54 protein-coding genes and 1 pseudogene (2 of these 55 cut by a window edge) are annotated in these 55,532 nt (G+C 72.3%); 32 read left to right on the forward strand and 23 right to left on the reverse strand.

Going from position 1 to position 55,532, the window contains the following annotated elements:
* The 7 genes from ABH925_RS23500 to pqqE form a co-directional block, all read left to right on the forward strand.
* A protein-coding gene (locus tag ABH925_RS23500; RefSeq protein WP_370150800.1) for a CaiB/BaiF CoA transferase family protein crosses the window boundary here: on the forward strand, positions 1-650 show its 3' portion. It extends 580 nt beyond the left edge of the window; the window shows 650 of its 1,230 coding nt (coding positions 581-1,230); its start codon lies beyond the left edge, outside the window; the stop codon is at positions 648-650.
* Between the two features lie 82 nt (positions 651-732).
* Complete coding sequence (locus ABH925_RS23505) at positions 733-1,059, forward strand: hypothetical protein (protein WP_370150802.1); 327 nt, start codon at positions 733-735, stop codon at positions 1,057-1,059.
* A 162-nt stretch (positions 1,060-1,221) separates the two neighbouring features.
* Entirely contained in the window at positions 1,222-1,329 is a 108-nt protein-coding gene (gene pqqA / locus ABH925_RS23510; RefSeq protein ID WP_370150804.1) for a pyrroloquinoline quinone precursor peptide PqqA, read from the forward strand.
* 9 nt (positions 1,330-1,338) lie between these two features.
* A complete protein-coding gene (gene pqqB, locus ABH925_RS23515; RefSeq protein WP_370150805.1) occupies positions 1,339-2,274 on the forward strand; it encodes a pyrroloquinoline quinone biosynthesis protein PqqB in 936 nt (311 codons plus the stop codon).
* A gap of 95 nt (positions 2,275-2,369) precedes the next feature.
* On the forward strand, positions 2,370-3,080 hold the full coding sequence (gene pqqC / locus ABH925_RS23520) for a pyrroloquinoline-quinone synthase PqqC (RefSeq protein WP_370150902.1): 711 nt from the start codon (positions 2,370-2,372) through the stop codon (positions 3,078-3,080).
* Positions 3,077-3,340, forward strand: coding sequence for a pyrroloquinoline quinone biosynthesis peptide chaperone PqqD (gene pqqD / locus ABH925_RS23525; RefSeq protein WP_370150806.1), 264 nt, complete (start codon positions 3,077-3,079; stop codon positions 3,338-3,340). Before pqqC ends, pqqD begins: the two co-directional genes overlap by 4 nt.
* Positions 3,328-4,488, forward strand: coding sequence for a pyrroloquinoline quinone biosynthesis protein PqqE (gene pqqE / locus ABH925_RS23530; protein WP_370150807.1), 1,161 nt, complete (start codon positions 3,328-3,330; stop codon positions 4,486-4,488). Before pqqD ends, pqqE begins: the two co-directional genes overlap by 13 nt.
* Here pqqE and ABH925_RS23535 read toward each other — a convergent pair.
* Positions 4,475-6,148, reverse strand: coding sequence for a molybdopterin-dependent oxidoreductase (locus ABH925_RS23535; RefSeq protein ID WP_370150808.1), 1,674 nt, complete (start codon positions 6,146-6,148; stop codon positions 4,475-4,477). The genes pqqE and ABH925_RS23535 overlap by 14 nt on opposite strands.
* A gap of 158 nt (positions 6,149-6,306) precedes the next feature.
* A complete protein-coding gene (locus ABH925_RS23540) occupies positions 6,307-7,035 on the reverse strand; it encodes a hypothetical protein (protein ID WP_370150810.1) in 729 nt (242 codons plus the stop codon).
* Between the two features lie 335 nt (positions 7,036-7,370).
* Here ABH925_RS23540 and ABH925_RS23545 point away from each other — a divergent pair, with 335 nt between their 5' ends.
* Both ABH925_RS23545 and ABH925_RS23550 read left to right on the forward strand, forming a co-directional pair.
* A complete protein-coding gene (locus tag ABH925_RS23545; protein WP_370150811.1) occupies positions 7,371-8,858 on the forward strand; it encodes a helix-turn-helix domain-containing protein in 1,488 nt (495 codons plus the stop codon).
* Positions 8,859-8,934: 76 nt separating this feature from the next.
* Positions 8,935-9,921 (forward strand): deoxyribonuclease IV, encoded by a 987-nt coding sequence (locus ABH925_RS23550; RefSeq protein ID WP_370150812.1) that lies wholly within the window; start codon positions 8,935-8,937, stop codon positions 9,919-9,921.
* Positions 9,922-9,978: 57 nt separating this feature from the next.
* Here the strand turns inward: ABH925_RS23550 and ABH925_RS23555 are convergent, their stop codons facing one another.
* A complete protein-coding gene (locus ABH925_RS23555; RefSeq protein WP_370150813.1) occupies positions 9,979-11,208 on the reverse strand; it encodes a GDSL-type esterase/lipase family protein in 1,230 nt (409 codons plus the stop codon).
* A gap of 338 nt (positions 11,209-11,546) precedes the next feature.
* Between ABH925_RS23555 and ABH925_RS23560 the strand changes: the two genes are divergently transcribed.
* The 4 genes from ABH925_RS23560 to ABH925_RS23575 all read left to right on the forward strand — a co-directional run bounded on the left by ABH925_RS23560 (position 11,547) and on the right by ABH925_RS23575 (position 14,828).
* Positions 11,547-13,070 (forward strand): phosphatidylinositol-specific phospholipase C domain-containing protein, encoded by a 1,524-nt coding sequence (locus ABH925_RS23560; protein ID WP_370150814.1) that lies wholly within the window; start codon positions 11,547-11,549, stop codon positions 13,068-13,070.
* A gap of 202 nt (positions 13,071-13,272) precedes the next feature.
* Positions 13,273-13,656 carry a sortase-dependent protein gene (locus ABH925_RS23565; RefSeq protein ID WP_370150815.1) on the forward strand — a complete coding sequence of 128 codons (384 nt, stop codon included), beginning with the start codon at positions 13,273-13,275 and terminating at the stop codon, positions 13,654-13,656.
* Between the two features lie 148 nt (positions 13,657-13,804).
* Positions 13,805-14,302 carry an RNA polymerase sigma factor gene (locus tag ABH925_RS23570; RefSeq protein WP_370150816.1) on the forward strand — a complete coding sequence of 166 codons (498 nt, stop codon included), beginning with the start codon at positions 13,805-13,807 and terminating at the stop codon, positions 14,300-14,302.
* The gene (locus ABH925_RS23575) at positions 14,286-14,828 is read left to right on the forward strand and encodes a hypothetical protein (RefSeq protein WP_370150818.1); all 543 of its coding nucleotides are present in this window, start codon (positions 14,286-14,288) and stop codon (positions 14,826-14,828) included. The genes ABH925_RS23570 and ABH925_RS23575 overlap by 17 nt, the downstream gene beginning before the upstream one ends.
* Before the next feature lie 164 nt (positions 14,829-14,992).
* Here the strand turns inward: ABH925_RS23575 and ABH925_RS23580 are convergent, their stop codons facing one another.
* Positions 14,993-15,451: a transglycosylase SLT domain-containing protein gene (locus ABH925_RS23580; RefSeq protein WP_370150819.1), complete on the reverse strand. Its 459-nt coding sequence runs from the start codon at positions 15,449-15,451 to the stop codon at positions 14,993-14,995.
* Positions 15,452-16,065: 614 nt separating this feature from the next.
* Here ABH925_RS23580 and ABH925_RS23585 point away from each other — a divergent pair.
* Positions 16,066-16,392 (forward strand): hypothetical protein, encoded by a 327-nt coding sequence (locus ABH925_RS23585; RefSeq protein ID WP_370150820.1) that lies wholly within the window; start codon positions 16,066-16,068, stop codon positions 16,390-16,392.
* 167 nt (positions 16,393-16,559) lie between these two features.
* Complete coding sequence (locus tag ABH925_RS23590; protein ID WP_370150821.1) at positions 16,560-17,162, forward strand: class F sortase; 603 nt, start codon at positions 16,560-16,562, stop codon at positions 17,160-17,162.
* 52 nt (positions 17,163-17,214) lie between these two features.
* Here ABH925_RS23590 and ABH925_RS23595 read toward each other — a convergent pair whose 3' ends face one another.
* The 5 genes from ABH925_RS23595 to ABH925_RS23615 form a co-directional block, all read right to left on the reverse strand.
* On the reverse strand, positions 17,215-17,562 hold the full coding sequence (locus tag ABH925_RS23595) for a PRC-barrel domain-containing protein (RefSeq protein ID WP_370150822.1): 348 nt from the start codon (positions 17,560-17,562) through the stop codon (positions 17,215-17,217).
* A gap of 76 nt (positions 17,563-17,638) precedes the next feature.
* Positions 17,639-18,247, reverse strand: coding sequence for a sarcosine oxidase subunit gamma (locus ABH925_RS23600; RefSeq protein ID WP_370150823.1), 609 nt, complete (start codon positions 18,245-18,247; stop codon positions 17,639-17,641).
* Complete coding sequence (locus ABH925_RS23605) at positions 18,237-21,194, reverse strand: sarcosine oxidase subunit alpha family protein (protein WP_370150825.1); 2,958 nt, start codon at positions 21,192-21,194, stop codon at positions 18,237-18,239. Before ABH925_RS23605 ends, ABH925_RS23600 begins: the two co-directional genes overlap by 11 nt.
* A complete protein-coding gene (locus tag ABH925_RS23610; protein ID WP_370150826.1) occupies positions 21,191-21,487 on the reverse strand; it encodes a sarcosine oxidase subunit delta in 297 nt (98 codons plus the stop codon). Before ABH925_RS23610 ends, ABH925_RS23605 begins: the two co-directional genes overlap by 4 nt.
* 24 nt (positions 21,488-21,511) lie before the next feature.
* On the reverse strand, positions 21,512-22,729 hold the full coding sequence (locus ABH925_RS23615) for a sarcosine oxidase subunit beta family protein (protein WP_370150827.1): 1,218 nt from the start codon (positions 22,727-22,729) through the stop codon (positions 21,512-21,514).
* Positions 22,730-22,968: 239 nt separating this feature from the next.
* On the opposite strand from ABH925_RS23615, the gene betA reads away from it, so the two are divergent.
* A complete protein-coding gene (gene betA / locus ABH925_RS23620; RefSeq protein WP_370150829.1) occupies positions 22,969-24,669 on the forward strand; it encodes a choline dehydrogenase in 1,701 nt (566 codons plus the stop codon).
* 33 nt (positions 24,670-24,702) lie between these two features.
* Here the strand turns inward: betA and ABH925_RS23625 are convergent, their stop codons facing one another.
* Entirely contained in the window at positions 24,703-25,917 is a 1,215-nt protein-coding gene (locus ABH925_RS23625) for a YncE family protein (RefSeq protein WP_370150830.1), read from the reverse strand.
* 202 nt (positions 25,918-26,119) lie between these two features.
* Between ABH925_RS23625 and ABH925_RS23630 the strand changes: the two genes are divergently transcribed.
* Entirely contained in the window at positions 26,120-27,418 is a 1,299-nt protein-coding gene (locus tag ABH925_RS23630; RefSeq protein WP_370150831.1) for an alpha/beta hydrolase, read from the forward strand.
* A 12-nt stretch (positions 27,419-27,430) separates the two neighbouring features.
* Here ABH925_RS23630 and ABH925_RS23635 read toward each other — a convergent pair whose 3' ends face one another.
* The 3 genes and pseudogenes from ABH925_RS23635 to ABH925_RS23645 all read right to left on the reverse strand — a co-directional run.
* The gene (locus ABH925_RS23635; RefSeq protein ID WP_370150833.1) at positions 27,431-28,654 is read right to left on the reverse strand and encodes an NAD(P)/FAD-dependent oxidoreductase; all 1,224 of its coding nucleotides are present in this window, start codon (positions 28,652-28,654) and stop codon (positions 27,431-27,433) included.
* The gene (locus tag ABH925_RS23640; protein ID WP_370150834.1) at positions 28,651-28,971 is read right to left on the reverse strand and encodes a bifunctional 3-phenylpropionate/cinnamic acid dioxygenase ferredoxin subunit; all 321 of its coding nucleotides are present in this window, start codon (positions 28,969-28,971) and stop codon (positions 28,651-28,653) included. Before ABH925_RS23640 ends, ABH925_RS23635 begins: the two co-directional genes overlap by 4 nt.
* A gap of 238 nt (positions 28,972-29,209) precedes the next feature.
* A pseudogene (locus tag ABH925_RS23645) lies at positions 29,210-29,356 on the reverse strand (alpha/beta hydrolase); the annotation flags it as partial.
* 167 nt (positions 29,357-29,523) lie between these two features.
* On the opposite strand from ABH925_RS23645, the gene ABH925_RS23650 reads away from it, so the two are divergent.
* From ABH925_RS23650 to ABH925_RS23660, 3 genes are all read left to right on the forward strand, one after another.
* Positions 29,524-29,646: a hypothetical protein gene (locus tag ABH925_RS23650; protein WP_370150835.1), complete on the forward strand. Its 123-nt coding sequence runs from the start codon at positions 29,524-29,526 to the stop codon at positions 29,644-29,646.
* Positions 29,646-29,864, forward strand: a complete 219-nt coding sequence (locus tag ABH925_RS23655) for a hypothetical protein (protein WP_370150836.1) — start codon at positions 29,646-29,648, stop codon at positions 29,862-29,864. The genes ABH925_RS23650 and ABH925_RS23655 overlap by 1 nt, the downstream gene beginning before the upstream one ends.
* A gap of 118 nt (positions 29,865-29,982) precedes the next feature.
* Complete coding sequence (locus tag ABH925_RS23660; RefSeq protein WP_370150903.1) at positions 29,983-30,732, forward strand: IclR family transcriptional regulator; 750 nt, start codon at positions 29,983-29,985, stop codon at positions 30,730-30,732.
* Between the two features lie 70 nt (positions 30,733-30,802).
* On the opposite strand, the gene ABH925_RS23665 is transcribed toward ABH925_RS23660, so the two are convergent.
* Positions 30,803-32,374 (reverse strand): amino acid permease, encoded by a 1,572-nt coding sequence (locus ABH925_RS23665; protein WP_370150837.1) that lies wholly within the window; start codon positions 32,372-32,374, stop codon positions 30,803-30,805.
* A 141-nt stretch (positions 32,375-32,515) separates the two neighbouring features.
* Complete coding sequence (locus ABH925_RS23670; RefSeq protein ID WP_370150838.1) at positions 32,516-34,012, reverse strand: aldehyde dehydrogenase family protein; 1,497 nt, start codon at positions 34,010-34,012, stop codon at positions 32,516-32,518.
* 298 nt (positions 34,013-34,310) lie between these two features.
* On the opposite strand from ABH925_RS23670, the gene ABH925_RS23675 reads away from it, so the two are divergent.
* The 4 genes from ABH925_RS23675 (at position 34,311) to ABH925_RS23690 (ending at position 39,770) form a co-directional block, all read left to right on the forward strand.
* The gene (locus ABH925_RS23675) at positions 34,311-36,791 is read left to right on the forward strand and encodes an FAD-dependent oxidoreductase (protein ID WP_370150839.1); all 2,481 of its coding nucleotides are present in this window, start codon (positions 34,311-34,313) and stop codon (positions 36,789-36,791) included.
* Between the two features lie 55 nt (positions 36,792-36,846).
* The gene (locus ABH925_RS23680) at positions 36,847-37,968 is read left to right on the forward strand and encodes an aromatic ring-hydroxylating dioxygenase subunit alpha (protein ID WP_370150840.1); all 1,122 of its coding nucleotides are present in this window, start codon (positions 36,847-36,849) and stop codon (positions 37,966-37,968) included.
* Between the two features lie 87 nt (positions 37,969-38,055).
* Positions 38,056-39,141, forward strand: a complete 1,086-nt coding sequence (locus ABH925_RS23685) for an S-(hydroxymethyl)mycothiol dehydrogenase (protein ID WP_370150842.1) — start codon at positions 38,056-38,058, stop codon at positions 39,139-39,141.
* Positions 39,141-39,770, forward strand: coding sequence for an MBL fold metallo-hydrolase (locus tag ABH925_RS23690; RefSeq protein ID WP_370150843.1), 630 nt, complete (start codon positions 39,141-39,143; stop codon positions 39,768-39,770). The genes ABH925_RS23685 and ABH925_RS23690 overlap by 1 nt, the downstream gene beginning before the upstream one ends.
* Positions 39,771-39,870: 100 nt before the next feature.
* Here ABH925_RS23690 and ABH925_RS23695 read toward each other — a convergent pair whose 3' ends face one another.
* A complete protein-coding gene (locus tag ABH925_RS23695; protein WP_370150844.1) occupies positions 39,871-41,256 on the reverse strand; it encodes a hypothetical protein in 1,386 nt (461 codons plus the stop codon).
* Between the two features lie 292 nt (positions 41,257-41,548).
* Here ABH925_RS23695 and ABH925_RS23700 point away from each other — a divergent pair, with 292 nt between their 5' ends.
* Together ABH925_RS23700 and ABH925_RS23705 are read left to right on the forward strand one after the other, a co-directional pair.
* The gene (locus tag ABH925_RS23700; RefSeq protein WP_370150845.1) at positions 41,549-42,514 is read left to right on the forward strand and encodes a hypothetical protein; all 966 of its coding nucleotides are present in this window, start codon (positions 41,549-41,551) and stop codon (positions 42,512-42,514) included.
* A gap of 194 nt (positions 42,515-42,708) precedes the next feature.
* Positions 42,709-44,241: an amino acid permease gene (locus ABH925_RS23705; protein WP_370150846.1), complete on the forward strand. Its 1,533-nt coding sequence runs from the start codon at positions 42,709-42,711 to the stop codon at positions 44,239-44,241.
* Here ABH925_RS23705 and ABH925_RS23710 read toward each other — a convergent pair.
* Positions 44,238-44,375, reverse strand: a complete 138-nt coding sequence (locus ABH925_RS23710) for a hypothetical protein (protein ID WP_370150847.1) — start codon at positions 44,373-44,375, stop codon at positions 44,238-44,240. The genes ABH925_RS23705 and ABH925_RS23710 overlap by 4 nt on opposite strands.
* A gap of 64 nt (positions 44,376-44,439) precedes the next feature.
* Positions 44,440-45,543: a tetratricopeptide repeat protein gene (locus ABH925_RS23715; RefSeq protein WP_370150849.1), complete on the reverse strand. Its 1,104-nt coding sequence runs from the start codon at positions 45,541-45,543 to the stop codon at positions 44,440-44,442.
* A gap of 8 nt (positions 45,544-45,551) precedes the next feature.
* On the opposite strand from ABH925_RS23715, the gene ABH925_RS23720 reads away from it, so the two are divergent.
* On the forward strand, positions 45,552-45,986 hold the full coding sequence (locus ABH925_RS23720; RefSeq protein WP_370150850.1) for a hypothetical protein: 435 nt from the start codon (positions 45,552-45,554) through the stop codon (positions 45,984-45,986).
* A 3-nt stretch (positions 45,987-45,989) separates the two neighbouring features.
* On the opposite strand, the gene ABH925_RS23725 is transcribed toward ABH925_RS23720, so the two are convergent.
* Positions 45,990-46,208: a hypothetical protein gene (locus ABH925_RS23725; protein WP_370150851.1), complete on the reverse strand. Its 219-nt coding sequence runs from the start codon at positions 46,206-46,208 to the stop codon at positions 45,990-45,992.
* A 249-nt stretch (positions 46,209-46,457) separates the two neighbouring features.
* Between ABH925_RS23725 and ABH925_RS23730 the strand changes: the two genes are divergently transcribed.
* From ABH925_RS23730 to ABH925_RS23745, 4 genes are all read left to right on the forward strand, one after another.
* Positions 46,458-46,670 carry a hypothetical protein gene (locus tag ABH925_RS23730; protein ID WP_370150852.1) on the forward strand — a complete coding sequence of 71 codons (213 nt, stop codon included), beginning with the start codon at positions 46,458-46,460 and terminating at the stop codon, positions 46,668-46,670.
* A 214-nt stretch (positions 46,671-46,884) separates the two neighbouring features.
* On the forward strand, positions 46,885-47,160 hold the full coding sequence (locus tag ABH925_RS23735) for a LuxR C-terminal-related transcriptional regulator (protein WP_370150854.1): 276 nt from the start codon (positions 46,885-46,887) through the stop codon (positions 47,158-47,160).
* Between the two features lie 144 nt (positions 47,161-47,304).
* Positions 47,305-47,952, forward strand: a complete 648-nt coding sequence (locus ABH925_RS23740) for a hypothetical protein (protein WP_370150855.1) — start codon at positions 47,305-47,307, stop codon at positions 47,950-47,952.
* Positions 47,953-47,963: 11 nt separating this feature from the next.
* The gene (locus ABH925_RS23745) at positions 47,964-48,260 is read left to right on the forward strand and encodes a hypothetical protein (RefSeq protein ID WP_370150856.1); all 297 of its coding nucleotides are present in this window, start codon (positions 47,964-47,966) and stop codon (positions 48,258-48,260) included.
* 523 nt (positions 48,261-48,783) lie between these two features.
* On the opposite strand, the gene ABH925_RS23750 is transcribed toward ABH925_RS23745, so the two are convergent.
* Complete coding sequence (locus ABH925_RS23750; RefSeq protein ID WP_370150857.1) at positions 48,784-50,412, reverse strand: MFS transporter; 1,629 nt, start codon at positions 50,410-50,412, stop codon at positions 48,784-48,786.
* Between the two features lie 183 nt (positions 50,413-50,595).
* Positions 50,596-51,813, reverse strand: coding sequence for an MFS transporter (locus ABH925_RS23755; protein WP_370150858.1), 1,218 nt, complete (start codon positions 51,811-51,813; stop codon positions 50,596-50,598).
* 60 nt (positions 51,814-51,873) lie between these two features.
* On the opposite strand from ABH925_RS23755, the gene ABH925_RS23760 reads away from it, so the two are divergent.
* Entirely contained in the window at positions 51,874-52,866 is a 993-nt protein-coding gene (locus tag ABH925_RS23760) for an ArsR/SmtB family transcription factor (protein ID WP_370150860.1), read from the forward strand.
* A gap of 56 nt (positions 52,867-52,922) precedes the next feature.
* On the opposite strand, the gene ABH925_RS23765 is transcribed toward ABH925_RS23760, so the two are convergent.
* Positions 52,923-54,197 (reverse strand): globin domain-containing protein, encoded by a 1,275-nt coding sequence (locus ABH925_RS23765; protein WP_370150861.1) that lies wholly within the window; start codon positions 54,195-54,197, stop codon positions 52,923-52,925.
* Between the two features lie 184 nt (positions 54,198-54,381).
* Positions 54,382-55,532 carry the 3' portion of a flavin-containing monooxygenase gene (locus ABH925_RS23770; protein ID WP_370150862.1) on the reverse strand. 346 nt of this gene lie beyond the right edge of the window, so the window shows 1,151 of its 1,497 coding nt (coding positions 347-1,497); its start codon lies off the right edge, out of view — the gene reads right to left on this strand; the stop codon is at positions 54,382-54,384.

Here is a 55,532-nt window from a genome sequence, read left to right on the forward strand (position 1 = left end):
AACGCGCCAGGACCGGCGCCGGCCAGTACCTCACCACCTCCCTGTACGAGTCGCAGCTGGCCCTGCACGTCAACTGGGCCACCAGCTTCTTCGCCACCGGTGAGACCCCCGCCCGGCTCGGGTCGGGGCATCCGAGCCTGGTCCCCTACCAGGCGTATCCCGCCTCGGACGGCTACTTCGTGATCGCCGTCGGCAGTGATGCGCTGTGGCAGCGGCTGTGCGCGCTGCTCGACCGCCCGGACCTGGCGGCGGACCCGCGGTTCCGCGCGAACCGGGACCGGGTGGTGCACCGTGAGCAGCTCAACGCGGAGCTCGAACGGACCCTGCGCGGTGACACGGTGGAGAACTGGTGCGCGCTGCTCACGGCGGGCGGTGTCCCGGTGACGCCGATCCGGACCCTGGACGAGGTCTACGGCTCCGAGCAGACGGCTGCGCTCGGGATGGTCCAGAAGGTGGAACACCCGGTGGTGGGAATGCTGGAGCAGGTGGCGTTCCCGGTGAGCTTCCGGGGCGAGCGCCCCAGTGTGCGCACGGCGCCGCCGATGCTGGGCCAGCACAACTGCGAGGTGCTGGCCGAACTCGGCTACGACGCCGAGGCCATCGAACGCCTGACCGGGCCCCGGCCCGGCCCGGCCGCCCAGGACGGCTGAGACGTCCGGGTATCCGGCCCCGCCCGCACTCCGGCCCGGGCAGGGCCCTGAGCAGCCGGGGCACGACGCCGGGCCCGGGCCGGTGGACACCGGGCTGCGCTACCGGTACTGCCGCTGGTGCCGGACCCCGACCGACGCCGGGCGGCTGCTCTGCCCGGCGTGCGGTGCGGACGACCTGGCCGAGGCCGGAAGCACCGGCGGCGGGACGATTCGCCGCTTCCTGCCCACCGCCTCCGCCCGGCAGCGTCGGCAGCTGTGCGTGATCAGGCTGGACGAGGGATTCACGCTGCGGGGCGCGCTGCTCGGCGTGCTCCCCGGCGCCGTCTCGCTGGGAGCGGCCGTGCGGCGGACGGCGGCGGCACCGGGACGGGACCCGGCCTTCGTCCTGGTCCCCGAGCAGTCACGATGAGCCCGCCACCGGCCGACGCCGCGCGGGGCCGGGACCGCCCGTACGCGCGCGTGTCATCGGTGGCGACGAGCCCGCAGCTGAGCCACAGTGAGACGGGGGCGACGGCCTCCCGGATCCGGACCGCACCACCCGTTCGTACGTTCCAAACAGAAGGGAAGCACCATGCCCGAGCAGGACGACACCTCGGCTCAGAGCTCATGGCAGTCACCCGACTTCGAGATCGTCGACACCGCCCTCGAAGTCACCGCCTACTCACTCAGCACCCGCTGAACCCCAGTCGTGCGGCTGCATGTGCTGGGCACGGCCGCCGGCGGCGGCCTGCCCCAGTGGAACTGCGCGTGCCCCGGTTGCGCCGGGGCACGCGCCCATCCGGAACGCCGCCGACGGCACGCCTCGCTGGCGGTCCGGGCCGGTCCCGGCCGCTGGTACGTCGTCAACGCCACTCCGGACCTCGGCGAACAGATCGAGGCCTGCACCGAGCTGCACCCCGGGCCCGGCATCAGGCACACCCCCGTCGCCGGTGTGATCCTCACCGACGCGGAGCTGGACCACACCCTGGGCATCGCCCGTCTGCGTGAGGCGGCCGAGCTCGACATCTGGTCCACCGTCACGGTGTCGGCGGCGCTGCGCGGGCAACTGCGCCTGGACGCCGTGCTCACCGCCTACACCTCGGTCCGCTGGCGGCCGCTGACCAGGCGCCCCCAGGATCTCGACGGCGCGGGCCCCGAAGGCGTGCCGGACCTGCGGGTGACGGCGATTCCCGTCAGTGCGAAGCGTCCGCGCTACGCCCGGCAGGACGACGCCACCGCCGCCGGCGCTGCCACCGACGCCGGGCAGGACTGGGTGGTCGCGCTGCGGCTGGACGAGCCCGCCACCGGTGCCGCAGTCCTGTACGCACCGGCCGTCGGCGTCTGGAGCGAGGAACTGCGGTCCGCGGCGGAGACCGCCGACTGCGTCATCCTCGACGGCACCTTCTGGGACGACCAGGAGCCGGTCCGCAGCGGGATCTCCAAGCGCACCGCGACCGAGATGGGTCATCTGCCCGTCACCGGCCCCACCGGGACCGCCGAGCGCCTGGCCCGGCTCGAAGCCCGCTGCTTCTACACGCACCTCAACAACACCAACCCGCTGAACGACCCGCATGCGCAGGAACACCGCGTCCTCGCCGAGATCGGGCTCCGGACGGCCACCGACGGAATGGTGATCGACCTGTGACAACCGGCCTGCTGCCCCGACCCGACGCCGAACCCGAACCCGACGCCGAGCCCGACGCGGAACCCGACGCCGAGCACGGCGCGACATCCGCCACCGTGCCGGACGACGGCACACCCTGGACCGCGGGCGAGTTCGAGCACCGGCTGCGGGACCTGGTGGCCCGTCGCTACCACGACCGGCACCCCTTCAACCTGCGCATGCACCGGGGCGAGCTGAGCCGCGCCGAACTGCGCCGCTGGATCACCAACCGGTTCCACTACCAGCGCCACATCCCGGTCAAGGACGCGCTGATCCTCGCGAAACTCGACCAGCCCGCGCTGCGCCGCGCCTGGCTCCGCCGGATCCAGGACCACGACGGCCGGGACGGCGACGACGGCGGCATCGAGCGCTGGCTGCGCCTGGGCGAAGCCGCCGGCCTGACCAGGGTGGAGCTCTGGTCCGGCAGCCAGGTGCTGCCGGGAGTGCGCTTCGCCGTGGAGGCCTACGTCAACCTCTGCCGCCTGCGGCCGGTCCTGGACGCCGTCGCGTCCTCGCTGACCGAACTGGCCGCGCCCACCATCATGGCCGACCGCATCGACGCGTTCGAGGACCACTACCCCTGGGTCGAACCCGAGGGCCTGGCCTACTTCCGACGGCGGATCGACCAGGGCCACCGTGACAGCACGGAGGCCCTCGACCTGGTCCTGCGCTGGGCCCGGACCCGCTCCGAGCAGCAGCGGGCGCTGGACGCGCTGTCCTGCAAGTGCGACGTGCTGTGGTCCATGCTCGACGCCATCGACGGGGCCGGACGCGAGGGAGACCGGTGAACGGGATCGCCTGGCGGCCCAACCGGGCCCGACAGGTGACGCTGCGTCATGACCGGGTCCGCGACACCGACCTGCTGCTCCTGCCGGAACAGGTGGTCGTGCTGCACGGGCACGCGGGCGCGATCCTGCGCCTGTGCGACGGCAGCCGGGAGGTCCACGAGATCGTCGACGAGCTGGCCGGCCGGTTCCCGGGGGCCCCGGTCGCCGAGGAGGTCCCGGCCTTCCTGCAGCGGGTGCAGGCCAGGGGATGGCTGACGTGAACCACCCTGCGCCGCCCTGGGCCATGCTCGCCGAACTCACCCACGCCTGCCCGCTGCAGTGCGGCTACTGCTCCAATCCGGTCGAACTCATCCGTCGGGGCGACGAGCTGACGACGGATCAGTGGTGCGAGGTGCTGGCCCAGGCCGGCCGGCTCGGCGTGGTACAGGCCCATCTCTCCGGCGGGGAACCGCTGCTGCGGCCCGACCTGGAGCAGATCGTCGCCGCCGCCGAGCAGGCCGGGATCCACACCCAGCTGGTCACCAGCGGCGTCGGCCTCACCGCGCCGCGGCTGGACGCGCTCGCCCGCGCCGGGCTGGGCTCGGTCCAGCTCTCGGTCCAGCACGCCGACCCGGCGTCCTCCGACCGTATCGCCGGGCGCCGTTCCTTCGCCGACAAGGAGCGCGCCGCGGCCGTGATCCGCGCCTGCGGGCTCCCGTTCGGCCTCAACGTCGTCCTGCACCGGGAGAACCTGGACGCGCTGGACGCCATCGTCGAACTCGCCCTGTCCTGGGGCGCGGACCGCATCGAACTGGCCAACGCGCAGTTCTACGGCTGGGCGCTGCTCAACCGGGGCAGCCTGCTGCCGTCGCGGGCCCAGCTGCGACGGGCCGTGGCGACCGTCGAGGCCTGGCGGACCCGGCTCGACGCCCGCTTCGAGGGCCGTCCCGACGCCCGGCCGCAGATCGTCTGGGTGGTCCCGGACTACTTCGAGGGCGTCGCCAAGCCGTGCATGGGCGGCTGGGGCTCGGTCTCCCTCACTGTCACCCCCGACGGGACGGTCCTGCCCTGCGCCACGGCGGCATCGATCCCCGGCCTGGACCCACCGAACGTCAAGGACCGCTCGCTGGCCTGGGCATGGAACGAATCCCACGCCTTCAACGCCTATCGCGGCACCGAGTGGATGACCGGTCCGTGCGGTGGCTGCCCGCGCCGGAGCGCCGACTTCGGCGGCTGCCGCTGCCAGGCGTTCGCGCTCACCGGCGACGCCGCCCGTACCGATCCGGCCTGCGGCCTCTCCCCGGACCACGGACTGATCCGCGACCTGGTACCGGACACGGGCGACGGCACCCCGGTCGCCCGCTCCTACCGCTCCTCCGCCGACCTGCGCCGTTCCCACCCGCAGGCGGCGGATCTCAGGCAACGGTGACGGCTACGGAGTGGAATCCGGTCGCGCCGTTCGGTCGGGCATCGACCTTCTGGTCGGTCTGCGCGTAGCCGGTCCGGTCGGTCGCGCGTACCTCCAGGGTGTGCGCTCCCGGCGTCGCAGGCCACTGCCAGACCCACTGCCGCCAGGTGTCCGTGGTGTCCTGGGCGGCGAGAACGGCCGGGTGCCAGGGGCCGCCGTCCACCCGTACCTCCACCCGTGCGATGCCCTTGCGCTGTGCCCAGGCGACACCGGCGACGGGGATCGTCCCGGCGGTGACCCTGGCGGACGCCCTGGGGGTGTCGATCCGGGACTCGGTCTTGATGGCGGCCTGCGCCGACCAGCCGCGCTTCGCCCAGTAGGCGTCGTAGTCGGCGAAGTTGGTGAGTTCCAGATCCTGCAGCCATTTGCAGGCGGAGACATAGCCGTACAGCCCGGGTACGACCATGCGCACCGGGAAGCCGTGGGCGAACGGCAGCGGTTCGCCGTTCATGCCCACGGCGAGCAGGGCGTCCCTCCCGTCCAGCACGGCCTCCACCGGGCTGCCGATGGTCATGCCGTCGACCGACCGGGCCAGCAACTGGTCGGCCGGCCCGCCCTGGGAGGGCGGCCGGACCCCCGCCTCGCGCAGCAGCGGAGCCAGCGGAACGCCGGTCCACGTGGCGTTGCCGATGTAGGAGCCACCGACCTCGTCGGAGACACACATCAGGGTGACGTCGCGCTCGACCACGCCGCGGCCGAGCAGGTCGTGGTACCCGAGGTCCAACTCCTTGGTCACGCCCTTGCCGTGGATCCGCAGCCGCCAGGTGTCGGCGTCGACCTGGGGCACGACCAGGGCGGTGTCCACCCGGTAGAAGCTCGCGTTGGAGGTGGTGAAGGAGCTGAGGCCGGGGACCCTCAGGTCGACGCCCGGCGGCGCCGCTGTGGCGGTGGCCGCCGGGGTGGGGAGTACGACCGAGGCCCGGGACGCCACGGCCTTGGCGCCGCCGGCCGCGTTCAGCTTCCGGCCCAGCAGCCCGGCCCCGGTGGAGGCCACCGAGGCAGCCAGTGCCAGCAGGACGAATCCACGCCGGTCGTACGCCGGAGCCGGGGTTCCATCCGCCGCACCTGGCGGGGCCGTCGTACCCGTCGTACCCGTCGTGCCCGACGCACCTGCTCGCCACGGCCATGGCCGTGGCCGCCAGGCCAGCCGTCCCGCGAGGAAGTAGAGGAGGGCTGCGCCCACCAGCGCGCCGACCACCGAGGGCAGCGCGTCCCAGCTGCCCGCGTCCGGGCGGGACCGGGCGGCAAGGGCACCGAGCAGGCCGAAGGCGAGTACTCCGAGCGAACCGGTCCGTCGCCGCCGCGCCGCGAGCAGTCCGAGCACCACGGCGAACAGGGCCAGCAGCACCAGGATGCCCAGCTGCAGCATGAGCTTGTCGTTGGTGCCGAAGTTGCGCACCGCGAAGTCCTTGACCGCGCCGGGGGTCTGGTCGATGACCGATTCGCCCACCGCCGTGACCGGGCTTGCCTGCGGCCGTACCGGCACTGACGCCAGTTCGGCGACGGCCAGGGCGGCGAACGCCGCGACCAGCCCGCTCAGCGCCGCGAGGAGCGCCCGCGGTAGTCGTCTGCCGCGCGGGCGCTGCCTGGTGCCTGCGGAGTGCTTCGAGCTGTTGCGCATTCCGTTCACATCTCCCGTCCATCGCTGTGCCCTGGGTGCGACTGCCGGCACTCGCGAGCGGAAGCGCGCGGTCCGGAGCGACTCCATGAGACAGCGTCCGGGGGCGGCGGAGCGGGCGACGGCTGCTTACGGAAGTCGTACGGCTCGGGTCAGCCGCCTCACGGCGCCGCTACCGCGACGTCGTCGAACCAGGCGACGCCGCCCTGACTCAACCCCTGGTCACTGAGTCGTAGTTGGAGGTCACCCCGATCCGCGCCGACGGGAGTGTCCAGGGTGATCGAGACGTGTTCCCAGTCGTGGGTGCCGCCCAGCGAGAACGCGTTGTGGTCCGAGCCGACCGGGCGGCCCGAGTCGTCGAAGAAGAGCAGGTCCAGGCAGACCTGCTGACCTGACGGTCCTTGAGTCCTGATCCAGGCGGAGTAGGTGTGGCTCCCGGGCCCGATCGCCATGCGGGAGGCCAGATCCGCGACGACGTATCCGCCTGCGGGTGCGGTGAGTCGCAGGGATCCGCTGCCGCTGTGCGACACCGCAGGGTCGTGGTCCATGCTTCCGTGGTTCGCCCAGCCGACCTCCTGCCAGCCCACCCCCTGCCGGCCGCCTGCCTGTTGGCTGCTGCCCTGCGGGCCGCTCCCGGATTGGCCGACGGGGTTCGAGCTGCCGGGGGAGGGGACGCTGTAGGGGGTGCCGACCGAGGCCGGGTGGGTCGGGGCGCCCTTCGTCGCGGCGGCCGGGGACGGCCGCTGCGTCGCCTTGGAGTGAACGCCCGACGCCGTGGCCGCGGTGACTCCCGCCATCATGGTGAGCAGGATTCCGGCCCGCCACAGGGCACGGCGGTGTCGCCGGCCGCGGCGCCGGCCGCCGGGCTGATGCGCCGTTCCAGGGGTCATTCGAGCCTCCCGCTTGCAGGTGGTGCCCATCCTGATCGGTGGCATTGATGTTGTCCGGTCGATGTCTCCCGTGTTCCCGTTCATGGAGCGTCCGTAAGGAATTCGTCACGAGCACCCGAACTCCCTTATGAATTCCTAACGGTGACGCCAGGTTCGGTTCCGGGCGGTTTCCTCCCTCTATGCTCGCTCGGGCCAGGTGGTCACACGTGACTCTCCGGGCCCAACGGCTCTGACCGGCCCCACCGGACCCAGGCCGTCACATCACTCCAAAGGTCAGCGGGACCGCCGGCTCAGCCTCACGGAGCCGGGGCACCCGGACCGGCGAAGGAGGTTGCATGTCCACCGCAACTCACCGCAGCTCGGGCCTCGCAGCGCAGCGCGCTGAATCAGCCTGCCCACCGCGAGCCGCTTCGATCATCGGCCACCGCGACCGGCTGACCGTGCCCCAGTCCGTCGGACGCCATGGAGACGTACCGCGCACGGTGCCGCACGACCGTCCGTGGGTGGCGCTCCCGCCGGGCTTCGCCAGGCTGGTGCGGGGCGAGAACCCGCGGCTGGTGTCCGAGATCGTCGAGCAGACATGCCGTCAGATACCGGAGTACGACCTGCTCTTCGAGCAGGACTCCGGGGCGGGGATCCGCCGTGCCACCGGCCGTTCCCTGGACCACTTCGCCGACCTGATCGCCGGTAACCTCAGCTCCGGCTCCAACTCCAGCGCCGCCTCCGCCACCGTCCACCGCGCCCTGGGGCGCGGCGAGTGCCGGGCCGGCCGCAGCCTGGACCTGCTGCAGTCCGCCTACCGGCTCGGCGCCCGCCTGGTCTGGCGCCGGTACGCCATGGTCGCGCGGCACACCGGAGTCTCCACCGGGACGCTGGCCCTGCTGGCGGAGGTGATCTTCGCCTATGCCGACCAGATCGTGGTCGCCGCCGCCGCGGGCTACGCCCAGGCGCAGGCGAACGAACCCGGCACGCAGCGCTTCCTGCGCGAGAAGCTGCTCCGGTCGCTGCTGGCGAGCGAACCCGCCTCGGCGGTGGCCGAGGCGGCGCGGGCGGCCCGGTGGAAGCTGCCCGCGGTGCTGTCCGCCGTCGTGCTGCCGCCGGCCGGAACCGCTGACCCGCACCTGGACCGCGCCCCGCTCGGCGGCGCCGCCGAGGCCCGGCTGCGCCGCTGGCCGGACGTACTCGCGCACCTGGACGGTCCCGCCGGGTTCCTCATCCTCCCGGAGCCGCACGCTCCGGGCACCCGCGAGCGGCTCGCTCAGGTACTGGGTGACCAGCCTGCGGTGGTCGGCCCCTCGGTGCCCTGGGCACAGGCCGCCGAGTCGCTGCGCTGGGCCCGTACCGTCGCCGAGCGACCGTCCGGCACGGTCCTCGCCGCCGGCGCCGGCCCCACCTACTGCGACGAGAACCTGTCCGCGGTCCTGCTCCTCGGCGACCAGGCACTGGTCGGGCTGGTCAGCGAGCGCTGCCTCGCTCCGCTGAGCGGACTCACCCCCAACCGCCGACGCCGCCTGGAGGCGACGCTGCTGGCCTGGCTGGAGGCCAGCAGCGGCAGCGCCCCCGAGGTGGCGAGCAGCCTGGGACTGCATCCGCAGACGGTACGCCAGCGGATGCGCCGCCTGGAGGCCCTGTTCGGCAGCGCGCTGACGGACCCGCACTCCCGCTTCGAGATCGACCTGGCCCTACGGGGCCGCCTGCTGAAGCAGGGGGAGGCCGCGCCAACCGGCGAGGTGGCGGGAGAGCCGCAGGCGAGGGGTGACCGTGGTGGACGCGCGGGCGGACCGGCCGCGTCCCGGAGGCGCCCGCACTCCGCGTCGTCGTGAGCTTCACGCGGTCGTGCTGCGGGCCGGAAACGGGTCGCGCCGGGCCGGCGGGGGGACGCGTGAGAGGATCGGCGGAATGCGATCCTCCTCCGTCCCCGTCGCCCGGCCGCAGCGCAACCCCGTCGGGGCCCATGTCCCGGTCGCCGGGAAAGGGCTGGTCGGGACCGGGCTCGCGTACGCGCGCGCGATCGGCGCCGAGGCGGTGCAGGTCTTCGCCGCCAACCCGCGCGGCTGGGCCACCCCGGCCGGCGACCCGGCCCGGGACGCGGAGTTCCGCGAGGCCTGCGAGCGGGACGGCATCCCCGCCTATGTGCACGCGCCGTATCTGATCAACTTCGGCTCGGACAACCCCGCCACCCGGGAGCGCTCCGGCGTCTCGCTGCGCCACTCGCTGCTGCGCGCGCATGCCATCGGCGCCAGGGGCGTGGTGGTCCACACCGGCTCCGCCGTGGGCACGACCGGGGACGGCGGCTCGCGCCGTGACGCCGCGCTGGCGCAGGTGCGGGCCGACGTCCGTCCGCTGCTGGAGGAACTGGACCGGCTGGAGCGGCCCGGCGGCGCCCCGGTGCCCTGGCTGCTGCTGGAGCCCACCGCCGGCCAGGGCAGGTCGCTGTGCTCGCGGATGGAGGACCTGGCCCCCTATGCCGAGGCCCTGGACCACCACCCCCGGGTCGGCGTCTGCCTGGACACCTGCCATGCCTTCGCCGCCGGGCACGACCTGGCCGCGCCCGGCGGGATGGCCGACGCGCTCGACGTGCTCGAAGCGTCCTTCGGGCCCGGACGGCTACGGCTGATCCACGCCAACGACTCCAAGGACGCCGCCGGGTCGCACCGGGACCGCCATGCCAACATCGGTGACGGTCGCATCGGCGCCCCGGCGTTCCGCGAGCTGTTCAGCCATCCGGCGACCGAGGGCGTGCCGCTGATCCTGGAGACGCCGGACCGCAGCGCGGCCGAGGGATTCGGCCACGCCGCGGACGTGCGTACGCTCACGGCCCTGCGCGCCCAGGCGGCCGCCGCGGAGCACGGCACGGCGGGACTGCTTCCCGCGCGGTCCCGCTGACCGGGCCCGTCCCGCTGAGCGGGCCCGCGTCGCTGACCGGGCCCGCGTCGCGTCCGGTCAGGAGATGCCCGCGAGGTACACCCCCGACGCGTCCTGCCCCGGGGTGTTGCGGCAGGCGAAGTTGCCGGTCGGCTGGGCCTGGATCAGGGCCAGGCAGCGGCCGAGGGCCAGCTGGGCGTAGTAGTTCGGGTGGAAGGACTCCTGCAGGGTTCCCTGGGTGGCGCCGGTGGTGAGGAACCGGGCCCACTCGCTGGTGGTCGCCGACGGCTCCTGGGTGGAGGTGGCCAGGCGGGTGGCGGTGCTGCACACCTCGCGGCCCTGGAGGAAGTCGCGCAGGTCCAGGAACTGCACCCCGCGGTCGGCGGCGACGGCGGCGAGATGGTCGGAGATCTCCGGGACCATGGTGTCGCGGGCCCAGTCCTCGTCGGCGTTCCAGAACGGGCAGCCGCCGTCCGTGGTCCGGCTCCAGCCGCTCTCGGGGTAGCGGTTCTCCGAGCTGCGCGGGATCGGGGAGGGGTACGACTGCAGCACGATGCGGTAGTCGGAGGCGGCGTAGCCGTCGGCGGACATCGTCGCGCGGATCTCGTCGACGGACTTCCCGACGTTCGCCATCGCGGGGCCCATGGCGGAGTCGATCGCGGCCTGCTGGGACGGCTGGCAGTAGGAGTACCAGACCTCGTAGTCCTCGACGCAGTTGGAGATGACGTTGGCGAAGCCGAGGTCGTTGCCGCCGATGGAGAGCGTGATCAGGTCGACGTTGTGCTGCGCGGCGATCGTCGCCAGCTGGTCGGCCTGCGGTGCCTCGCCCTTGAAGGACTGGCCGCCGTCGGCGGCGCGGAAGACGTTGACGGTGGTGGCGCCGGAGCAGGCGATGTTGATCGCCGCGGTGCTCCCGAACGCGCTGTCGACCTCGGCGGAGCCCGAACGGTCGCACCCGCTGGAGTAGGTGCCGCCGTAGACGCTGGAGGGGTTGTAGCCGCTGCCGGTGTAGGCCAGGTCGGTGCCGTCACGGCTGCCGCCGGAGTCGTCGCTGTTGCCCTGCCAGCGGCCGGCCTCGCCGGAGATGTAGCTGTCACCCATGGAGACGGCGACTGCGGGACCGGGGACCGGGCCCGCGTGGGCGGGAGCAGCCGCGACCAGCAGGCCGGTGGCGCTGAGGGGGAGGGCGAACAGGGCGGCGGCGAGGCGCCGGAGTCCGTGGGTCCGCAGGGGTCCGCGGCTCTGCGAGGGGCTGCGGCTCTGCGAGGGTCTGCGGCTCTGCGAGGGTGTGGCACTGCTTTCGGGCACGGCGGAACTCCTGCGTTCGGCCTCCTGCGTGGGTCAGGAGACGCGCTGGGTGGGGGAGCCGCCGGCCGGTGGCGCCATGAATGTGGCATGCCATCGTTTGTTACCGCTAGGTATCTGCAGCACCCTTCTCGCTCAGTTACCGACTGGTAACCGAGCGCCGCGCCCAGCTGGCAGCGGGTGCGGCCGCGCTGCGGGCCATCGCCGGTCCTGATCGTGCTCCGGCCCGAGCGCCGCATCGTCCTTGTTGAAGACATGATGATGTGTCATGTTCATCTGGTCATCCGGGGATTGACTCCTTCGCCGTCCACGGTGAGACCAAATCTGAGGAGGAACCGCCTGTGTACGATCGACAATTCCGCCAGGGCGTCACCGGCTTACTGCACCTGACGTCGAGGCTGAGGCTGAAGCCCCGCTTCCCCCGGACCGTGATCGCGGCCGCCGCGGTGCTCGCCGCCGCGGCGGCCGGTCCGCTGGCCGCACCAACCCCTGCGGTCGCCCAGCCGACCTCGTCGACGAGCGCCTTCAACAGCCTGACGACGCAGAGCCACCCCGACTGGATGGGACTGGTGCCCGATGCCACCAGCCTGGGCAGCCTGTCGGTCCCCGGTACCCACGACACCCTCGCCATCCACGGCGGTCTCGCACCCTGGGCCTACGAGGCGCAGGAGGACCACGGCGACAGCGCCGCCACGCTCACCGCGCAACTGGACGCCGGCATCCGGGCCGTGGACATCCGGCTGCGCGTCGTCAACGGTGGGACGGCCTTCACCATCCATCACACGGACGTCTACCAGAACGCGAACTTCGACGACGTGCTGACCCACGCCCAGGCCTTCCTGAGCGCCCATCCGACCGAGTCGATCCTGATGAACCTGCACGGCGAGTGCGACGCCGACACCACCGAGGGCGGCAGCGGCACCGCCTCCATCGGGCACTGCGCCGACGACCCGTCGAACACCACCGAGGCGGACCGGATCCGCATCCTCGACAGCTACCTCGCCCGCTACCCGGGGCTGTTCTACGCGCCCACCGTCACCGGCAGCAGCACCGCCGCCATGCCGACGCTCGGACAGGTGCGCGGCCGGATCGTGCTGACCGACTTCACCGGACCGCGCGGTCAGGTCTACCCGGGTTTCGGGCTGACCCAGCTGACCACCGGCGACTCCGGCCAGTACGTCGAGAACGACTGGACCCAGTGCAACCTGGCGACCAAGTGGAGCGAGGCGCAGGCCAACCTGGTCAAGGCCGGCAACGACCAGTCCGGTGCCATGTACGTCACCTACACCTCGTCCAACTGCACGCCCTTCGGGGCGGATCCGGCCGACATGGCCGGCGGCTACCTGGGCGGCACCGGTGAGAACCAGCGCCTGCTGGACTTCCTGAACGCCGGCGGCACCGCGCGCACCGGCGTGGTCAGGACGGACTTCCCCGGATACGCCCTGGTCGGGGCGATCATCGACCACAACCCGGGGGTGTCCCCGACCGGACCGGTCGGCTCGGGCATGGCCGGCAAGTGCCTGGACGACTGGCAGGGTTCGAGCGCCGCGGGCGCGGCGGTGGACCTCTACAGCTGCAACGGCACCCCCGCGCAGCAGTGGCGTGCGGACATCGACGGGACCCTGCGCACCAACGGCCTCTGCCTCGACGTCACCGGGCAGGGCACCGGCGCCGGGACCCAGGTTGAGCTGTGGACCTGCAACGGGGGCTCCAACCAGCAGTGGGCCCCCGGGCCGGGCGGATCGCTGGTCGGCGTCCAGTCGGGGCTGTGTCTTGACGATCCGTCGTCCTCCGTCACGGACGGCACCCGGTTGCAGATCTGGACCTGCAACGGCACCGCCGCCCAGCGGTGGACCCTGCCGTAGCCCGGGTCCCGGAGATCACCTTCGCCCCCTGAACCGGCGGATCGCGCTCGGCGTGTGACGTCGGATCAGGGGGCATCCAGGTACTTTGCCATCTCTTTACAACCGACTCGTGGGCTGCGTCGTCTCTCCGCTCGATCTGGAACACAGCCCGCCGACCACGCCCCAGGGCGGCGGAGGCGGGCCGATGAGAGAGAAGCTGTCCATGCGTAAGACTGTTGTCACCCTCGCCGCCCTGGCCTGCACGGCGGTGCTCGCCGCGGCGGGCCCCGCCCTCGCCGACGCGTCGGCCTCGCCGAGCGTCTCCGCCAGCCCGGCGGCGGGCGCGGTGTCCGTCGCCGGCGGTGGGGGCACGGGCGCGAGCTCGGTGGCGCCGAGCGCCGCCGCCGCTGTCCCGCAGGTGTCCACCTCGCCGGCGGCCGGCCAGCCCGGCGTCGTGCCGAAGGGGGCGCCGGACACCGGTGTTCCGCCGGTGGCCGCGGGCGGCGGAAACGACGCCGCAGTGATCGGCGCGGGCATCGGCGCCGTGGTCCTGCTCGCCGGTGGCGGTGGCGTCGCGCTGCGCCGCAGGGCCAAGGCCCAGGGCTGATCCTCGGCCGAGGCGACAGCGGTCGCGGCGCACGGCGGTGCTGATCTGTGAGCGTGGGCAGGTGCGCGGCGAATGCGGGAACGGCCACGTCCCGTTCTGCGTCTGATCACCTGTCGCGCCCCTTTCCCACCGAAGACCATGGAGAACGTTGAGCCGGTCCCAGGAGAGAGCAGCATCCGAGCTGTTCGCTGCCCTCTACCCGAGCCTCGCCGGGTGGTGCCGTCGTCTGGTCGACGACGACGGCACCGCGCACGAGATCGCCGCCGAGGCCTTCACCCGCCTCTGGGCCCGTTGGACGAAGGTGCAGGAGCCACGAGGCTTCCTGTACGTGACGGCGGCGAACCTGGTCCGCGACCATTGGCGGAAACTGGAACGCGAGCGCAGGGCGATGCGGCGCGCGACCACCGAGGCCGTCGTGGGGCTCCAGGGCGAGCCCCACGACGCCTCGGTCTCCGTGCGCCTGCTCGTGCAGTCGCTGCCCGAGCGGCTGCGCACTCCCGTTCTGCTGTACTACTACGCTGATCTGCCGGTCCGGGAGGTGTCGGAGCTGATGGGCCGAAAGGAAGGCACGGTCAAGGCCGATCTCCACGCGGCACGGGAACTACTGCGCTCGAAGCTCGGGGGACACCTTGATCGCACACCTTGAGGATCCGGACGAGGATCGCGGGGACGAGGACCTGGCGACCCTGCTGCGTCCCGCTCCCGTGCTGCTCGCGCCACAGCCCGGTTCGTACGAGCGGATCCGGCGCGGCGCGGCACGGCGGCGACGGCTGCGCGCGGTCGCCGGCGGTGGTCTGACCCTGGCGGTCGCCGCGGGCATCGCCGTTCCGCTCTATCTCACCGGCGTGCCGGGCCGCCCGGCCCCGGTGGCGCCGCTCGCCCCGCCCGCCGTCACCACCCCGCCCAGCAGGACTCCCACGACGCCGGGCCCGGTTCCCTCCTCGGCCCCCTCGCCCTCGGTCTCGTCCTCGCCGGCCATGCCGTCGGTCGGCGCGAAGGGCGGATCCGGCAGCGGGGTCGTCACTGGGTCGAGCCGTCCGTCGGCCTCTCCCGTCTCCTCCGTGCCGTCCATCTCGGCCCCCCCGGTCGGCTCTCCTGTGGCGGCCGGCGCGCAGGCGACGCCGTCGGCCGCCGCCAACGGCGGGGCGGGTCAGGTCGTCCCCTCCCCGTAGGGCTCTCCCCTTTCACGCTCCTGCCGAAGCACGGTCCCGCTGATTCACGCTCCTGCCGAAGCACGCGCCGAAGCCCCGCCGCCCTCCGCTTGAGTCAGGGCAAGCGGAGGCCGGCGGGGCTTCGGTGTGCAGTTGTTACCCGGTTGCGCGGTGCCGACGGAGCGTCAGTAGCCGTTGGTGCCGTAGGCGATGTTCTCGAACGCGCCGTAGGTGTGGTTGGCGTAACGAACGCTGGCGATGATGTTGTCGACCGGGTTCATGATGTCGCCGTAGCCCGGCAGCGCCCAGGTGTCGAAGGTCGGCGTGATGGTCTGCATCAGGCCGTAGGTGCCGCCGTACAGGGCCTGGTTGCCGTCCCAGTGGTTCTGGGCCAGCGGGTTGCCGGAGGACTCGGTCATCGCACGGGCCGCGATCGCGTCGGCCGGCGGGACGTGGTCGCCGTCGGCGGCGAGCACGGACTGCGCCTGGGCGATCCAGCCGTAGAGGTTGTTCGCGTAGCCGTACTGGGTGGGGGTGGCGGCGTTCGCGGCGCCGGCGGTGGCGGCGGCAGCCCCGCCGACCAGGGCGGCGACGGCGAGCAGGCGGGTGGCCGTGCGGGTGTGCTTACGGGCGCTGATGCGCATGTCACTCCAATGGACAGGGGGAGTGGCGGCGACGCCCGGAGCCGGGCGTTCGGACCTGCCGCAGGCAGGCGGGTGCCACTTGTGGGATTCGCAGCCGCTGCGGACATGCAGCTGCTGCGGAGGTGGAGCACGGGTGTCCGCCCTGCGCGGCAGTCGCACCTGCCGACTCGTGGTGCTGAGTGGGAGCGGAATCACCCTGGGGCGTGGGAACCCCTGCGCTGCCGTGTCCGGCTGCGGCGTCGTTGAACGCTTCATCACCGTCACACGGGTTTGTCCGGCAGTGCAAGGAAATGGGCGCTTTAGTGGCCCAGCCCACACGCCCTCCGACCAGCCCTTATGTCCGAATTTACCCGGTTTTGCCCCACTGCTTAAGGTGAGCCCTCCATGGTGACCTGCGTCACCGGCGAGGTGGGGCTGGGGCGTCCGGACATGCGGTCTGCCGCGCGCTCTGACGGCATGTCAGCCAGTTGCGACCCGGCCCCCGTGCGCGGATCGCTCGTCCGATTGCATGAACATCGGATGAGAAAGGACGATTTGCCCCGGTATTGGGAAGAACTGACGAGGAATCACCTGGGGCGCCGCGCCGGTGTCGCCTCGACAGCGATGGAGGAAAAATGAAGCTGATGCGTAACGCTCTGGTTGCTGCTGTGGCGGCCATGGCCGTGGCGGGCGTCGTCGCCCCGGTCACCGCCCAGGCAGCCGTTCCGCGCACCGTGGCCGCCGTCCAGGCCGACGACGGTCACCGTCACGAGTGCTGCCGCGATCGTGACCGCGGCCGGGACGACTGGAACCGTGACGACCGGGGCCGCGACGACCGCTGCCGTGACCGCGACCGGGACCGGGACCATGACCGCTGCGACCGTGACCACCACGGCGTCGAGGCGGGTGGCGGCGGCATGGCCGCGTCCGTCGCCGGCCGCACCCGGTACATCGGTGGCTGACACGCACCTGCGCGGTGGGGGGGGGGGGGGGGGGGGGCCCCCCCCCCGGGGGGGGGGGGGGGGGGGGGGGGGGGGGGGGGGCCCCCCCGCCCCCCCCCCCCCCCGGGGCGCCGGCCGCCCCCCCCCCGGGGGGGGGGGGGGGCGGCGGGCGGCCCCCCCCCACCGCGGTGTGTCTGGGGGCGGTCCTGCTGAGTGCCGGCCTGAGCGGCTGCGGCACCGACTCCCCGCACGTCGGCCGCGCCACGTGGCCGATCGTGGTACCGCAGCCCACCGCGACCCGGCCGGCACCCGCACAGCCCGCGGTCGTCGCACCGATGCCCCGGTCCGCGCCGATGCGCGTCGTCATCGGGCGGCTGGGCGTGAACGCCCCCCTGATGCCCGTGGGCCTCGCCGAGGACGGAACCGTGGCCACCCCGCCGTTCGCCCGCCCGTACACCGCCGGCTGGTACACCGGCTCGGTCACACCCGGCCAGAGCGGCACGGCCGTCATCGTCGGCCACGTCGACACCCACACCGGACCGGCCGTCTTCTACCCGATCAGCCTCACCCGCCCCGGGGACCAGGTCGCCGTGACCCGCGCCGACCACACCACCGCCGAGTTCACCGTCGACGACATCCGGGTCATCCCGCGCGACGAGTTCGACGAGACCACCGTCTACGCGGCCACCGGGCGACCCGAACTGCGCCTGATCACCTGCGGCGGCACCTTCGACCGCGCCACCCAGCAGTACTCCAGCAACGTCGTCGTCTTCGCCCACCTCGTCGCCTGACGCCCCGCCCGCGGGTGAGGCGGGCGGACGGGCGAGGCGGGCGGGCGGTCGTTCAGCCCTGCTGCTGGTAGTGGTCCCGGACCTGCTTGAGGTAGGCGATGTCGCCCGGCGTGGTGTCGGAGTGGTACGGGGGCGCGATCCTGATCTCGTCCTTGCTGCGGTCCACGTGCACGACCCGGGCCTGTTCGTCCACCCGGGTGACGATGCCCGCCGGCAGCAGGACCCGGCTGCCCAGGATCCACGGGCCGGTGTCGATCACCAGGTAGGACGAGTCGACCTCGTGCGTGGCCTCGGTGACATGGCCCAGGTGGCCGTCGGTGGCCTCCACCTTGAAGCCGACCAGGTCCACCTCCCCGGCGGGGAGTGACTGCGGCCGGTAGTTCCAGATGTCCGAGCTCATGCTTCTCCTTGGTCCGGTGTCCTGGCGCCTTCCCGATCTCCCTCCCCCATTCTCAGGCGCGGACCGGGGACCGGCCTCAGGGCGTGAGCCGCGGGTGGCGGTACTCCTCCGTGGCGTCGAGCAGCCAGTCCGCCAGGTACTGGGCGAAGGAGCCGCGGACCAGCAGCCGGTAGGTCGGTTCCAGGTCGACCTGGTGCAGCACCACGTTCACCTTCGACAGCAGCGTCTGTGCGCAGCGTCCGGGCGTGAACGCGCGGGGGTGCAGGTCGAGGGCGCAGCCCTTCTCCAGGACCCGGCGGGCGGCCGGGCCGGACAGTTCGACCGTGGTGCGGTTGGCGGACACGTCCACCAGGGACCCGGGCTCGTCCTCCAGTGCCGCACGCAGCATCGCGGCCGTGGCGGGCGCGGAGCCGTCCGGGCCGACCACGAGCCATTCCTCGGGGCCGAGCCAGAGCACCCGCAGCGCACCCGCGACCGCGACCGTGTTCGGGTCGGTCGGCAGCGGAGCGCCGAGCGCCCGCCCGATCCGCTGCGCGGCCGTGCCGTGCGGGTCCAACTGGAGGTCGAGCTGCGTCAGGAAGGGGATCTCGCGCAGGCCCACTCCCCGGTCGCCGGTGGTGGAGTGCGCTGCGAAGACGTCGGCGAGGTGCCCCAGCGGGCTGTGTCGCAGGGTGTCAGCCGTCACGGCGGGTTCCCTTCGGGTCGTAGAGGACGCTGTCGGTGACGGTCACGGCGATCACACCGCCGGGCAGCGGCGCGTACACCGTCTCGCCCAGCCGTTCGCGGCCGCCCGCGACCAGGGCCAGGGCGAAGGTGCGGCCGAGCGCGGCGCTGCGGTAGCTGGAGGTGACGTGTCCCAGCGGCCGCGTCGGTACCGGCGCGTCGGCGTCGGACACCAGCTGCGCGCCCTCGGGCAGCAGCACGGCGGGATCCAGCGGCAGCAGGCCGACCAGCTGCCTGCGGTCGGTGCGCGCGGTGTCCGCGCGCTGGAAGGAGCGCCGGCCGAGGAAGTCCTTCTGCTTGGAGACGACCCACTCCATGCCGAGGTCCTGCGGGGTGACCGTGCCGTCGGTGTCCTGCCCGACGATCGGGTAGCCCTTCTCGGCGCGCAGCACGTGCATGGTCTCGGTGCCGTACGGGGTGATGCCCAGTGGCTCGCCGGCCTGCATCACCGACTCCCAGGTGGAGAGGCCGTACCAGCTCGCGACGTTGATCTCGAAGGCCAGCTCGCCGGAGAAGGAGATCCGGCAGATCCGGGCCGGGACGCCGCTCGCCAGCCGGGTCTCACGGGCCGTCATGAACGGGAAGGCGTCGTTGGACACGTCCAGCTCGGGGGCGACCGCGGCGACGACCTCGCGCGACCCGGGGCCGACCACGGCGACCGTGGCCCACTGCTCGGTGACCGAGGTGAACCGGACCCGCAGCTCGGGCCACTCGGTCTGCAGCCACTCCTCCAGCCACTCCAGAACGCCCGCGGCGTTCCCGGTCGTGGTCGTCATGATGAAGTGGTCGTCGGCGAGACGCAGGGTCACCCCGTCGTCGAAGACCATGCCGTCGGGCCGGCACATCACGCCGTAGCGGGCCGCGCCGACGGCCAGTTTGGTGAAGCCGTTGGTGTAGACGCGGTTCAGGAACGCCCCGGCGTCCGGGCCGATCACGTCGATCTTGCCGAGCGTGGTGGCGTCCATCACCGCGACGCCCTCGCGGGCCGCCCGGCACTCGCGCAGGACCGCCGCCTCCAGGTCCTCCCCGGGCCGCGGGTAGTACCAGGGGCGCTTCCACTGGCCGACGTTCTCGAAGAGCGCGCCGTGCTCGACGTGCCAGGGGTGGATCGCGGTGGTGCGCACCGGGTCGAACAGCGCGCCGCGCTCGCGGCCGGCCAGCAGCGCGAACGAGACCGGGACGTAGGGGCCGCGGAAGGTGGTCGTGCCGACCTCGCCGGGCGAGCCGGCGCCGAGCAGCCGGGCGATGACGCCGGTGGAGCTCACTCCGGAGGCCCTGCCCTGGTCGTGGGCGGTGCCGATGGTGGTGTAGCGCTTGATGTGCTCGACCGAGCGCATCCCGGCCCGGATCGCGCGCTGGACGTCCGCGACGGTGGCGTCCCGCTGCAGGTCCACGAAGTGGTCCTGCCAGTCTGCCGGGTCGCCCTCCTCGCCCGGCACGATCCACACCGGTCGCGGCCGCGAGGGCCTCGCGTCCCCGGAGACCGGCGGGGTGGCGGGCACCGCGACCGGGAAGCCGGCCAGGTCAGCCGCGCGCGCACCGGCGGCGAACCCGTCGTCGAGGCATCCACCGAGGTCGGGGACGCCGCGCGCGGCGCCGGCGCTGTCGACCCGCTGCGCCGCCCGGTCCGGGACGAACGCGGCGAGGTCGCCGTCGTAGCGCAGGGTGCCCTGCGACTGGCTCCACAGCTGCACGGCCGGGCTCCAGCCCCCGGAGACGGCGAGCAGGTCGCAGGCCACCTCGCGGACCGGGCCGCGGATCGCGTCGTCCGCGTCCAGGGCGGCGATCCGCACGGCGGCCACCCGGGCGTCTCCTCGGGTGGAGTCTCCCCTCGTGCCGACCACGGCCGATCCGGTGAGCACCTCGATCCCGGCGCGGCGAGCGGCCTCGACCAGCGCGGTGGGCGGCTCGGGCCTGGTGTCGACCAGCGCCGGCACCTCCGCACCGGCCGAGACCAGCGCGAGCGCCGTCGCGTAGGCGTGGTCGTTGGTCGTCAGCACGACCGCGCGGCGGCCGGGCAGCACGGCGTACCGGTTGACGTAACCGCGCACGGCGGCGGCGGACATGACGCCGGGCAGGTCGTTGCCCGCGAAGACCATCGGCCGCTCGTGGGCGCCGGTCGCCAGCACCACCCGCCGGGCCCGGATGTGCCACAGCCGCTGCCGGGAGACGCCGGGGACCGGGTGCGGGCCGAGGTGGTCGGTGCGGTGCTCGGCGACCAGCAGGTAGTTGTGGTCGTAGTAGCCGGTGGCGGTCGAGCGGGTGAGGATCCGGGTGTCCGGCTGTGCGGACAGCTCGGCGCGGACGGCGTCCACCCAGGCCAGGGCCGGTCCGCCGGCGATCTCCTCCCGGTCGCCGAGCAGGGATCCCCCGAGCAGGGATCCGCAGAGCAGCGATCCACCGAGTTCGGGCTGGTCGTCGACCAGGATCACCCGTGCGCCGGAGCGCCCGGCCGCGAGTGCGGCGGCGAGGCCGGCCGGGCCGCCGCCGACGACCAGGACGTCGGTGTGGACGTTCCTCTTGTCGTAGACGGACTCGTCCGGGGCGGGGTCGAGCCGGCCGCGTCCGGGGAGGCCGGTCGCGCTCAGGCCCTCGTACAGTTCCACGGTCGTGGCCAGCTGCATCGGCTCGGAGCAGGGGCCGTCGAGCTGGACCAGGGCGTTGGGCTCCTCGACCCCGGCCGTGACGATGCCGCGCGGCCGTCCGCGGTAGAGGCTGGGGGCGGTGTGCAGCAGGCCGTTGGCGAGCAGGGCCGAGGCGAGGGTGTCGCCGCGCAGCCCGGTGTACGGCACGCCGTCGTAGCTGAAGCGCAGCGGGGCGGAGCGGTCGACGCGTCCGCCGTGCGGGAGGCGGCCGGGCAGGCGGTCGGGGGCGGGGTGCGATGGGGGCATGGGGTGCTGTTCGGTCATGGGGTGATCACCGGCTTCGGCTGGCCGGCCGCCACCGAGCGACTGCTCTGCACGGCCAGGATCTCGTGGGTGACGGTGTCGCGGACGACGCTGAACCAGCGCCGGCATCCGGCGGTGTGCGACCAGCGTTCGGCGAACGGCCCCTTGGGGTTGTCGCGGACGAACAGGTACTCGCCCCACTCGGCGTCGGACAGCGCCGAGGGGTCGGCCGGGTAGGGGACGTGGGCCTGGCCGCCGTAGTGGAATTCGAGCTCTTCGCGTTCGCCGCACCAGGGACAGGCGATCAGCAGCATGGGGGACTCCTGCCGGATGGTGGGTCAGTGGGCCACGGCGGCGGCGCCGTGCTCGTCGATGAGGGCGCCGGTGGTGAACCGCTCCAGCGCGAAGGGGGCGGCCAGCGGGTGCGGCTCGCCGGTGGCGATGGTGTGGGCGTAGACCCATCCGGAGGAGGGGGTCGCCTTGAAACCGCCGGTGCCCCAGCCGCAGTTGAGGTAGAGGTTCTCCACCGGCGTGGGGCCGATGATCGGCGAGGCGTCCGGGGTGACGTCGACGATGCCGCCCCAAGTGCGCAGCACGTGCGCCCTGGCGAAGACGGGAAACAGTTCCAGCGCGGCCGCCATCTGATGCTCGATCATATGGAAGGAGCCGCGCTGGCCGTAGCCGTTGTAGGCGTCCACGCCCGCGCCCATGACCAGCTCGCCCTTGTGCGCCTGGCTCACGTACACGTGCACGTGGTTGGACATCACCACGGTGGGGTGCACGGGTTCCAGCAGTTCGGAGACGAGGGCCTGCAGCGGGTGGCTCTGCACCGGCAGCCGCAGTCCGGCCAGTTTCGCCAGGACGCTGCTGTGCCCGGCCGCGGCCAGCGCGACCCTGCCGGCGGCGATCGGGCCCCGGTTGGTCTGCACGCCGACCACGCGGTCGCCGTCCCGGAGGAAACCGGTGACCTCGCAGCCCTGGATCAGGTCGACGCCGTACTCGTCCGCCCGGCGGGCCAGTGCCCAGGCGACGTGGTCGTGCTTGGCGATGCCGGCCCGGGGCTGCAGGGTGGCGCCGAGCACCGGGTAGCGGACGTCGGGGGAGGTGTTGACGATCGGGCAGAAGTCGCGCACCTGCTCGGTGTCGAGCCACTCCGCGTCGACCCCGCCGAGCCGGTTGGCGTTGACCCTGCGGGTGCCCTCGCGGACGTCCTGGAGCGTGTGCGCGAGGTTCAGCACGCCGCGCTGGCTGAACAGGAAGTCGTAGTCCAGTTCCTCCGGCAGCACCTCCCAGAGCTTGAGCGCGTGCTCGTACAGCGCCGCGCTCTCCTCGCAGAGGTAGTTGGACCGGATGATGGTCGTGTTGCGGGCCATGTTGCCGCCGGCCAGCCAGCCGCGCTCCAGTACGGCGACGTTGCTGATGCCGTGGTTGCGGGCCAGGTAGTAGGCGGTGGCCAGCCCGTGCCCGCCGGCGCCGACGATGACCACGTCGTAGGAGCGCTTGGGGTCGGGGGTGCGCCACAGCCAGTCGGGGTGCTCGGGCAACTGGTGGGACATCGCGGGACGGTTCGCCAAGGTGACTCACCCCTTCGGTGCTGTTTCAGACTATGCACACTGTTGCGCCTATCACAACAGTTTGGCAAGGGGGTGGTCGAGGCCTTGACGCGTCATGAGTGGTTCCCGAAACTGTTGCGCAGTATGAACGCAGTTTCGCTTGGAGAAACTCGCTGCTCGCAGCACCCTCGCCTGACTCGGAGAATCGGCCTCACCGCCCCGGAGAGCAACGGCAGGACACCATGACCTTGCAGCAGTACGACTTCATCATCGTCGGCGGAGGCTCTGCCGGTTGCGCCCTCGCCGCCCGGCTCAGCGCCGACCCCGGCAACCGGGTGCTGGTGCTGGAGGCGGGCCGGCCCGACTACCCGTGGGACGTCTTCATCCACATGCCGGCCGCGCTGACCTTCCCGATCGGCAGCCGGTTCTACGACTGGAAGTACGAGTCCGAGCCGGAACCCTTCATGAACGGGCGCCGGATCTACCACGCCCGCGGCAAGGTCCTCGGCGGCTCCAGCAGCATCAACGGCATGATCTTCCAGCGCGGCAACCCGCTCGACTACGAGCGCTGGGGTGCCGACGCCGGGATGAAGGACTGGGACTACGCCCACTGCCTCCCCTACTTCAAGCGCATGGAGAACTGCCTCGCCGATCAGGACGCCGCTGATCAAGACGCCGCCGATCAGGACGCCGTCGGCGGCAACGGATTCCGCGGACACGACGGCCCCCTGGTCCTGGAACGCGGGCCGGTGACCAACCCGCTGTTCGGCGCCTTCTTCGAGGCCGTGCAGCAGGCCGGCTACCCGCTCACCGACGACGTCAACGGCTTCCGCCAGGAGGGCTTCGCCGCCTTCGACCGCAACCTGCGCCGCGGCCGGCGGCTCAGCGCCGCCCGCGCCTACCTGCACCCGGTGCTGGGCCGCCGCAACCTCGACGTGCGGACCCGTGCCCTGGTCACCCGGGTGCTGTTCGACGGCAAGCGGGCGACCGGGGTGGAGTACAGCCAGGGCAGAACCGTGCACCGGGTCGCCGGCGGCACGGTGATCCTCTCCGGCGGCGCCATCAACACGCCGCAGCTGCTCCAGCTCTCCGGGGTCGGCAACGCGGCGGAACTGGACGCGCTGGGCGTCGAAACCGTCCAGCACCTGCCCGGCGTCGGCGAGAACCTGCAGGACCACCTTGAGGTGTACGTCCAGCACGCGTGCAAGCAGCCGGTGTCGATGCAGCCCGCCATGAAGATGTGGCGGCGCCCCTTCATCGGGGCCGAGTGGCTCTTCCTGCGCAAGGGCCCCGGGGCGACCAACCACTTCGAGGGCGGCGGCTTCGTCCGCAGCAACGAGGACGTCGCCTACCCCAACCTGATGTTCCACTTCCTGCCCATCGCGGTGCGCTATGACGGCTCCGCGCCGGCCGGCGGGCACGGCTACCAGGTCCACATCGGGCCCATGTACTCCGACGCCCGCGGCTCGGTGAAGATCAGGTCGAGGGACCCGCGCGAGCACCCGGCGCTGAGGTTCAACTACCTCTCCACCAAGCAGGACCGGCGCGAGTGGGTCGAGGCCATCCGGGTCACCCGCAGCATCCTCGGCCAGGACGCCTTCGCCGAGTACAGCGACGGCGAGATCTCGCCCGGCCCGGACGTCTCGACCGACGAGGAGATCCTGCGCTGGGTCGCCAAGGACGGCGAGACCGCGCTGCACCCCTCCTGCACCGCGAAGATGGGCACCGACGAGATGTCGGTCCTGGACCCGTCCACCATGGCGGTGCACGGCCTGGAGGGACTGCACGTGGTCGACGCGTCGGCGATGCCGTACGTGACCAACGGCAACATCTACGCTCCGGTGATGATGCTCGCCGAGAAGGCCGCCGACCTGATCCTGGGCAACACCCCGCTGGAGCCGGACACCGCCCGGTTCTACCGCCACCAGCCGGCCGGCGACTGAACCCGCCGGCCGGTGGGGCTGCCCGACGTCGCGTCAGCCGGCCGAGGGGGACAGGCCGCCCAGTACCGACGGGTCGATCCCGCCGGTCCGCTCCCGCTGCGGGAACGCGCCGACCGGGACCCGGGCGATCTCCCGCGCCGTGGCGTAGTCGATCACCGAGACCGCGTTCGCCTTGCTCAGCGAGACAAAGCAGAGCGTCCCGTCCGCGCTGCTGGTGGCCCAGTAGGGCAGGCTGCCGTTCGGGTAGGTGACCGTCCCCCGGGTGCTGTCGTCGGCGGTGGAGACGATCGCGGCGTAGTCGTCGATGGTCCCGGCGTCGCACACGTTCGCCCCGTCGCCGGAGACGGCGAGCCCGTGGTGCGCCGAGTTCTGCGGGTAGCTGTCCGGACTCAGTGCGGCCCCGGCCGCGCTGTACGGCATGGTCACCGTCCTGACGATCTGACTGGTCGCCAGGTCGTACTGGACGAAGCCGTTGAGGTAGGACAGGTCGGTGTACATGGTGCGGCCGTCCGGCTCGATCACGTTCGGCCGGATGCCGTGCGGGAAGGTCCAGGTCTGCACCACCGCGAGGGTCTTCGCGTCCACCTTGGTGAGCTGGAAGCTGCCCTTGAGGAACTCCAGCGCCTTCGGCAGCGAGGTGACGCCGATGCTGGAGTTGTAGATGTACCTGCCGTCCGGGCTGTAGTCGTTCTGGTGCGGATAGGTCCCGGTCGGGAAGCTGCCGACGACCGTGCCGTCCGCGGTGTCGAGCACCTCCGCCTTCTGGGCCGTGGTGGCGGAGACCACGTAGCGGGTGCCGTCCGGGGAGAGCGCCGCGTGGTCGGCCTTGAAGCCGTCGAGCCGGGTGCGCCAGAGCTGCGCGCCGGTCGCGATGTCGTACGCGGCCACGTCGTCCAGGTTGCCGCGCGAGACGTACAGCCGCTGGCCGTCGGGGGAGAGCGTGGCATCGTCCACCCAGCGGTTGCCGCCCTCCACCGACGTCACCGCCAGGAATCCGGCCCACTGGATCGGATCCATCGCGTCGATGCGTTGCTGCGCGTCGGCGGTCACGTTCAGCGAGCCGAGGTTCTGGAAGGTGTGCGCGTCGATGAAGCTCACCGTGCCCGCCTGGCTGTTGCCCACCACCAGGACGTCACGCAGCGGGCTCGCGGCCCGGGCGGCGGTCGCGGGACCGACGACCGCCCCGCCGAGCAGGACGGCTGCGCCGGCCGCGACCGAGAGTAAGCGCGAAGTGCGGTGTGTTCTCATTCCGTGCCTCCAGGGATGACATGTCCACAGTCCTTACCTGACAGTAAGGACGGCGCCGCCAACCCGCCAGAGCCATGCCGGAAGGGTTCGGCACCTGAAGCCAGCGAGCCACCGTCGGCTGTGAGTTGGAGCACAGCATGGACCGTGGGGCCGCCGCGCCTCCTCCTTCGGAGCACAACGCCCTCGAAGATGGAGTCATGGAATGCGTTCCTGGAAGCTTCTCGCCGTGACCGGCGCCCTCGTCCTCGGCCTCGCCGCACCGGCCTCCGCCACGGCCCCGGCCGCCGCCGGGGCCCGTCACCTCCAGCAGGACTACATCACCGTGCGCGGGGCCGCCGGGTCCGGCCCGGTCGCCGACGACGCGGTGCATGTCCTGCGGGTCGGGTCGCCGACGGCCCGTCAGGTGCTGGTGCTGGTCCCCGGCCAGTTCGGCGCGGCCGGGGACTTCGGCGCGCTCGCCCGCAGCCTGGCCGAGCGCCTGCCCGGCACCCAGATCTGGGCGGTGGACCGGCGGGAGCAGGATCTGGCCGATCTCAGCGGCTTCCGCGCCGGCAGCCCGGACCGGGCCGCCGCCTACTACCTCGGCGGCCGGTACCGGCCGACCACCGCGCAGAGCGCGCCGTACGTGGGCGACTGGGGCCTGGCGCTGGAGCTGGCCGACCTGCGGCAGGTGGTGCGGACGGCCGGGGACGGGGGCCGGCGCACGGTGGTGCTCGGCGGTCACTCCTGGGGCGCGGCGACCGCGCTGGCCTACGCCGCGTGGGACTTCGACGGCCACCCCGGCTACCGGGACATCTCCGGCCTGGTCCTGATCGACGGCGGCGTCCACGACGCCTTCGCGGGCGAGGGCGACACCTACCGGGTGACGGCACAGCAGGCCACCGCGCAGCTCGCGCAGATCGCCGCCGGTGAGGTCTTCGACCCGCAGGCCACCGTCGACCGCACCGAGTCGCTGGCGATCGACACGCAGTTGGCCGCCCAGTACGCCGTGGCGGCCCCGGACGCACCGTCCACGCTGGCGCCGCTGCTGCCCGCGGTGCTGCGTCCGACCCGGCCGGTGACGAACCAGGGGCTGATCGACTGGCTGTTCGTCAGCCATCCGCTGGTCGCGGACCTGAGCATCAACCCGGCGCACACCCGGCCGCAGGCGCTGGCCCGCGACTACGCCGGCCCGGCGCCGGCCGCGATGGAGTGGTACTGGCCCGAGCGGCTCACCCTCGACCTCTCCGCCGCCGACGCGTACGGGGACACCCCGGCGGCGCGAGTACTCGGCCTTCGGCTGTGGCACGCCGGTGAGATCGACGTACCGCTGTACTCCTTCGAGTCCGGACTGACCCATGGCACGGTCAACACCGCCGCTCAGTGGGTGGTCTCGCACTCGCGGATCCCCACGGCCACCTATGCGGGTGACGACACCATGACCCACCTCGACGTGGTGTTCGCCGACGCCGACCGCAATCCCATGCTCGGCACCCTGGTGCCGTTCCTGCGCGAACTCTGAATCACCCGGCTGTCAGGCCGGCGAGACGACGACCGTGGAGGTCGGGGTGAGTGAGCGGCGGAGCCGGTTGAAGAGTTTCGGCTGGTTCATGGCGAGCACGGCGACGGCATGCCCGGCCCGCCGGTACACGGCCACGAAGGAGCGGCTGTCGACATCGCCCTCGACCAGGTGCGGCTCGGCATCGGCGCCGACGTGTCCGGCCAGCTGGATCCGCGCCTGGTACTGGTCGGACCAGAAGTACGGCGGCCGGGCCGGGGCGGTCGCCGAAGTCCCGGACAGCAGGGTGCGGACGGCCGTCGCGGGCTGCTCGGTGGCGCTGGTCCAGTGCTCGATGCGGGCGTGCCGTCCGGTGAAGGGGTCGGGGCAGCGGGCCACGTCGCCCACCGCGACCACGCCCGGGATGCCGGTGCCGCACCCCGCGTCGCACACCACTCCGTCCTCCAGCGTCAGTCCGGAACCGGCCAGCCAGTCGGTGGCCGGCCTGACGCCGACGCCGACTACCACCACGTCGGCGGGCAGCAGCCGCCCGTCGGCCAGCCGGACCCCGGCCACCCGGCCCCGGCCTGTGGCAGGACCGTCGCCGGGCGCGTGACCGTCGCCGACCAGGCCGGCGACGCCGGTGCCGCGGAGCAGCCGCACCCCGTGGTCGGCGTGGAGCGAGGAGCAGACCAGCCCCATCTCCCGCCCCAGTGCCCGTTCCAGCGGAACCTCGGCGGCCTCGACGATCGTTACGTCCAGCCCGAGGAAGTGCGCGGTGGAGGCGACCTCCGCGCCGATGAAGCCGGCGCCGATGACCACCACTCGGGGCAGGCCGTCGAGCAGGTCCGCGCGCAGGGCGAGGGCGTCGTCCAGGGTGCGCAGGGTGTGCACGCCGGCCAGGCCGTCAGTGCCGGGGAGGGTACGCGGGCGGGCCCCGGTGGCGATGACCACGGCGTCGGAGCGCAGCTCCCGGCCGCCCGCCAGGGTGACGCTGCGGGCCGCCGGGTCCAGTCGCACGGCCCGCTCGCCGAGCAGCCAGCGCGCGTCCAGGTCGGCGTACTCCCCGGGGCTGCCGAGCGCGAGCGCGTCGGCGTCCAGCCCGCCCTTGAGGAAGTCCTTGGACAACGGGGGGCGGTCGTACGGCTGGTGGCGTTCCTCGCCGACGACCGTGACCGACCCGTCGAAGCCCTGCTCGCGCAGCGCGCGCACAGTGCTCAGGCCCGCGAGTGAGGCGCCGACGACCGTGACCGACTTCATGCCGGTTCGCCGACCGTGACGTGCAGGACGACGAACCCGTCCGTCAGGGTGACCTGATGGGTCTTCAGCGGCTGCTTCGCGGGGAGGCAGGTCGGCCGGCCGGTGCGCAGGTCGAAGGAGGACGCGTGCAGCGGGCATTCGACGAAGCAGCCCTCCAGCCAGCCGTCGGCCAGCGAGGCGTCCTGGTGGGTACAGGTGTCGTCGACGGCGTACACGGTGCCGTCCGCGTTGAACAGGGCGATCGGGGCCGGCACGCCCTCGGTCACCCGGAGCGCCTCGCCCGGCGGCAGGTCTTCGATCCGGCACACCGTGATCATGGGAACCTCCAGCTTCGGATCCTCACCCCCGCCGAGGAGGGCGCGTATCGCATTACACAACACGATTCGGATTACGCAACATGGTTTCCGCCCGTCGGAGGCTTGTCAAGAGGACCACCGCAGTAGCCCGCACGTCCGTGCACAACGTTGCGGCCAACCGGCATCAGTGCGGTCGGTTTCAAGCTGAGCCCGCGATTGCGGTGTCCGGCCGGCCGGCTGGACACCGCAACCACCCACGTCAGGCCGGCGAGGTGACCGTGCTGCCGAGGTGCCGGGCGAAGAACCGGACCGCGCTGTCGGCCTCGAACCGGGGCAGATCCTTGTGCTTACCCGAGTTCACGTGCAGGGACTTCTCCTTCGAGGCGAAGGCGTCGAACAGTTGCATGGAGCGCAGCGACCAGGACCAGGAGAGCGGCTGCCGTGAGTGCGCGCGGCTGGCCGAGGAACGAGGGACCGCCCTGGCGGCGGGGACCGGACCAGGCAGGCGGACGTCCGCGTCCTGACGGCCCGCCACGAGCGCCAGGCCCACGGCCGGGCCAGGGCGGTGGCGTCGTGACGGCCGGCCCGAGGGAGGAGGTGCCCCGGCTGCTTCCGTGGAGCACGGACGACCGTCCCTCCTACCTCGGCGACAGCGACGGCGGTTCGGACATCCCGGTGGCAGAGGAGTGCGGCTGATGGCGGCGCACACGGTTCTTCGCTTCGTCCAGTGGACGATGCGTCGGCTCAGTACCGAGACGCCGCGCCGGATCGTGTGCGACGCCTGCGGTGAGGGGTCCGAGGAGACGCCGGAGCTCACCACGGCGCAGGACTGGGCGTTTCAGCACGTGGGTCGCAACCCGTCCCATACCAGGTACACGGAGGCGGTGACCCGGTACTGGGACATGACGGCGTAGCCCGGATGGCCAAGGTGGTCCCGCGTCTCGCCATACGACATAATGTTGCGTTATGAGCAACAGTGGGAGCGGCAAGTCCCCCGAGGGGACGGGGAGAGCGCAGCAGCCGGAGTCCCCGGTGCAGTCCGTGGACCGGGCGGTGACCATCCTGGAGATCCTCGCCCGCCGGGGCGAGACCGGGGTCACCGAGCTCGCGGCCGAGCTCGGCGTGCACAAGTCGACGGCGTTCCGCCTCACCGCGGCCCTGGAGATGCGCGGCCTGGTCGAGCAGCCGGGGGAGCGCGGGAAGTACCGCCTGGGGCTCGGCCTGGTTCGGCTGGCGGGCGCGGCCACCGTGCGGATGGACCTGTCGCAGCAGAGCCGCCCGGTCTGCGAGCGGCTGGCGGTCGAGGTCGCCGAGACCATCAACGTGGCGATCCTCGACGACGACGAGGCCGTCAACATCGACCAGGTGTTCGGCCCCTCGGCGCTGACCACGCACAACTGGGTCGGCCAGCGCACCCCGCTGCACGCCACGTCCAGCGGGAAGGTGCTGCTGGCGCACCTGCCGGCGGAGCTGCTGAAGAAGCGGCTGGCCACCCCGCTGGAGCGCTACACGCCGCGCACGGTGACCGACCCGGACGTGCTGTCGGCCCAGCTGGAGCGGATCCTGACGGACGGATTCGCGTCCTGCGTGGAGGAGCTGGAGCAGGGCCTGAACGCCGTCGCGGCCCCGGTGTACGCGCAGAACGGGCAGGTGGTGGCCGCCATCAGCGCCTCCGGCCCGTCCTTCCGGCTGACCGAGGAGCGCATCCCCTCGGTGGCCGCCGCCGTGCGGTCCGCCGCCGAGGAGGTCTCGGCCCGGCTCGGCCACCTCCGCCTGGCCTGACCTCCCGCCCTGCTCGGGCGGAGGGGCGCCGGGTGGTCCCGGCGCCCCTCCACCCCGGCCTGAGCTGCCGTCAGGACTCGGCCGCGAGGCCGTCGTCGGTCACCAGCCGCATCGCGGCCGGTCCCTGCGGCGCGGTGCGGTTCCGGTAGCGCAGGTAGAGCAGCCCGCCGACGGCCGAGATCGCGCCGGTGAAGACGATGGCGCCCCACTGGTAGTACCAGTGGTCGTTGCCGTAGACGGCGGCCCGCGGCCACGCCAGGTTGACGGTCATCGCCGCGCCGTAGAGCACGGCCACCAGGTTCACCACGACGCCCCAGCGGCCCATGCTGAAGAACGGGCCGTGGTCCGCGCGGGGCCAGTCGCCGCGCAGCCGGCGCACCAGCATGGGGGTGGTCACCATCAGGTAGGGGATGTAGAAGAGGATGATCGCGACCGAGGTGAGGATGTAAAACACCCGCTGGTTGCCCATGTTGACGAGCAGCAGCACGATGGTCAGCACGCCGGTGATGACGGCGGGCAGGACCGGGGTGCCGGACCTGGGGTTGACCTTGGCGATCCGCGCGCCGAAGGGGAGCCGTCCGTCGCGGGCCATGGAGAAGAGCAGCCGGATGGCCGCGGTCTGCACGGCGAGGCAGCAGACCGTGATCGCGATCGCCGAGCAGACCAGGAAGACGTCTCCCAGGCCGTTCCCGAGGGTGCTCTTGATCAGGTAGGGCATGCCCAGGGTGCCGATCTCGGACGCCTTGATGTTGCCGACCGCCATCATCCCGACCAGCATCAGCAGCCCGCCGGCGATCGCGGCGGCGGTGAGCGCCCGGAGGATGGCGCGCGGAGCGTGCCGGCGCGGCTCCTTCGTCTCCTCCGCCAGCGAACCGGCGGTGTCGAAGCCGTAGAAGACGTAGGCGCTCATCAGCGAGGCGACCAGGAAGGCGCCCAGGTAACCCCAGGAGTGACCGGCCCCGGTGCTCTGGGTCTGCAGCACCACCTGCGGGCCGCGCTTGATGTGGATGGCCAGCATGATGATCAGCAGGGTGACGCCGATCAGCTCGACCGCCACGCCGAAGTTGTTGATCTTCGCCATCAGCCGGACGCCGATGATGTTGACGATCGTGGTGAAGACGACCAGACCCAGGGCCAGAATGATGGCGTTCTGCGCGCCGGCGGGTGTGGTGGTCACGCCCGCGTCGGAGGAGCCGCCGACGATCTCGAAGATCAGCGAGACCTGCGGCAGGATGATCTGGTAGGCGACGGCGACCGCCGCCGCGGTGACGATCGAGCCCACCGTGATGATCCAGCCGGACATCCACGAGGTGCCCGGTCGCGCTATCTGCTTGGACCACTGGTAGACCGAGCCGGCGAGCGGGAACTGACCCGCCATCTCGGCGAAGCAGAGGGCGACGGCTCCCTGGCCGATGAAGACCAGCGGCCAGGTCCAGATGAAGGCCGGGCCGCCGGAGGCGAAGCCGAAGCCGAAGAGCTGGAACACGCCGGTCATGATCGAGATATAGCTGAAGCCCGCCGCGAAGCTGGAGAAGGAGCCGAGGGATCTCTCCAGTTGCTGGGTGTAGCCGAAGCGGGCGAGGTCGGTGCTGTCGTCGCTCGGGGGCGGTGCGGTGGTGCTGGTGGTTCCCGGATTGCTCATGGTCGCTCCAGGGGCAGGCAGGTGTGTGTGGGGGGGTCGTGCGTGCTGCGAGGACCGGTGGAAAACCTGGGTGCTGCGGAGACGAAGGGGAGAGGAAGGGGGAAGGGAGGGGAGTAGGGGCGGGGCCGGGCGGTGCTGCCCTCAGCCGGCGAACCAGTGCTGGGCGGCGGGAGTGACGGTGCGCCAGATGTGCTTGGTCTCCTGGTACTCGCGGAGGCCGGACGGGCCGAGTTCGCGGCCGGTGCCGGACTGCTTGAACCCGCCCCATTCGGCCTGCGGCACATAGGGGTGGTAGTCGTTGATCCAGACGGTGCCCAGCCGCAGCCGCGCCGCGACCCGCTCGCCGCGTCCGGCGTCCTGCGTCCACACGGCGCCGGCCAGGCCGTAGGGGGTGTCGTTGGCCAGGGCCACCACCTCGTCCTCCTCGTCGAAGAGTTCGACGGTCAGGACCGGGCCGAACACCTCCTCGCGGACGATGGTCATGCCGGCGTGGCAGCAGTCCAGCACGGTGGGCCGCAGGAAGAAGCCGGCCTGGAGCTCGGGCTCGGTGGGGCGTCCGCCGCCGGCGCGGACCACCGCTCCCTCGGCGACGGCGCCCGCGATCAGGCGCTCGACCTTGTCGCGGTGCTCGGCGGTGACCAGCGGACCGGTCTCGGTGCCCTTGGCCAGGCCGTCGCCGAGCCGGATCAGGTCGGCGCGGCGGGCCAGTTCGGCGGTGAACCCGTCGTGCAGGCTGCGGTGCAGCAGCAGCCGTGACCCCGCCGAGCAGACCTGGCCGGAGTGGAGGAAGGCGGCGGTCAGCGCGAAGTCGACGGCGGCGTCCAGGTCGGCGTCGGCGAAGACGATGTTGGGGTTCTTGCCGCCCAGCTCCAGGGCGACCTTCTTCACGGTCTCCGCCGCGGCCCGCATCACCGAGCGGCCGCTGACCCCGCCGCCGGTGAAGGAGACCAGGTCGACGTCCGGATGCCCGGCGAGCGCGGCGCCGACGGCGCCGCCGCCCAGGACCAGGTTGGCCGTGCCGCTGGGGGCGCCGGCCAGCGTCAACTGCTCCTGCAGGAGCTCGAAGAGACGGACCGTGGTGAGCGGGGTGACCTCGCTGGGCTTGGCCACCAGGGTGTTGCCCGCCGCGAGGGCGGGGGCGATCTTCCAGGAGATCTGCAGCAACGGGTAGTTCCAGGGCGTGATCAGCGCGCACACGCCCACCGGCTCGTACACCACGCGGCTGATCGCGTCGGGCCGTCCGGTGTCCACGGTCCGGCCCGCGTCGGAGGTCGTCAGCGCCGCGTAGTAGCGCAGTACGGCGGTGGCGTCGTCGACGTCCATGCGGCTCTCGGCCAGCGTCTTGCCGGTGTCGAGCGTCTCCAGCCGGGCCAGCTCCTCGCGGTGCTCCTGGAGCGCGTCGGCGGTCGCGGTGAGCACGCCCGCGCGGCGGGCGGCCGGGGCGTGGGCCCAGGAGCCCTCGTCGAAGGCGGCCCGGGCGGCCTGTACCGCGCGGTCCGTGTCGGCCGCGGAGGCCTCGGCGGCGCTCGCCACCACGGACGCGTCGAAGGGGTTGACGACCGCTCGCTGCCGGCCGGCCTCGGCGGGCGTCCAGACGCCGTCGATCAGCAGGCGCGCTGGGTCGGTGGATGAGGGCACAGGCTGCCGCCTCCTCAGTGAGTTGCGCGATACGAGACGTTTGTCTTCATGCGCAACTTGCGGTGAGTATGGAAGGGCCCCCAATCTCTGTCAAGGGGGTGGGCGCGGGCGCGTCGTCGGTCCTGGCTGCGGCTTCCGCTGTGGGCCTCTTGACAGTGTGCGCTGCGGGCATGAGGCTGTTTCACATCACGCACATCGATGCGCAATATGCAACTCCCTCGCTGTCCCAGCCGATCGGGACGCCGGACCGCCGGCCGACCCCCGCTCGCCGCAGCCACCTCCCGAGGGGACGGATGCCTTGACAGTCCAACCGAAAGTCGTGATCGTCGGTGCCGGCATCGTCGGCTGCGCGCTGAGCGACGAGCTCACCGCGCGCGGCTGGACCGACGTCACCGTGCTGGAGCAGGGCCCCCTCTTCGCCACCGGCGGGTCGAGCTCGCACGCACCCGGGCTGGTCTTCCAGACCAACGCCTCCAAGACCATGACCGAGTTCGCCTCCTACACCGTGCGCAAGTACTCGGACCTCACCCTCGACGGCCAGTGGTGCTTCCGCCGCGTCGGCGGCCTGGAGGTGGCCACCACCCCGGAACGGCTCGCCGAACTGAAGCGCAAGCACGGGCTCGCCACCTCCTGGGGAGTGCAGGGCAGCCTGCTCGACCCCGACCAGTGCGCCACCCTGCACCCGCTGCTGGACCGCGAGCAGGTCCTCGGCGGTCTGCACGTCCCCACCGACGGGCTGGCCAAGGCCGTCCGCGCGGGTGAGGCACAGGCGCGGCGCGCGATCGGGCGCGGCGCCCGCTTCCTGCCGCACCACACCGTCACCGGATTCGAGTCGGCCGGCGGGCGGGTCACCGCTGTCGTCACCGACCGGGGCAGCTTTCCCGCCGACGTGGTCGTCTCCTGCGCCGGGTTCTGGGGCCCGAGGATCGGCCGGATGGCCGGGCTCACCGTCCCGCTGGTCCCGCTCGCGCACCAGTACGCCAGGACCACCCCGGTGCCCGCCCTGGCCGGCCACACCACCGAGCAACTGGAGGCCTCCAAGCCGATCCTGCGCCACCAGGATCGCGACCTCTACTACCGCGAGCACGGCGACCGGATCGGCATCGGCTCCTACGCCCACCGCCCGATGCCGGTGGACCTCGACGACGTGGCGCCGCCCGCGCTGCCGCAGGCGCCTCAAACGCCGCAGCAGCCGCCCCAGCAGATGCCGTCCATGCTGCCGTTCACCGAGGAGGACTTCGCCCAGCCCTGGGCCGACTCGCAGGCCCTGCTGCCCGCACTCACCCGGGCCAAGGTCGAGGAGGGCTTCAACGGCATCTTCTCCTTCACCTCCGACGGCTTCCCGCTGCTGGGGGAGGCCCCGGAGCTGCGCGGCTTCTGGGTCGCCGAGGCGGTCTGGGTGACCCACTCCGCGGGAGTGGCCAGGGCGATGGCCGAGTGGCTGGTCGAGGGCACCCCGCGGACCGACGTGCACGAGTGCGACCTCAACCGCTTCGAGCCGGTGCAGCTCGCCCCCGCCTACGTGCACCGGCGCAGCTGCCAGAACTTCGTCGAGGTCTACGACATCATCCACCCGCTCCAGCCGATGGAGGAGCCGCGCCCGCTGCGGGTCAGCCCCTTCCACAGCCGCCAGCGCGAACTCGGGGCCTTCTTCCTGGAGGCCTCCGGCTGGGAGCGGCCGCACTGGTACGAGACCAACCGGGACCTGCCCGAGGTCGCGGCCGTCCCCGGCCGCGGGGCCTGGGCCTCGCGCTACTGGTCCCCGATCGCCGGCGCCGAAGCCCTGGCCACCCGCGAGCGCGTGGCGATGTACGACATGACCGCGCTCAAGCGGCTGGAGGTCACCGGCCCCGGCTCGCTGGCCCTGCTGCAGTACCTGACCACCAACCAGCTCGAGAGGCCGGTCGGCTCCGTCACCTACACCCTGATGCTGGACGAGACCGGCGGCGTGCGCAGCGACCTGACGGTGGCCCGGCTCGGCCCCGAGCGCTTCCAGATCGGCGCCAACGGCCCGCTGGACCTCGACTGGATCACCCGCCACCTGCCCGGGGACGGCACCGTCCAGGTCCGCGACACCACCGCCGGGACCTGCTGCATCGGCCTGTGGGGCCCGCTCGCCCGCGACCTGGTGCAGCCGCTCACCGACGCGGACTTCTCCCACAAGGGCTTCGGCTACTTCAAGGCCAGGCAGGCCCACCTCGGCAACGTCCCGGTCACCGCGATGCGGCTGTCGTACGTCGGCGAACTCGGCTGGGAGCTGTACACCACCGCCGACTGCGGCCCCAAGCTGTGGGACACGCTGTGGGAGGCCGGGCAGCCGCTCGGCGTGGTCGCGGCCGGACGCAGCGCCTTCAACAGCCTGCGGCTGGAGAAGGGCTACCGCTCCTGGGGCACCGACCTGACCGCCGAGCACAACCCCTACGAGGCGGGCCTCGGCTTCGCCGTCCGCATGGAGAAGGGCGACTTCGTCGGACGCCACGCGCTGCTCGGTCTCACCGAGCAGACCGTGCCGCGCAGGCTCGCCTGCCTGCTGCTGGACGATCCGCAGGCCGTGGTGATGGGCAGGGAACCGGTGTACCTCGACGGCGCCCCCGCCGGATACGTCACCAGCGCCGCGTACGGCTACAGCATCGGCGCCTCCATCGCCTACGCCTGGCTGCCCGGGGCCGCCGCCGAACCGGGCACCCGGGTGACCGTCGAGTACTTCGGCGAGCAACTGCCGGCCACCGTCACCGAGGAGCCGCTGTTCGACCCGAAGATGACCCGGCTGCGCTGCTGACCGCCCGCCGCCGACCGCCTCCAGCCGTGCGTTCTCCTGACGAAAGGGCACCGCAGTGACCGCGACCGAGCTCCCGTCGAGCCTGATCCCCACCCTGCCCGGATCCGCCTACACGGATCCGCAGGTCTTCGCGCTGGAACAGGAGAAGATCTTCGAGCGGATGTGGTTCTGCGCCGTCCGCGCAGACGACCTCGCCGGGCCGGGCAGCTTCCGGACCGTGCAGGTCGGCAGGGAGAGCGTGCTGGTCACCCGCGCCCGCGACCACAGCGTCAAGGCGTTCCTCAACATCTGCCGGCACCGCGGGGCGCGACTGTGCACGGAGGAGACCGGCGAGGTCAAGCGGGCGTTCCAGTGCTCCTACCACGCCTGGACCTACGGCCTGGACGGCAAGCTGGTCGCCGCCCCCAACCTGACCAGCATGCCGGACGTGGACCGCACCACCTACGGACTGGTCCCGGTACAGGTGCGCGAGTGGCTCGGCTATGTGTGGGTCTGCCTGGCCGACGAACCCCCGTCGTTCGAGGCGGACGTGATCGCCGCCGCGACGGAGCGGCTCGGGGACCCGGCAGCCATCGACCGCTACCAGGTCGACCGGCTCGCGGTCGGCCGCCGGATCCGCTACGAGGTGCGCGCCAACTGGAAACTGATCATCGAGAACTTCATGGAGTGCTACCACTGCGCCACCATCCACCCCGAACTGACCGAGGTCCTGCCGGAGTTCGCCGGCGGCTACGCCGCGCAGTACTACGTGGGACACGGCGCCGCGTTCGCCGGGGAGGCCGAGGGGTTCACCGTCGACGGCAGCGCGGGCGTGGAGCGGATCCCGACCGTCTCCGAGGACCAGGACCGCAAGTACTACGCGATCACCGTCAAGCCGCAGGTCTTCGTGAACCTGGTGCCCGACCACGTCATCGTGCACCGGATGTTCCCGCTCGCCGCCGACCACACGGTGGTCGAGTGCGACTGGCTGTTCGTCAGGGACGTCGTCGACGCCGACGTCGACGTCTCCCGCTCGGTGGAGCTGTTCCACCGGGTCAATGTGCAGGACTTCGACGCCTGCGAGCGCTGCCAGCCCGCCATGGACTCGCGCGCCTACCGGGCCGGTGGTGTCCTGGTGCCGAGCGAGCACCACATCGGGGCCTTCCACGAATGGGTCACCGACCGGCTCCGGGGCTGACCCGACCACCGCGGTGCCGCCCGGTTCGCCGGCTGGGCCGGTACCCTCCAATCCACCTGGTTCCCCTCAGCGGAAGGCTTGTTCCCCATGTCCCAGCAGGTCAGAGGTGTCGTAGCGCGCGGCAAGGGTGAGCCGGTGCGGATCGAGACGATCGTGGTGCCGGATCCCGGACCGGGCGAGGCGGTGGTCAGCGTGCAGGCCTGCGGGGTGTGCCACACCGACCTGCACTACCGCGAGGGCGGCATCAACGACGAGTTCCCCTTCCTGCTGGGCCATGAGGCGGCGGGCGTGGTGGAGTCGGTGGGCGCCGGCGTCACCGAGGTGGCGCCGGGTGACTTCGTCATCCTGAACTGGCGTGCCGTGTGCGGTCAGTGCCGTGCCTGCCGACGGGGCCGGCCGCAGTACTGCTTCGACACCCACAACGCCACCCAGCGGATGACCCTGCTGGACGGCACCGAACTGTCGCCCGCGCTGGGCATCGGCGCGTTCGCCGACAAGACCCTGGTCGCGGCCGGCCAGTGCACCAAGGTCGACCCGGCCGCCTCCCCGGCCGCCGCCGGACTGCTCGGCTGCGGCGTGATGGCCGGCATCGGCGCCGCCCTGAACACCGGCAACGTCTCGCGCGGCGACACCGTCGCGGTCATCGGCTGCGGCGGGGTGGGCACCGCCGCAGTGATCGGCGCCCGGCTGGCCGGCGCCGCCAGGATCATCGCCGTCGACATCGACGACAGCAAACTCACCACCGCACTGCGCCTGGGTGCGACCCACAGCGTCAACTCCCGCGGCAGCGACCCGGTGGAGGCGATCCGCGAGCTGACCGGCGGCAACGGCGCGGACGTGGTGATCGAGGCGGTCGGCCGCCCGGAGACCTACAAGCAGGCCTTCTACGCCCGCGACCTGGCCGGCACCGTGGTCCTGGTCGGCGTGCCCACCCCGCAGATGACGCTGGAACTGCCGCTGCTGGACGTCTTCGGACGCGGCGGCGCGCTGAAGTCCTCCTGGTACGGCGACTGCCTGCCGTCCCGGGACTTCCCGATGCTGATCGACCTGTACCTGCAGGGCCGGCTGGACCTGGACGCCTTCGTCTCGGAGACCATCGCCCTGGACGGCGTCGAGGAGGCCTTCGAGCGGATGCACCAGGGCGAGGTCCTGCGTTCGGTGGTGCTGTTCTGATGGCCGCGCGGATCGAGCACCTGGTCACCTCCGGCAGCTTCGACCTGGACGGCGGCAGCTGGCAGGTCGACAACAACGTGTGGATCGTCGGCGACGACACCGAGGCCGTGGTCATCGACGCCGCCCACGACGCCGACGCCATCGCGGCGGCGGTGGGCCCGCGCCGGCTGCGGGCGATCATCTGCACCCACGCCCACAACGACCACGTCGACGCCGCCCCGGCCCTGTCCGCGGCCACCGGCGCACCGGTACTGCTGCACCGCGACGACCTGCCGCTGTGGAAACAGACCCACCCCGACCGGCAGCCGGACGCGGAACTGACGCAGGGCCAGACCATCGCGGTGGCCGGCCTGGAACTCACCGTGCTGCACACTCCCGGCCACAGCCCCGGCGCGGTCTGCCTGTACGCCCCGGAGCTGGGCACCCTGTTCTCCGGCGACACCCTGTTCCACGGCGGCCCCGGCGCCACCGGCCGCTCCTACTCGCACTTCCCGACCATCATCGACTCCATCCGCGAACGCCTGCTGACCCTGCCCGCCGAGACGGTGGTCCGCACCGGCCACGGCGACCCCACCACCATCGGCGCCGAGGCCCCCGACCTCCCCACCTGGATCAGCCGGGGCCACTGAGCCGGTCCGCGTCACACGTCGTCCCACGTCCCACGTCCCACCGCGCGCGTCGTGCGGCGCCGAGCCTCCGCACGACGACGCCGGCGCGCGACCCGGTGCCCTACAGGTGCCGGGTCGCCCGGATGCGCCGGCTCAGGGAGGCCGCGCGTCTCGTCCCCCGGTGCGCGTCGAGATGGCCGGACAGCTGCGCGAGCTGGTCGTCGACCGCGGCGGACTGCATGCCCTGCGCGCCGTCCAGCGCGGCCTCGACCGCGCGGCAGGCGTCGGTGAACTCGCCCAGCCGGAAGTGCGCGGTGGCCAGCAGGCAGAGGGCGAGGACCTGGTCGGTCAGCCGGTCCGGGCTGCGGGCGCCGCTGGCAGTGGCGAACTCGGCCCGGGCGGCCCTGAGTTCGCCCAGGTCGAGGCGGCACCGCAACGCCGCGTCGGCGAGTTCGGCCGCCCCGAAGTAGTCCAGCCAGGCGGCGTCACCGGGGCTCGCCTCGGTCAGCCCCTTGGCGGATCGCTCCAGGCTCAGCGCGACGGCCGGGGCGTCCTGACGGACCGCAAGCAGCCGGGCCTCGGCCGCGTGCAGGGCGGCCCGGGCCCGCCGGCCGTGGCCGGTGGTGCCGATCAGGGCCGCGCGGACCAGATTGAGAGTCGCCGGATGGTCACCCACCAGGGGGGCGTGCTCGGCCAGCGCGGTCAGGATGTGGGCGCCCAGCACCCGGTCGTCGCCCTGGTGCGCCAGGTAGAGGGCCAGCAGCAGGTAGCGCCGGGCCAGTCCGTGCAGGCCCGCGTCGTGGGTGTAGCGGCCGACGGCGAGGTGGGCCAGGGCGGCGGCGCCGAACACGCTGCGCCCGACGGTGCCCGGGTACCGGCCGGTGAGCAGCGGGGTCAGGCTGGTGTGCAGGAACTGGACCGCGGGCAGCCGGGCCGCGGTGCCGCCGGTCCGCTGGGCGATCAGGTCGAAGGCGCGCAGGGTGGTGCGGAAGCGGGCGAGATCGACGGAGGTGACCTCGGCGCCGGGACCGTGGCCGACCGGCGCGGCCGCGGTCCCGGCGACCAGCCAGTGCAGGGCCGGTCCGCTGAGCGCGGCCGCCGGGATCCCGCACCGGGTCGAACTGTGCTGGTCCAGGTCACTGACCCACAGGGCGCGCGCGGCGGCGACGAGCTCGACCGGATCGTCCAGGAACTCGGACGTCCACGGGGACCGGGCGGAGCCGACGGGGCCGGCCATGCCGATGTCGGCGGTGGTGACGATCCGGCCGAGCTTCAGCGCCAGCGTCTCGGCGATGAGTTCGGGCGGCACGGCGCGGCTCATCCGGCCGTCACGCCACCGCTGCACGCTGGTGTGCGTGCACTTGGCGTCCCGGCCGTGCCGCGCGGCGGTGTCCCGCACCGCCCGCGCGAACTGCTTGTTGGACAGCGCGGCCTGTTCGATGAGCGCGGTGAGGTGGGAGTTCGGACGCCGGGCGGGCGCCGGTGCGGGGTCGGTACCACTGCTCATGCAGGGCACTGTAGGGCCCTGTGCGCGGCTTTCCAGGTCTGTTGGGTGAATTCGTGTGCGACTGTGACCGTCTGCACCCTCTGGTGAGGAGTGGACCCCTTGTGAGCCCTATTGCGACCGTATACAGGTCTGATTTTCTACTTCCCTAACAGCGCGCACTGCACCCGGCACTGCGCGTCGCCGTGGCGACATCACCCGGAGTAGTCCGTCCGCACCTCTGCGCACGGACCCGAGGAACCGAGAAGAGCGGTCGTGACACAGTCCCAATCTCTGCTGACAGCAGGCTCCTGCCGTGGTTAGGGGACACGGCCGCGACTCCCGGGCACTCGACGCGCATCCGGCCCGCGACGACCCGGCGCTGCGCACGGTGTGCGAGGACGCCGCCATGGGCCGCTGGGACGCGCCGCGTGATCTGATCGCGGCCAGCGGGCACGACTGGGACCGCAGAGTCTTCCGGCTGCAGATCCTGGCACGTCAGGGGGTGCGGCTGCGCTGGGCCGAGACCTGGGCCGCGGCCGAACCCGGCAACCCGGACGCGCTGGTGATGCTCGCGCACGTCCAGGCGCTGCGGGCGATCCTGGCAGGTGAGGCCGGGGAGCGGGAGCTGCTGGACACGGCCTGGCAGTCCTGCCTGCAGGCCGCCGACGCGGTCCCGCCGGACCCCTCGCCCTGGCTGGTCCTGATGGCGCTGGCCCGGACGCTGGCACCGGACACGGCGCTGATGCACCAGTTGTGGGGGGAGGTCCGCCGCCGCGACCCGTACAGCCGGGAGGGCCATCACGAACTGCTGGCCTACCTGATGCCCCGCCACCAGGGCTCCAGCGCGCTGATGTTCGACTGGGCGCACGAGCGGGCCCAGCTGGCGCCGCGAGGGACGCCGATCGCGGTGCTGCTGCTGGTCGCGCAGGCCGAGCACTACCGCCACCGCATCGAGCAGGACCCGCGGAACTACCGGATGACCATCCACCCCTGGACCGACTGCCCCGACATCGACCGGGTGCTGGAGCACTGGTGGCACTTCCGCTCACCCCAGCGGCACGCCAACTTCATGGACGACGCCAACTATCTGGCGCACGCCCTCTCCTTCGCCGGCCGGCACGCCGAAGCGCTGGAGGTCTTCGAGGAGATCGGCCCCTACCTGAGCCGGCTGCCCTGGGCCCTGTGCGGCGACGCGGAGCAGCTGTTCCGCAGATACCGCGATCAGGCGATGAGCTCGGGCCGCGCCGCGAACCCCAACCGCTGGCGCCGCTCGACCTGAACCATCGTCAGACCCGAACGGCACGGCCTTCGGCCGCCGGTCCACCTCCCCCCGTTCCCCGGCCGCGCCGTCACGCGCCGCCGCCGGCCCCGTGCCGCCTGCCTCCCCGCAACGCGGCCTTCTTCCCCGCGCCCCGGCTCCCCGGCCCCGTGCGCGGTCCCGACCCCGCCCCGCCCCCGAGAGGAAGAGTCACCATGCCCCTGGAACCCGAGTACCTGTCCGACGAGGAGCGCCTCGCGCAACTGGGTTACACCCAGGTCCTGGCCCGGCGGATGTCCGGCTTCTCGAACTTCGCGGTCTCCTTCACCATCATCTCCATCCTGTCCGGCTGCCTGACCCTCTACGGCTTCGGCCTGACCACCGGCGGCCCGGCCATGCTGACCTGGGGCTGGGTACTGGTCGGTGCGATGACGCTGGTCGTGGGCCTGGCGATGGCCGAGGTCTGCTCCTCGTACCCGACCTCGGCGGGGCTGTACTTCTGGGCCAAGGAGATGGCCCCGCCGCGCTCGGCCGCGGCCTGGGCCTGGTTCACCGGATGGTTCAACGTCCTGGGCCAGGTCGCGGTGACCGCCGGGGTCGACTTCGGCGCCGCCACCTTCCTGAACGCCTACCTCGACCTGCAGTGGGGCTTCGCCACGACCGCCCAGCACACCATGGTCCTGTTCGGTTGCATCCTGCTGCTGCACGGCGCGCTGAACACCTTCGGCGTGCGGCTGGTCGCGATCCTCAACAGCGTCAGCGTCTGGTGGCACGTGGGCGGGGTGCTGGTGATCGTCGGGGCGCTGATCGTCGTCCCCGCGCACCACCAGTCGGCGGGCTTCGTCTTCGGGCACTTCGTCAACGGCACCGGTTTCCACTCCTCGCTCTACGTCGGCCTGCTGAGCCTGCTGGTCGCGCAGTACACCTTCACCGGCTACGACGCCTCGGCCCATATGACCGAGGAGACCAACGACGCCGCGGTGGCGGGCCCGCGCGGCATCGTCCGATCGATCTGGCTCTCCTGGATAGCCGGCTTCGTGCTGATCGTCGGCATCACCTTCGCCATCCAGAACTGGGACGGAACTCTCAACAGCTCCACCGGTGTGCCGCCGGCCCAGATCTTCATCGACGCGCTCGGGCTGACCGGGGGCAAACTGCTGCTGCTGATCGTCATCGGCGCCCAGCTGTTCTGCGGCATGGCCTCGGTCACCGCCAACTCCCGCATGATCTACGCCTTCTCCCGGGACGGCGCACTGCCGTTCAGCCGGATCTGGCACCAGATCAACCCCAGCACCCGCACGCCCACCAAGGCCGTCTGGCTGGCCGTCGGCGGCGCGCTGGCGCTCGGCCTGCCGGACCTGATCAACGCCACCGCGTACGCCGCGGTGACCTCCATCGCGACGATCGGCCTCTACATCGCCTATGTGATCCCCACCTTCCTGCGGCTGCGTCAGGGAGAGCGGTTCCAGCGCGGCCCGTGGCACCTGGGCAGGTTCAGCCGCCCGATCGGCATCGTCGCGGTGGCCTGGGTGGTGCTGATCACCGTGCTGTTCATGCTGCCGCAGGTCAGCCCGATCACCGCGCAGAACTTCAACTACGCGCCGGTCGCGGTGGCCATCGTGCTCGGCTTCGCCACGCTCTGGTGGTTCGTCTCGGCCCGCACCTGGTTCCTCAAGCGGGACCACCCCCGCAACCGCAAGCTCATCGCACCCGACCACGCGTCCGCGGGGTCCCTGTCCTCCCGCTAGACCTCGGCCCCGGCCCCGGTCGCGGTCTCAGCATCGGTCGCGGTCGCGGTCGCGGTCGCGGTCGCGGTCGCAGTCACGGGCTCGGCGGGAATGCGGGCCCGGAAGGCCGGGTCGTGGGCCGGCAACACGACCATCGGCGGCTGAGTCAGGGCGGCGCCCGCCGCGCGGGAGCGACCGGCTGGCGCCGCTCCCGCGCGGCTACCGGCCGGCGCGTCGGTCCTCGCTCTCCAGAGCGGTGAGGAAGTCAGCTGCTTCGCCGGCCTCGGGGGCTTCGAGGCGGGAGTAGAGCGCGACAGCCTGGCGAAGGTCGGCCAGGGCGCCGCCGTGGTCGCCCGTACCGGCCGCGGCGCGGGCGGCGCCGTCGAGGGCCCGGGCCTCGTCGATGGGGCTGCGGATCTGGCGGGCCAGTCGCAGGGCCTGACGGTAGCGGGCCAGCGCCTCGTGCGGGCCGGCCGTCCGGAGCAGCAGTGCGCCGCTGTTGTTCAGTACTTCGGCCTCACCCTGCTGATCCCCTACCTCCCGAGTGAGCGTCAGGGCCCTTTCGAGCAGGGCGCCCGCGGCCTCGTACTCCCCGTTCGCGCGCCGCACGCTGGCCAGGTCGTTGAGCGCGTTGGCCTCACCGGCGCGGTTGCCGAGGACCCGGTACACCGCCAGGACCTCCTCCACCAACCGGGCCGCCGCCACGTGGTCGCCCATGGTGTGCCGTACCCGTCCGAGGTCGTGGAGCGCGTTGGCCTCACCGACGCGGTCGGCGAGGTCGTGGTAGATCGTCACGGCCAGTTTCAGCAGCTCGACGGCGGCCGGGAAGTCGCTGGTGCTGTAGCGCAGCCGGCCAAGGCACCAGAGCGTGTTGGCCTCACCGACGCGGTCGCCGAGGTCCTGGTAGATCGCCACCGCGCGCTTCAGCAGCGCCTCCGCGGCCGCGTAGTCGCTGGTGCTGTAGCGCAGTCGGCCCAGATCCCACAGTGCGTTGGCCTCCTCCAGGCGGTCGCCCTGTTCCCTGGCGGTGTCGGCGGCGATGGTGTGGAGCGTGGCGGCCGGCTCCCAGGGGCCCTCCTGGAGGAGGAAGTCGGCCAGGGCCGCGGTCAGGGCGATGACGCGCGCGGGCCTGGCTCCGGGGCTGTCGAGGTCGATGCCGGCGAGCAGATTATCGCGTTCGCCGCGCATCCAGGCCAGGGCCGAAGCCTTGTCGCTCAGCTCGGGTGCCACGCCTGCCGGCGCGCCGTCCGGTTGCCGGCCGGGACGGGTGTGCCGGGCCAGCCGGTGGTCGGCCCGCTGGGCGGTGCGCTGGTAGTAGTCCACTGTCGGCAGTGACCGAGTTCCCGCCGATCTGCTCGCTGACCAATCCGGTGTCGGAGCGCTGCGAGCCGCTGGGCAGGATGCCGCGTGACGTCGAGGAGCGCGTGCGCGACTGGAGCGACCGTCAGCCCGAGTCGGACGCGTACTACACCCTCGCGCACGCTCCCGGCTGGACCGTCGGCGGCTGGGACTTCAGCGGTCCCGACCGCAAGGCGCTGCACAGCTGCGCCTGCGGCACGGACATGCGGCCGCTGCTCACCACCGACTACGAGGAAGACCTCACGGGGTGGGCGCCGCACGGCGACCCAGGCTTCCGGTGGGGCGACCCGGACAACTGGAGGGACCGGGAACCCACCGGGGTCAACGTCACCCGCAGCGGACTCTTCGTGATCCTGCACTGCCCGGCCGCGCCCACGCATCCGCTGCGGCACGTGATCATCGACTGAGGTCTACCGGTAGTCGTCCTCGTCCAGCGCGACGACCCGGGCCTGCTCGGCGGCGTCGGCCTCCCTGGCGGCGTCTGGGTCGACCTGGGTCAGCGGGCCGTCACGGTCCTGACGGAGGTCGGTGTGCTGCTCGGCGGCGTCCGCCTCGGGCGTCTCCACGGAGAGCTCCGCCGCATCGTCGTCCTCCTGAAAGGTCTCCGGGTCGCTCGGGTCAACAGGCACGGGGTCTCCTCGCCGCTCTCGGTGGTGCTGCCGGAACGACCGTATCCGCGTCGCCCGCCCGAAGGGACGTCGGCACGCGGGCGCTCTGTCCGCCGGGTCGAGCCGGCCGGTCGTGATGGCCTGCGGAATGGAGCCCTTCACGGCGTCAGCCATGTTCGCAGTGTTTCCTTCATGCCGAGGTGATGGATCTTCAGATTCTGTTGAGCCAGCTCAGAGGTCATTGTCAGACCGCGCTGCGAGACTGGGGTCATGGATGATCACGGCATCTGGGGCGGCCCGACCGACGGCGCGCTGGCACTGCTTCTGACGACGGGCTGGACCGACCTCCACCCCGGCTCCCTGCGGATCGAGCAGAGTCCGTTCGGCCGCGTCTTCATGGCGCTCGACCTCGAAGGCCGGCCGGTGACCGGCTATCTCACCGAGGTGTTCAGCATCCGCGGCGCCACCGCGCTGGTGTCGTAGCAGCCGACGGAGCCACTGCGCGCAACGGTTGGTTCCGGTACGACCGGCATGAAGTGGGCCGTCCCGCATTGACGCGGTTCCAGCGAATTCCTGACGTTTGTCCATCGGCGGGCCGCTGTTCGGAAGTCGTCAAGATCTGGTCTTTGGTTCGGAGCGCTGGCATGCTTCACCCCGTCGGGGCAGCACGAGAGCTCCGAGTTCTGGCAGGGGGACCATGACGATGGAAAGCATTCAGCGCGCGGTGGAACTTCGGGACGCGTGTGCGCGAGTGGCGCCGCTCAGCCCGCGCCGCCGCCAAGTACTCAACCTGGTTCTCCAGGATTTTTCGAATCAGCAGATAGCGCAGCACATGGGCATCAGTGAGCGCACGGTGAAGGCTCATGTCAGCGAATTGATGCAGGCGTTGGGGGTGAGTTCGCGCGTGTGCCTGGCACAGGTGGCGTTGCTCGCGCAGCTGGAGACCTGTACCTGCGGTCAATGGTGCGCATGAGGTCGCCGGGGCTAGCGTCGCTGATCACCGGGAGCGGGGGACCGGCCTTCGAGGAGGCGGCACACCGCTCCCGGGGGGAGGCGTCGTCGCCTCTCCTCAGCGACCCGCCGGCGGATGCTCGCGGGGACTCATGAAAGGCATCGGATGAACATCAAGCGGGGGATTGCTTTTGCCGCGGCGGCCTGCTCCATAGCCGGCCTGGGGATGGCCACCGCGCCGTCGGCCTCGGCCTCCACCAGCCCGAACGCCGGACTGGCGGTCGCGAAGCACGTGTTCGCCGCCGGCAACCCGCAGGCCGCCTACAAGGCCCTGTCCGCCGCCGACAAGGCTGCGTTCAACTCGGTGGAGCAGCCCGCCACCGCCTCGCACACCCAGACCGCGACCCCGCTGACGGCCGCCCAGGCCAGGGCGCTGCGCCCCGCGTCGGGGATGCGGCCGATGGCCTACAGCGGCTGCTGGGCACTGTCGGACACCTGGGGCGAGAAGGCGGCCGCCGGGAACACTTTGTTCACCTACTGGCAGGCGACCGAGGTGTGCGTGTCCAACGGCCGCGTCACCGGCGTGAGCGTGTACAACTACGGCGGTGAGACCTCCACTCCCGGCTGGTACAAGTCGGGCGACGCCACGTCGGCCACCTTCAACGCCGGCTGGGAGGGGCGCGGATACGTTCAGGTCAACTACGCGCTGGGCGTGAATGGTTGGAACATCCAGCACCTGACCCCGTGTGGACAGTTGCGTCTTAACGGCAACGGGTACAACTATGCGGTCAGTTCGTCCTGCAACCTCAACTGAGGAGAGACAGCATGAGCACGATGACCGGAAATGTTCTGGCCAAGCCGTCGGCGCGTGAATTGCTGCTGATCGGCGGGGGAGTGGTGGCCGTGCTGTCACTGCTGTGGCCGTTGGCGACGCCATTCCTCGCACTCGCGGGCGGCGTGCCGACATTCCTGCTGAATCGCAGGCAGCCCAGCAGGTGGCTGAGGGCGGCTCTGCTGCTGTTCGCGCTCGCCTTCGCCGCAGCCGTGGTGATCGACGTCGCGCTGCTGGGAAGCGGTGTCTCCGCGGGGGTGCCCCGGCCGGCGACCCTGCCGGGCAACTGATCCCACAGATGCCGCTGCGCCCCTGACGGGGGCGCCGCGTTCGGCGAGGCGTGGGTACGGCGGCGGGGGGGGGGCCCCAACCCCCCCCCCCCCCCCCCCCCCCCCGCGCCGGCCCCCCCCCCGCCCCCCGCCCCCCCGCCGGCGGCGCGGGCCCCCACCCCCCGGGGGGAGGCGCGGGCGCGGGCGGGGGGGGGGGGGGGGGGGGGGCCCCCCCCCCCCCCCCCCCCCCCCCCCCCCCCGGCTCTGCGGCGTCCCCCACCCGGGACGGCAGAGCGGGCGCGAGCGGTGGCCGCTCCCTGCGCCTGGGCGCAGGTCGGGACGGCGGCCACCCCTTGCGTGTGGGGGTGAGGCGGAAGCCGGTGTCAGGTCCGGCGACTTCCTCGCATCATCGACAATGCCCGCCCGTTGTTTCCTCGGTGCTGCGGACGCGTGTCGTGGACATCTCAGTTGGGACTTCGACGCGTACAGGCCCCGAACCCCTGGAGGAGTGCCACGCCGCCGGAGGCCCCGGCCTGCCCGCTCGTCAGGTGCGCCGCTGCCCTTGGGGCGAGCCGGGCTGGGTGGTCGGGATCCGCTGGGTGAAGAACATCGCGAGCAGGGCGGAGAGCGCGAGGATGGTGAGTGCCGCGCGCAGGCCGTCAAGCCTCGCTGCGGCGTTCGCGTCCAGCACGGCCCGGGTCACGTCCGCGCTGGTGCCGGCCTGGTCGAGGGCGGTCCTGAGCTGGGCGTCCGACAGGAAGGGAGCCCCGCCCTGGAGTTGGACGGTCGCCTGGGTCTTGACGTCGGCCGGGATCGCCGGATTCTGTTCGACGCTGGTCAGGAAGGACGTGGTCAGCACGGCGATCAGGATCGAACCGGCCAGCGCCGTGCCGATGGAGGCGCCCAGGTTGGTCACGGTGTTCTGAATGCCGCCGACCTCCGCGCTCTGCTCGTCCGGTACGGCGGACACGGTGACCGCCCCGAGCTGGGAGGCGAGTGCGCCCATGCCGAGCCCGATCAACAGCAGCGGGACGGTCACGATCTCCGCGCCCGCGTTGGTGTCGAGGGCGGCCAGCAGGACCACCGCACCCGCGAGCAGCAGCAGGATTCCGAGCCGCACCACCCGCCGCGGCGAGATGTCCGGGAGCAGGCGGGGGATCAGCACCGCGGCGGCCAGCAGCGTCAGCGACAGCGGCAGGATGCGCGCGCCGGTCGCGAGCGCGGTCAGGCCCAGGGCGACCGACAGGTAGAGCGGGACGACGAAGAACACGCCCATCTGCACCAGGTACTGGAAGAAGAACATGGTCAGGCCCCCGGTGAGCTGGCGGTTGCGCAGCAGGGCCGGGTCCACGAGTGGCTCTCTCCGCTGCGCCACCAGGCGCGCCTCCCAGCGCAGGAAGAGCCAGACCAGCAGCAGGCCCGCCAGCATCAGCCACACGACCAGCGAGACACCGAGCCAGGAGGGCGCGTCGGGCTTCGGCCGGAACCAGCCCCATTCGCCGGAGCGGAGCACACCGAAGACGAAGGTCCCGAGCCCGAGCGCGGAGAGCAGCGCGCCGAGGAGATCGATGCGCGGGCGCCGGTCGGCGGGTGCTTCGGCGATCCGGCGGGCGAGCGCCAGGACCCCGAGCACGAGTACGGTCTCGCCGGCGAAGACCCAGCGCCAGGAGAAGTACGTCGTCGCGACGCCGCCGATCAGTGGCCCCAGCGCGATCGCCACCGCCCCCGCCGCGGCGACGAGTCCGTAGGCGGCGGGGCGGCGTTCCGCGGGGAAGTTGCCGGCGACCAGCGCCACGATCGCAGGCAGGATGAGCGCGGCTCCGACTCCTTCAAGGAAGGACCAGCCGAACAGGAGTACGGTCAGGTTCGGTGCCAGCGCGGTGGTCAGGGAGCCGCAGCCGTAGACGGCGCAGCCGATCATGAACGCACGCCTGCGTCCGATGAGCGCGCCGACCTTGCCACCCAGGATCATCAGCATCGCCATCACGAGCGTGTAGGCGGTGATCGCCCCCTGGATCCCGGTCACGGTCGTGCCCACGTCGTCGGCGACCGTGGCGATCGAGACGTTCATGACGGAGCTGTCGAGCGCCATCAGGAACTGTCCGGCCGCCAGCGTCAGCAGGACGACTCTCGTCGTCCCCGAGCTCTCGCCGTTGTCCGCCGTAGATGCCATGAGCGGATCGTCGCAGCGAGCCCGGGGAGCGGACCCCCGGCCCGCCGGGAACGTCAGCCTGATGGCGCCGACCGATCACCCGGGTCGACGCGCGCCGCGGCCCGCTCGGCGAGAACCGTGCACCGGGCCGACGCGAAGCCGACCGTCGCCGTCGCCGTCGCATCGGCCACGGCGCGCGGCCGGTCAGGCGTGCGTGTCGGGTTCGAGTGCGGGTTCCCTGCGCGGCGGCGACGGCCGGACCGCACGCGCGGCGTCGCGCAGTCCGGGGGCCAGCCACACCGTCACCGCGACCGAGGCCAGCGCCAGGAGCGTCATCGCGACGGCCGGGGACGTCTGTTGGGCGATCGCGCCGGCGAGTGCCGCGCCGATGCCCTGCATGGCGAGCATTCCGGCGGAGTGCAGACCGAGGGCCTGGCCGTGGACGTCCTCAGGGGTCACCGCGATGAGCTGTTCCTGGAGAAGGAGGCTCGACGCGTATCCCACCGCTGACAGTGCGACGGCCACCGACGCGACGGCGAACCCCGGATGCAGGGCGAAGATCAGGTACGGCCCGGCCAGCAGCAGCCGGAGCGGTGCGCCCAGGCGCTCGCGCCAGCGCTTCGGGAGGAACCGTCCGGCCACGGTGTCACCGATGAGCATGCCGAAGGCCGCGAACGCGAACAGCAGACTGGCGCGGCGCACGTCATAGGGCACGAACAGGGATTCGCAGCCCACGATCAGACCGTTGGGCACCCAGAGCGCGACGAACAGGTAGCGGCGTGCGGGAAGTGACCACAGTCGTGCGTTTGTTCGCCAGGTCTCGGCGACGGAGGGGCGACCCGCCGCGCGTGGGGCCCTGCGGGTGAGACCGAGCGAGGCGAGCGTGGCGGCCACAAACAGCGCCGCGCTCGCCACCAGCGCGCCACGCGGCGACAGCGTCGTCACCAGTACGCCGCCGAGGGCGAACCCGAGGATCTGGAACGCGCCGGTGGCCATGTTCAGGACCGAGCGGCCGAGGAGATAGCCCTCGGTCGGCAGGATCCGGGTCAGCAGTCCGTAGCGGACCCCGCCGCCCACCGCCGCGACCAGCCCGTTCGCCAGCAGGAGGACGAAGACGGCCCACAGGGGAACGCCGGGAACCGCCATGACCGCCGTCGTCAGGGCGAAGAACAGCGCCATCCCCGCGGTCGCGGCGCGCGGCGGAAGCCGGTCGGCGGCGGAGAGGAGGAACACCGCGGCGACGACCTGCGCGACCGAAGGACCGGACATGCTCAGCGCGGCCAGCAGCGGCGATCCGGTGCCGACGTAGACCAGGACGGCCAGGGCCAGCCCGCGGACCGTTGTGGCCGCCACCTGCAGGGCGGCGGTGGCGAAGAAGGGCGTGAACTCGGGGGCGCGGAACAGGTCCCGATAGGTATTCATGAGGCTGGAGTCTCAGGGCCGTCGGGCGGGTCTTGGTAGAGTTTCGCCGGGGGGCGAAACATGGGCTGGTGGTTGCTGGACGCCGACACCCTGGTGTCGAGCCGCTTTGTCGTCTCCCCGCTCGCCGAGGCCACCGCCTGCCTGTTCGCGCTGGTCCGGTGTGCGGCCACCGCGGCCGACGAGCGCGCGTGGCTGTCCCGCCATCTGCCCGGCTTCCGGGCGTACCTGGCCGCGGACCCGGTCACCGAGGCCCTGCTCGCCGCCGCGACCGGCGCCACCTGGACCGCCGACTTCCTGACCAAGCCGCCGTTCCTCGTCGAACGGGCCTCGTTCGACGACGAGTTGGCCGAGCTCCGGGCGATTTCGGACGCGGAGGTCCGGGCGAATCTGGAGGTCTCGCTGATGGGCCGTCCGTTGCCCGGTGTGCTGCTGACGGCGTCGGGACTGGCCGACCGCGCCGCCGACCTGCTGACGTGGATCTGGACCGAGACGGTCCGGCCCGACTGGGACCGCCGGCGCCGCGTCGTCGAGGCCGACATCGTCGCGCGGACCCGGCAGTTGAGCCTCGGCGGCTGGGCGGCGGCACTGGACGACATGCGCCCGGGGATGCGCTGGCTGGGAACCGGCCGGCTCCAGATCAACCGGCACGACTATCCGCCGCGGGACATCTCCGGGACGCGGCTGACCTTCGTCCCGGTCACGCCCAAGGCGGGCTGGGTCGCCTGGGACGGCGATCACCGGGGCTACGCCGTCTTCTACCAGTGCTCCGGACGGCTGGCCGAACCGGGCCGGGAGCCGGTTCCGGAGGCGCTGGAGCGGCTGCTGGGGGCGGCTCGCGCGCAGGTCCTTGTGCTGCTCGCGGCGCCGCTGAGCACGACGCAACTGGTGGCGCTGACCGGGCAGGGGCTGGGGTCGGTGGGACGGCATCTCAGGGTGCTGCTGGACGCGGGCCTGGTGTCGCGGCGCCGGGCCGGGCGCTCGGTGCTCTACTACCGGACCGCCGTCGGCGACGGCCTGACCACGGCCCGGACCTCGGCCCGCACCGGGTGCTGACGTACCTCGCGTCACCGTCGGAGCAACCACCGGAGCCGCGAGGGCGATCGGCCGGCTCAGGTCACGGACAGGGCCGGGACGTCGAGCGGGTCGTAGCGGATGCGCGAGCGCGGGACTCCGGTGCGTGTCAGGACGTCCGCGGCGGCGGTGACCATGGGGGCGGGGCCGCTGAGGTAGGCGTCGTGCCGGTACCAGGGCCCGAACTCCGTCAGCACCTGGGGCAGCGACCCGCTGAGTCCGAGGATGTCCTCGTCGGAGACGGCGGCCCGGACGCTGAGCCAGTGGTTGCGCTGGGCGAAGCGGAGCATGTCGTCGAGCCCGTAGAGCTCGTCGGCGGTCCGGGCTCCGACGAAGACGTCCATCTGGCGCTGGTTCCCGCTGCGGGCGCTCTCCTCGACGAGGGCGCGGATCGGGGCCAGCCCGGTGCCCCCGGCCACGCACAGGATGTCGCGGCTGGAGGCGGGATCGAGCACCATGTCGCCCATCGGCGGTCCGAGCCGCACCACATCGCCGACGGTCGAGCGCCGGACCAGGGCGTTGCTCACCCAGCCGGACGGCAGGGCGCGGATGTGGAAGGTGATCGTGCCGTCGGCGCGCGGCGCGTTGGCCGGGGAGTAGTAGCGCCACTCCCGCGGCCACCACGGTGTCTCCATGCTGACGTACTGTCCGGCGGCGTACGGGTAGGGCTGGTCGGGCCGCACGGTGATCGCCGCTATGCCGTGCGAGAAGTGCTGCCGGTGGATGATCCGGGCACCCCACACCGCGGGCCGCACCTGGGCGTCCTGCTCCGCGGCCTGCATCATCACCTGGGCCACGGTGGTGTACGCGAGGGTCCAGGCGCGCGCCACCTCGGGGCTCCACGCGGGGCCGGCGAAGCGGGCGAGGGAGGCCAGCAGGCACTCCCCGACCGCGTCGTAGTGCGCGTTCTCGGTGCCGAACTTGCGGTGGTCGCGCCCCAGATGCGAGCAGAAGCGCTGCAGGCCCTCCGGGTCGTCGACGAGGTCCACGATGTGCAGCAGCGCTCGCAGCAGGCGTCCGCGCTGGACGTCCATACCCGGCGGAAACATGTCTCTGACCTGCGGGTATCGCGTGAACAGGATCGAATAGAAATAGACCGCCAGATCGGCCGCGAGCGGCTCGACCACACCCAGGCTCGCCCGTATCAGGGCGATGTCACGGCTTGTCAGACCGCCGCTGTCGTCCGGTGCTGTTTCGTCCGGTGCCGGCTCGCTGCCGGCGTCCGGCGACTCCTGCCAGAGGGCGCCCGGTATCGCGGTGTCGGGATTCTCAGAGCGGGTCGTATCTCGGGCTTGCCGGGGTTGGAACCACACAGAGGACTGCTCCCGATCGCAACGAACTTCGCATGACATCCCCCGTTGGCATCACAGCTCGGCATCCGGCCAGGAGCTGCCCAGATTCTGCTCACAGGGCACTCAGGAGGCGCAACCCTGTCTCAGGACGGAGTACGGATCGCTACAAACCATCCACATTCGACACGCATTTGACGCATGAGCATCAACCTAGCATGCCGGTTCCCCCCGCCACCCGGGACGGCTGATCGGTTCCGGCCGGGGTGACGACGGAGTAGGAATCAGGGTCGAAGCGGCGCAGTTGGCGGATGAGTCTGCCGGTGGACCAGGGCCAGGCGAAGGTGTTGCGTCCGCCGGGGCTGAAGTAGTAGCTGGTGCAGCCGCCGGTGTTGTACACCGTGGTCCGCAGTGCGTGCTGGACCTCGGTGTTGTGTGCCGCCTGGGCGGCCGGCCGGACGTCCAGGGCGTGGTGGCCGCTGTGGTCGAGGTGGGCCAGGGCGGAGGTGAGGTAGCTCAGCTGGGCCTCCAGGACGGTGATCGCGGAGGTGGAGCCGCCGAGCAGGTTGGGGCCCAGCAGCAGGAAGAGGTTGGGGAATCCGCTGACCGTGGTGCCCAGATACGCCTGCGGCTCGCCGGCCCAGGCCTCGTGCAGGGTCCGGCCGTCGGCGTCGTGCAGGCTGCGGGCCAGCGGCAGTTCGCCGATGCGGAAGCCCGTCGCGGTGATGAGGACGTCGGCCCGGGCCGTGCTGCCGTCCGCGCCCAGGACCTCGTTCCCGCGTACGGCCGCGACGGCGGTGGGGTGCAGGCGCACATGCGGCTGGCTCAGGGCGGGGTAGAAGGTGCTGGAGGTCAACAGGCGCTTGCAGCCCAGCCGGTAGTCCGGGGTGAGCTGCTGGCGCAGTTGCCGGTCGGGGACCGCGAGCCGCAGGTGGGCGCGCGCGCCCGCTTCGACGAGGCGGGCGAGCGGCGGGTGGCGGAAGGCGTAGCCGAAGCCCTCCTGGAGTGCGTACTGCCCGGCGCGCAGGGCGTGACGCGCGCCGGGCACCTGGCTCAGGCCCCGGTTGAACGCGGCGGGTACGGGCAGGTCGGGCTTGGGCAGCACCCACTGGGCGGTGCGCTGGAAGACGTGTACGGCGGCCGCCTGCGCCGCGACGGCCGGGACGACCTGGACGGCGGAGGCGCCGCTGCCGACCACCGCCACGCGGCGGCCGGACAGGTCGACGCCCTGATCCCACCGGGCGGTATGGAGCACGGGCCCGGCGAACCCGTCGATCCCGGGGACCTCCAGGGGACGCGGGACGTGCCAGGGCCCGGTGGCCAGGACCAGTACCGCGGCGCTGTAGGGGCCGTCGCTGG

The sequence above is a fragment of the Streptacidiphilus sp. EB129 genome, from assembly GCF_041262645.1.
Lineage (GTDB): Bacteria > Actinomycetota > Actinomycetes > Streptomycetales > Streptomycetaceae > Streptacidiphilus.

What these genes read in the sequence shown, in the direction of transcription:
- ABH925_RS23695 (WP_370150844.1), bottom strand. Translation starts at nt 41,256, where the DNA reads ATGAGCAGTGGTACCGACCCCGCACCGGCGCCCGCCCGGCGTCCGAAC.
- pqqE (WP_370150807.1), top strand. Translation starts at nt 3,328, where the DNA reads ATGGCTGACGTGAACCACCCTGCGCCGCCCTGGGCCATGCTCGCCGAA.
- ABH925_RS23630 (WP_370150831.1), top strand. Translation starts at nt 26,120, where the DNA reads ATGCGTTCCTGGAAGCTTCTCGCCGTGACCGGCGCCCTCGTCCTCGGC.
- ABH925_RS23545 (WP_370150811.1), top strand. Translation starts at nt 7,371, where the DNA reads ATGTCCACCGCAACTCACCGCAGCTCGGGCCTCGCAGCGCAGCGCGCT.
- ABH925_RS23665 (WP_370150837.1), bottom strand. Translation starts at nt 32,374, where the DNA reads ATGAGCAATCCGGGAACCACCAGCACCACCGCACCGCCCCCGAGCGAC.
- ABH925_RS23740 (WP_370150855.1), top strand. Translation starts at nt 47,305, where the DNA reads ATGAACATCAAGCGGGGGATTGCTTTTGCCGCGGCGGCCTGCTCCATA.
- ABH925_RS23690 (WP_370150843.1), top strand. Translation starts at nt 39,141, where the DNA reads ATGGCCGCGCGGATCGAGCACCTGGTCACCTCCGGCAGCTTCGACCTG.
- ABH925_RS23535 (WP_370150808.1), bottom strand. Translation starts at nt 6,148, where the DNA reads ATGCGCAACAGCTCGAAGCACTCCGCAGGCACCAGGCAGCGCCCGCGC.
- ABH925_RS23710 (WP_370150847.1), bottom strand. Translation starts at nt 44,375, where the DNA reads ATGGTCGTGTTGCCGGCCCACGACCCGGCCTTCCGGGCCCGCATTCCC.
- ABH925_RS23595 (WP_370150822.1), bottom strand. Translation starts at nt 17,562, where the DNA reads ATGAGCTCGGACATCTGGAACTACCGGCCGCAGTCACTCCCCGCCGGG.
- ABH925_RS23745 (WP_370150856.1), top strand. Translation starts at nt 47,964, where the DNA reads ATGAGCACGATGACCGGAAATGTTCTGGCCAAGCCGTCGGCGCGTGAA.
- ABH925_RS23605 (WP_370150825.1), bottom strand. Translation starts at nt 21,194, where the DNA reads ATGACCGAACAGCACCCCATGCCCCCATCGCACCCCGCCCCCGACCGC.
- ABH925_RS23750 (WP_370150857.1), bottom strand. Translation starts at nt 50,412, where the DNA reads ATGGCATCTACGGCGGACAACGGCGAGAGCTCGGGGACGACGAGAGTC.
- ABH925_RS23625 (WP_370150830.1), bottom strand. Translation starts at nt 25,917, where the DNA reads ATGAGAACACACCGCACTTCGCGCTTACTCTCGGTCGCGGCCGGCGCA.
- ABH925_RS23640 (WP_370150834.1), bottom strand. Translation starts at nt 28,971, where the DNA reads ATGATCACGGTGTGCCGGATCGAAGACCTGCCGCCGGGCGAGGCGCTC.
- betA (WP_370150829.1), top strand. Translation starts at nt 22,969, where the DNA reads ATGACCTTGCAGCAGTACGACTTCATCATCGTCGGCGGAGGCTCTGCC.
- ABH925_RS23685 (WP_370150842.1), top strand. Translation starts at nt 38,056, where the DNA reads ATGTCCCAGCAGGTCAGAGGTGTCGTAGCGCGCGGCAAGGGTGAGCCG.
- ABH925_RS23565 (WP_370150815.1), top strand. Translation starts at nt 13,273, where the DNA reads ATGCGTAAGACTGTTGTCACCCTCGCCGCCCTGGCCTGCACGGCGGTG.
- ABH925_RS23610 (WP_370150826.1), bottom strand. Translation starts at nt 21,487, where the DNA reads ATGCTGCTGATCGCCTGTCCCTGGTGCGGCGAACGCGAAGAGCTCGAA.
- ABH925_RS23705 (WP_370150846.1), top strand. Translation starts at nt 42,709, where the DNA reads ATGCCCCTGGAACCCGAGTACCTGTCCGACGAGGAGCGCCTCGCGCAA.
- ABH925_RS23615 (WP_370150827.1), bottom strand. Translation starts at nt 22,729, where the DNA reads ATGTCCCACCAGTTGCCCGAGCACCCCGACTGGCTGTGGCGCACCCCC.
- ABH925_RS23580 (WP_370150819.1), bottom strand. Translation starts at nt 15,451, where the DNA reads ATGCGCATCAGCGCCCGTAAGCACACCCGCACGGCCACCCGCCTGCTC.
- ABH925_RS23550 (WP_370150812.1), top strand. Translation starts at nt 8,935, where the DNA reads ATGCGATCCTCCTCCGTCCCCGTCGCCCGGCCGCAGCGCAACCCCGTC.
- ABH925_RS23635 (WP_370150833.1), bottom strand. Translation starts at nt 28,654, where the DNA reads ATGAAGTCGGTCACGGTCGTCGGCGCCTCACTCGCGGGCCTGAGCACT.
- ABH925_RS23585 (WP_370150820.1), top strand. Translation starts at nt 16,066, where the DNA reads ATGAAGCTGATGCGTAACGCTCTGGTTGCTGCTGTGGCGGCCATGGCC.
- ABH925_RS23730 (WP_370150852.1), top strand. Translation starts at nt 46,458, where the DNA reads ATGGATGATCACGGCATCTGGGGCGGCCCGACCGACGGCGCGCTGGCA.
- ABH925_RS23760 (WP_370150860.1), top strand. Translation starts at nt 51,874, where the DNA reads ATGGGCTGGTGGTTGCTGGACGCCGACACCCTGGTGTCGAGCCGCTTT.
- ABH925_RS23540 (WP_370150810.1), bottom strand. Translation starts at nt 7,035, where the DNA reads ATGACCCCTGGAACGGCGCATCAGCCCGGCGGCCGGCGCCGCGGCCGG.
- ABH925_RS23735 (WP_370150854.1), top strand. Translation starts at nt 46,885, where the DNA reads ATGACGATGGAAAGCATTCAGCGCGCGGTGGAACTTCGGGACGCGTGT.
- pqqA (WP_370150804.1), top strand. Translation starts at nt 1,222, where the DNA reads ATGCCCGAGCAGGACGACACCTCGGCTCAGAGCTCATGGCAGTCACCC.
- ABH925_RS23655 (WP_370150836.1), top strand. Translation starts at nt 29,646, where the DNA reads ATGGCGGCGCACACGGTTCTTCGCTTCGTCCAGTGGACGATGCGTCGG.
- ABH925_RS23755 (WP_370150858.1), bottom strand. Translation starts at nt 51,813, where the DNA reads ATGAATACCTATCGGGACCTGTTCCGCGCCCCCGAGTTCACGCCCTTC.